54 protein-coding genes and 2 pseudogenes (1 of these 56 running past the window's edge) are annotated in these 57,671 nt (G+C 48.8%); 30 read left to right on the top strand and 26 right to left on the bottom strand.

Translation table 11 applies throughout. The annotated features are described in order from the left end of the window. Window positions 1-989, bottom strand: partial view of a sensor histidine kinase gene (locus tag ET33_RS17570; RefSeq protein WP_036684458.1) — the beginning only. It extends 1,363 nt beyond the left edge of the window; only the first 989 of its 2,352 coding nucleotides appear in the window; the start codon lies at window positions 987-989; its stop codon lies beyond the left edge, outside the window. Beyond that, window positions 967-1,659 (bottom strand): response regulator transcription factor, encoded by a 693-nt coding sequence (locus ET33_RS17565; RefSeq protein WP_036684455.1) that lies wholly within the window; start codon window positions 1,657-1,659, stop codon window positions 967-969. The genes ET33_RS17570 and ET33_RS17565 overlap by 23 nt, the downstream gene beginning before the upstream one ends. 262 nt (window positions 1,660-1,921) lie before the next feature. Here ET33_RS17565 and ET33_RS17560 point away from each other — a divergent pair, with 262 nt between their 5' ends. The 20 genes from ET33_RS17560 (at window position 1,922) to ET33_RS38475 (ending at window position 22,619) form a co-directional block, all read left to right on the top strand. After that, window positions 1,922-2,365, top strand: a complete 444-nt coding sequence (locus tag ET33_RS17560; protein WP_235206742.1) for a hypothetical protein — start codon at window positions 1,922-1,924, stop codon at window positions 2,363-2,365. 110 nt (window positions 2,366-2,475) lie between these two features. Beyond that, window positions 2,476-2,868 (top strand): Fur family transcriptional regulator, encoded by a 393-nt coding sequence (locus ET33_RS17555; RefSeq protein ID WP_036684450.1) that lies wholly within the window; start codon window positions 2,476-2,478, stop codon window positions 2,866-2,868. Continuing rightward, window positions 2,847-3,683 carry a response regulator transcription factor gene (locus tag ET33_RS17550; RefSeq protein WP_051775411.1) on the top strand — a complete coding sequence of 279 codons (837 nt, stop codon included), beginning with the start codon at window positions 2,847-2,849 and terminating at the stop codon, window positions 3,681-3,683. The genes ET33_RS17555 and ET33_RS17550 overlap by 22 nt, the downstream gene beginning before the upstream one ends. Window positions 3,684-3,816: 133 nt before the next feature. Then, on the top strand, window positions 3,817-5,274 hold the full coding sequence (locus ET33_RS17545; RefSeq protein WP_036684448.1) for a catalase: 1,458 nt from the start codon (window positions 3,817-3,819) through the stop codon (window positions 5,272-5,274). 186 nt (window positions 5,275-5,460) lie between these two features. After that, window positions 5,461-7,299 carry a cache domain-containing sensor histidine kinase gene (locus ET33_RS17540; protein WP_051775410.1) on the top strand — a complete coding sequence of 613 codons (1,839 nt, stop codon included), beginning with the start codon at window positions 5,461-5,463 and terminating at the stop codon, window positions 7,297-7,299. Continuing rightward, window positions 7,292-8,056, top strand: coding sequence for a response regulator transcription factor (locus ET33_RS17535; protein WP_036684446.1), 765 nt, complete (start codon window positions 7,292-7,294; stop codon window positions 8,054-8,056). The genes ET33_RS17540 and ET33_RS17535 overlap by 8 nt, the downstream gene beginning before the upstream one ends. A gap of 141 nt (window positions 8,057-8,197) precedes the next feature. Then, the gene (locus ET33_RS17530; protein ID WP_036684444.1) at window positions 8,198-9,499 is read left to right on the top strand and encodes an ABC transporter substrate-binding protein; all 1,302 of its coding nucleotides are present in this window, start codon (window positions 8,198-8,200) and stop codon (window positions 9,497-9,499) included. A gap of 76 nt (window positions 9,500-9,575) precedes the next feature. Continuing rightward, the gene (locus ET33_RS17525; RefSeq protein ID WP_036684442.1) at window positions 9,576-10,262 is read left to right on the top strand and encodes a hypothetical protein; all 687 of its coding nucleotides are present in this window, start codon (window positions 9,576-9,578) and stop codon (window positions 10,260-10,262) included. Between the two features lie 36 nt (window positions 10,263-10,298). Next, a complete protein-coding gene (locus ET33_RS17520) occupies window positions 10,299-11,216 on the top strand; it encodes a carbohydrate ABC transporter permease (RefSeq protein WP_036684440.1) in 918 nt (305 codons plus the stop codon). Continuing rightward, entirely contained in the window at window positions 11,206-12,063 is an 858-nt protein-coding gene (locus tag ET33_RS17515) for a carbohydrate ABC transporter permease (protein ID WP_036684438.1), read from the top strand. Before ET33_RS17520 ends, ET33_RS17515 begins: the two co-directional genes overlap by 11 nt. A 42-nt stretch (window positions 12,064-12,105) precedes the next feature. Further along, on the top strand, window positions 12,106-13,446 hold the full coding sequence (locus tag ET33_RS17510; RefSeq protein ID WP_036684436.1) for an FAD-dependent oxidoreductase: 1,341 nt from the start codon (window positions 12,106-12,108) through the stop codon (window positions 13,444-13,446). A 482-nt stretch (window positions 13,447-13,928) separates the two neighbouring features. Continuing rightward, on the top strand, window positions 13,929-14,708 hold the full coding sequence (pdaA, locus tag ET33_RS17505; RefSeq protein ID WP_036684434.1) for a delta-lactam-biosynthetic de-N-acetylase: 780 nt from the start codon (window positions 13,929-13,931) through the stop codon (window positions 14,706-14,708). A 279-nt stretch (window positions 14,709-14,987) separates the two neighbouring features. Next, window positions 14,988-15,335: a hypothetical protein gene (locus ET33_RS17500; protein ID WP_010500265.1), complete on the top strand. Its 348-nt coding sequence runs from the start codon at window positions 14,988-14,990 to the stop codon at window positions 15,333-15,335. Between the two features lie 244 nt (window positions 15,336-15,579). After that, window positions 15,580-16,662, top strand: coding sequence for an ABC transporter substrate-binding protein (locus ET33_RS17495; RefSeq protein ID WP_036684432.1), 1,083 nt, complete (start codon window positions 15,580-15,582; stop codon window positions 16,660-16,662). Between the two features lie 117 nt (window positions 16,663-16,779). Next, window positions 16,780-17,712, top strand: a complete 933-nt coding sequence (locus ET33_RS17490; protein ID WP_036684430.1) for a nucleoside hydrolase — start codon at window positions 16,780-16,782, stop codon at window positions 17,710-17,712. A gap of 30 nt (window positions 17,713-17,742) precedes the next feature. Continuing rightward, a complete protein-coding gene (locus tag ET33_RS17485; protein WP_036684428.1) occupies window positions 17,743-18,564 on the top strand; it encodes an ABC transporter permease in 822 nt (273 codons plus the stop codon). A gap of 5 nt (window positions 18,565-18,569) precedes the next feature. Further along, window positions 18,570-19,358, top strand: a complete 789-nt coding sequence (locus ET33_RS17480) for an ABC transporter permease (protein WP_036684426.1) — start codon at window positions 18,570-18,572, stop codon at window positions 19,356-19,358. Window positions 19,359-19,373: 15 nt separating this feature from the next. Next, window positions 19,374-20,435: an ABC transporter ATP-binding protein gene (locus ET33_RS17475; protein ID WP_036684423.1), complete on the top strand. Its 1,062-nt coding sequence runs from the start codon at window positions 19,374-19,376 to the stop codon at window positions 20,433-20,435. A gap of 21 nt (window positions 20,436-20,456) precedes the next feature. Then, window positions 20,457-22,172, top strand: coding sequence for an adenine deaminase C-terminal domain-containing protein (locus tag ET33_RS17470; protein WP_036684420.1), 1,716 nt, complete (start codon window positions 20,457-20,459; stop codon window positions 22,170-22,172). A 27-nt stretch (window positions 22,173-22,199) separates the two neighbouring features. Beyond that, entirely contained in the window at window positions 22,200-22,619 is a 420-nt protein-coding gene (locus tag ET33_RS38475) for a hypothetical protein (protein ID WP_152570661.1), read from the top strand. A gap of 437 nt (window positions 22,620-23,056) precedes the next feature. On the opposite strand, the gene ET33_RS17460 is transcribed toward ET33_RS38475, so the two are convergent. Both ET33_RS17460 and ET33_RS40640 read right to left on the bottom strand, forming a co-directional pair. Beyond that, entirely contained in the window at window positions 23,057-23,533 is a 477-nt protein-coding gene (locus ET33_RS17460) for an S-layer homology domain-containing protein (protein ID WP_051775408.1), read from the bottom strand. Window positions 23,534-23,542: 9 nt separating this feature from the next. Further along, window positions 23,543-23,602 (bottom strand): annotated as a pseudogene (locus ET33_RS40640) (S-layer homology domain-containing protein); the annotation flags it as partial. Between the two features lie 326 nt (window positions 23,603-23,928). Between ET33_RS40640 and ET33_RS17455 the strand changes: the two are divergent. The 4 genes from ET33_RS17455 to ET33_RS40635 all read left to right on the top strand — a co-directional run bounded on the left by ET33_RS17455 (window position 23,929) and on the right by ET33_RS40635 (window position 27,704). Continuing rightward, window positions 23,929-24,882: a S8 family peptidase gene (locus tag ET33_RS17455; RefSeq protein ID WP_036684413.1), complete on the top strand. Its 954-nt coding sequence runs from the start codon at window positions 23,929-23,931 to the stop codon at window positions 24,880-24,882. 20 nt (window positions 24,883-24,902) lie between these two features. Further along, a complete protein-coding gene (locus ET33_RS17450) occupies window positions 24,903-25,745 on the top strand; it encodes a hypothetical protein (RefSeq protein ID WP_036684409.1) in 843 nt (280 codons plus the stop codon). A gap of 71 nt (window positions 25,746-25,816) precedes the next feature. Beyond that, window positions 25,817-27,019, top strand: a complete 1,203-nt coding sequence (locus ET33_RS17445) for a hypothetical protein (protein ID WP_036684406.1) — start codon at window positions 25,817-25,819, stop codon at window positions 27,017-27,019. Between the two features lie 67 nt (window positions 27,020-27,086). Further along, the gene (locus ET33_RS40635; RefSeq protein ID WP_036684403.1) at window positions 27,087-27,704 is read left to right on the top strand and encodes a TraX family protein; all 618 of its coding nucleotides are present in this window, start codon (window positions 27,087-27,089) and stop codon (window positions 27,702-27,704) included. Window positions 27,705-28,157: 453 nt separating this feature from the next. Here the strand turns inward: ET33_RS40635 and ET33_RS17435 are convergent, their stop codons facing one another. The 14 genes from ET33_RS17435 to ET33_RS17380 form a co-directional block, all read right to left on the bottom strand. Further along, a complete protein-coding gene (locus ET33_RS17435; RefSeq protein WP_036684400.1) occupies window positions 28,158-28,385 on the bottom strand; it encodes a hypothetical protein in 228 nt (75 codons plus the stop codon). 301 nt (window positions 28,386-28,686) lie between these two features. Then, complete coding sequence (locus tag ET33_RS36475; RefSeq protein ID WP_081890362.1) at window positions 28,687-31,854, bottom strand: S-layer homology domain-containing protein; 3,168 nt, start codon at window positions 31,852-31,854, stop codon at window positions 28,687-28,689. Further along, window positions 31,851-33,527: an Ig-like domain-containing protein gene (locus ET33_RS17425; RefSeq protein ID WP_036684395.1), complete on the bottom strand. Its 1,677-nt coding sequence runs from the start codon at window positions 33,525-33,527 to the stop codon at window positions 31,851-31,853. Before ET33_RS17425 ends, ET33_RS36475 begins: the two co-directional genes overlap by 4 nt. Before the next feature lie 406 nt (window positions 33,528-33,933). Next, window positions 33,934-36,105, bottom strand: coding sequence for a phosphatidylinositol-specific phospholipase C domain-containing protein (locus tag ET33_RS17420; RefSeq protein WP_036684392.1), 2,172 nt, complete (start codon window positions 36,103-36,105; stop codon window positions 33,934-33,936). A gap of 125 nt (window positions 36,106-36,230) precedes the next feature. Then, complete coding sequence (locus ET33_RS17415; RefSeq protein WP_036684389.1) at window positions 36,231-36,770, bottom strand: YncE family protein; 540 nt, start codon at window positions 36,768-36,770, stop codon at window positions 36,231-36,233. Between the two features lie 85 nt (window positions 36,771-36,855). After that, on the bottom strand, window positions 36,856-37,584 hold the full coding sequence (locus tag ET33_RS37515; protein WP_161783547.1) for an ETX/MTX2 family pore-forming toxin: 729 nt from the start codon (window positions 37,582-37,584) through the stop codon (window positions 36,856-36,858). Window positions 37,585-37,633: 49 nt separating this feature from the next. Then, window positions 37,634-38,569, bottom strand: coding sequence for an ETX/MTX2 family pore-forming toxin (locus tag ET33_RS17410; protein WP_036684385.1), 936 nt, complete (start codon window positions 38,567-38,569; stop codon window positions 37,634-37,636). Window positions 38,570-39,587: 1,018 nt separating this feature from the next. Then, the gene (locus tag ET33_RS17405) at window positions 39,588-40,922 is read right to left on the bottom strand and encodes a helix-turn-helix domain-containing protein (RefSeq protein WP_036684380.1); all 1,335 of its coding nucleotides are present in this window, start codon (window positions 40,920-40,922) and stop codon (window positions 39,588-39,590) included. A gap of 31 nt (window positions 40,923-40,953) precedes the next feature. Next, entirely contained in the window at window positions 40,954-42,288 is a 1,335-nt protein-coding gene (locus ET33_RS17400) for a helix-turn-helix domain-containing protein (protein ID WP_036684377.1), read from the bottom strand. Window positions 42,289-42,424: 136 nt separating this feature from the next. Beyond that, the gene (locus ET33_RS17395; protein WP_036684374.1) at window positions 42,425-42,946 is read right to left on the bottom strand and encodes a HEAT repeat domain-containing protein; all 522 of its coding nucleotides are present in this window, start codon (window positions 42,944-42,946) and stop codon (window positions 42,425-42,427) included. A gap of 4 nt (window positions 42,947-42,950) precedes the next feature. Beyond that, window positions 42,951-43,208 carry a hypothetical protein gene (locus ET33_RS17390; protein ID WP_036684369.1) on the bottom strand — a complete coding sequence of 86 codons (258 nt, stop codon included), beginning with the start codon at window positions 43,206-43,208 and terminating at the stop codon, window positions 42,951-42,953. A gap of 4 nt (window positions 43,209-43,212) precedes the next feature. Beyond that, a complete protein-coding gene (locus ET33_RS37510) occupies window positions 43,213-43,374 on the bottom strand; it encodes an aspartyl-phosphate phosphatase Spo0E family protein (RefSeq protein WP_235206745.1) in 162 nt (53 codons plus the stop codon). Window positions 43,375-43,689: 315 nt separating this feature from the next. Further along, on the bottom strand, window positions 43,690-43,953 hold the full coding sequence (locus ET33_RS38935) for a hypothetical protein (RefSeq protein ID WP_036684365.1): 264 nt from the start codon (window positions 43,951-43,953) through the stop codon (window positions 43,690-43,692). Window positions 43,954-44,298: 345 nt separating this feature from the next. Continuing rightward, the gene (locus tag ET33_RS17380; RefSeq protein ID WP_036684362.1) at window positions 44,299-45,648 is read right to left on the bottom strand and encodes a helix-turn-helix domain-containing protein; all 1,350 of its coding nucleotides are present in this window, start codon (window positions 45,646-45,648) and stop codon (window positions 44,299-44,301) included. A gap of 908 nt (window positions 45,649-46,556) precedes the next feature. On the opposite strand from ET33_RS17380, the gene ET33_RS17370 reads away from it, so the two are divergent. Next, window positions 46,557-47,045 carry a DinB family protein gene (locus ET33_RS17370; RefSeq protein ID WP_036684353.1) on the top strand — a complete coding sequence of 163 codons (489 nt, stop codon included), beginning with the start codon at window positions 46,557-46,559 and terminating at the stop codon, window positions 47,043-47,045. A 28-nt stretch (window positions 47,046-47,073) separates the two neighbouring features. Continuing rightward, entirely contained in the window at window positions 47,074-47,469 is a 396-nt protein-coding gene (locus ET33_RS17365; protein WP_036684348.1) for a VOC family protein, read from the top strand. A gap of 96 nt (window positions 47,470-47,565) precedes the next feature. On the opposite strand, the gene ET33_RS17360 is transcribed toward ET33_RS17365, so the two are convergent. Then, entirely contained in the window at window positions 47,566-48,894 is a 1,329-nt protein-coding gene (locus ET33_RS17360; RefSeq protein WP_036684345.1) for a helix-turn-helix domain-containing protein, read from the bottom strand. Between the two features lie 226 nt (window positions 48,895-49,120). Here ET33_RS17360 and ET33_RS17355 point away from each other — a divergent pair, with 226 nt between their 5' ends. Further along, on the top strand, window positions 49,121-49,537 hold the full coding sequence (locus tag ET33_RS17355) for a ribonuclease domain-containing protein (protein WP_036684340.1): 417 nt from the start codon (window positions 49,121-49,123) through the stop codon (window positions 49,535-49,537). A 20-nt stretch (window positions 49,538-49,557) separates the two neighbouring features. Then, a complete protein-coding gene (locus ET33_RS17350) occupies window positions 49,558-49,833 on the top strand; it encodes a barstar family protein (protein WP_036684337.1) in 276 nt (91 codons plus the stop codon). 81 nt (window positions 49,834-49,914) lie between these two features. Here ET33_RS17350 and ET33_RS17345 read toward each other — a convergent pair whose 3' ends face one another. From ET33_RS17345 to ET33_RS17340, 3 genes and pseudogenes are all read right to left on the bottom strand, one after another. Beyond that, entirely contained in the window at window positions 49,915-50,472 is a 558-nt protein-coding gene (locus tag ET33_RS17345) for a hypothetical protein (RefSeq protein WP_036684333.1), read from the bottom strand. A gap of 210 nt (window positions 50,473-50,682) precedes the next feature. Further along, window positions 50,683-50,805, bottom strand: a pseudogene (locus ET33_RS39770) (alpha/beta hydrolase); the annotation flags it as partial. Window positions 50,806-51,059: 254 nt separating this feature from the next. Further along, entirely contained in the window at window positions 51,060-51,464 is a 405-nt protein-coding gene (locus ET33_RS17340) for a VOC family protein (protein ID WP_036684330.1), read from the bottom strand. Window positions 51,465-51,730: 266 nt separating this feature from the next. On the opposite strand from ET33_RS17340, the gene ET33_RS17335 reads away from it, so the two are divergent. After that, on the top strand, window positions 51,731-52,327 hold the full coding sequence (locus ET33_RS17335; protein ID WP_051775406.1) for a TetR/AcrR family transcriptional regulator: 597 nt from the start codon (window positions 51,731-51,733) through the stop codon (window positions 52,325-52,327). Window positions 52,328-52,738: 411 nt separating this feature from the next. Here ET33_RS17335 and ET33_RS17330 read toward each other — a convergent pair whose 3' ends face one another. Both ET33_RS17330 and ET33_RS17325 read right to left on the bottom strand, forming a co-directional pair. Next, entirely contained in the window at window positions 52,739-53,563 is an 825-nt protein-coding gene (locus ET33_RS17330; RefSeq protein ID WP_036684326.1) for an SDR family oxidoreductase, read from the bottom strand. A 176-nt stretch (window positions 53,564-53,739) separates the two neighbouring features. Continuing rightward, on the bottom strand, window positions 53,740-54,498 hold the full coding sequence (locus tag ET33_RS17325) for an SDR family oxidoreductase (protein ID WP_036684322.1): 759 nt from the start codon (window positions 54,496-54,498) through the stop codon (window positions 53,740-53,742). A gap of 188 nt (window positions 54,499-54,686) precedes the next feature. On the opposite strand from ET33_RS17325, the gene ET33_RS17320 reads away from it, so the two are divergent. Next, a complete protein-coding gene (locus ET33_RS17320; RefSeq protein ID WP_036684319.1) occupies window positions 54,687-55,328 on the top strand; it encodes a TetR/AcrR family transcriptional regulator in 642 nt (213 codons plus the stop codon). 394 nt (window positions 55,329-55,722) lie between these two features. Here the strand turns inward: ET33_RS17320 and ET33_RS17315 are convergent, their stop codons facing one another. After that, window positions 55,723-56,595: an aminoglycoside 6-adenylyltransferase gene (locus tag ET33_RS17315; protein WP_036684315.1), complete on the bottom strand. Its 873-nt coding sequence runs from the start codon at window positions 56,593-56,595 to the stop codon at window positions 55,723-55,725. 480 nt (window positions 56,596-57,075) lie between these two features. Continuing rightward, on the bottom strand, window positions 57,076-57,671 hold a 596-nt coding region (locus ET33_RS38930; RefSeq protein ID WP_036684312.1), incomplete at its 5' end, for a hypothetical protein.

Raw genomic sequence — 57,671 nt, 5'->3', positions numbered from 1 at the left:
AGGTAGAAGATCAACGCGGCGGCGGCCGCCACGACGGCCCCCAGCAGGTACAGCTCGTAAATTAACCGCTGCCGCAGCGTATTGAAGTAGGCGTGGTCGGCAATCATTTGACTGAAGCCGCGGGGCTCCTTCGGAAATAGAAAAATGCCTTCCAGCCGATACTGTTGAAAAGAACGGTTGATCGATTGCAGAGCGCCGCCTTCCAACGTTGTTTGCGGTAAGCGGATAGCATAAAACGCCTCCTCCATCTCCACTGGAACCGGGCGCGAGTTCCGATTGGCATAAATCTCACCAGTTTCGAGGTCTTGGACATAATATTGAAAGGAGCCGCTGCGGGCCGACAAGCTGTGTTTGACGGCAGCGTATTGTTTGTTATGGAAATCAAGATAGTTCTTGATTTCCTTCTCGATCCGCTCGTTTTTCTCCCGCTCTGCATTCGGTGAGATGCTGGCTTCTGCGTCTTGCAGTAAGGGGAGATCCTTCTTGATTTGCTCAATCTCGATTTGTTCTTCAGGAGTCAAGTACCGAATGACTTGCGTTTGCGCCTGCGGTGCACTCTGGCTTTGTTCCTCCCCGGTATCGTTTAACTTCTCCTGCTCCTTGGCTCGCGCAGCTTCCGCTTGATTTATAGCGTTCAGCCGGTCCTGAAGATACAGGGTTTGATTCCGCACCTCTGCCTTTCTTTGCTCTACTTCGATGTTTTTCATCGTTTCAAAATGCCGGGTCCACTGCTCCATTCGGGCTTGCCCGATCTTCTCGGCATCGGTCTTCTCCTCGTAATGGTTATAGACCACATGAACGTTCCGGAACAGATTGAAATGCTCCTGAAGCTGCTCGTAGAAGGCCGGGGAGCGAAAGTAATAGTCCTTTTGAAGATATTTCTGATTCTTTAGCACGTCCGAGGCTGTGAGCAGCCCAAGCGCAATCAGGTAAGAGAGCAAGCCCCAAGCCAGCCAAGGGACGAGCTTACTTCTCGATTTTGTAGCCAATGTCCCACACCACCTTCAAATATTTGGGCTCCCGCGGGTTGATCTCAATTTTCTCGCGAATTCGCCGCACATGCACCGCTACCGTATTCTCGCCGTTGAAATACGGCTCTTTCCATACCTTTTCATAAATCTCCTCTATCGAAAATACACGCCCCCGATGCTCGATCAAGAGCTCAAGGATCTTATATTCGGTCGCCGTCAGCCGAACCTCCTCCTGGTCCACGAAGACGGTTTTGCTGCGTTTGTTCAGCACGAGGCCCCGGACTTCGATCTCGTCCTCGGTTGCTTTGTAATGGCCCAGCAGCGTGTAGCGTCGAAGCTGGGATTTCACCCGGGCGGTCAGCTCCAGCGGATTGAAGGGCTTGCACAAATAATCGTCCGCGCCGACGGTCAGCCCCAAGATTTTGTCCGTATCCTCGGATTTGGCGGACAGCATGAGAATCGGTATATTGCGGCTTTCGCGGATTTTGAACGTCGTCTGGATGCCGTCCAAGCCGGGCATCATAACGTCCAGAATGATCAGATGGATATCTTCCTTCTCCAGAATGTCCAAAGCCTCCAAGCCGTGGCTCGCTTTGAACACGTTCATGTTTTCGTTCTTCAAATAGATTTCGATGGCGTCCCGAATCTCCGGTTCATCGTCGGCCACCAGCACATTGTACCTCTGCATCGTCGTACTCCTTGAATGCTGCATTCGAATTTACGGCTGCTTGCAAGCGCATATGTCTATATTAAAGGAGACTTTTGTCAAAAAAGCTACCCGATTTCTTACAAATTTCTTACGAAGCAGGGGAAAGGGTTAAATCAAGTTGATTGGAGTATGGAGAAATATGGAAGGTTAAGATAAAATGATAGAAGATGAAACGGGAACCTAAATTTACAGGTTGGGGGTCGAGCCCATGCAACCCATAACAAGGGAAAAAATAAAATTCATGAAGCATGTTCTGGAAGAAGACCCCTTTTATTTGGTGATCGGGGATATTCAGGAAGAGTCCGATCCCGACCCGGACGTGAAGAAGGATGCTCTGCAAACCTATCACGAGTTTTTGAACGAGTATTCGTCTTTGAGGTGTGGAAGCGTTGTACTCTTTGGCCGTAAAGAGCTGCCGGACTATCAGTTCCCCGTAGCAGATATGCCCGGCGGATTCGAGGAATGGGTATGCATTGGGAAGATCGAACCTTATCCGTTATATATAAATAAACAGAACGGACGAATCTGTTGTTTGACCGGCGATCCGGGAACGGAAATGGAAATCCGGCATTTCGGAGATTTTCATGAGTTTTTGGAAAGCTATGTTTTCGGTGAAAAATACGTCGAAATCGGAGGCAGAGACGATTGGTATGACCTGCTGAAGCAACGAGGCCTATTAAAATAATCGGGGGAACCGCGCAGGCCGGCTCCGGCAAACCTACTGGCTTCCCAGCCCTTGACCTTCGCCCCAATTAAATTTATACTAAGTCTAAATACTACTAAGGGGTGAGCCTGATGAGCAGATTGAATTTAACCACGCAGCGCAAAGCGATCCTGGATTTGATCCAAAGCTGCGAGGATCATCCGACGGCCGCCGAGATTATGGAGCGGCTGCGTATGAACGGCCACCAATTTGCTTATGGCACGGTGTACAACTCGCTTCGGTACTTGACGGATGCGGGATTGATTCGGGAACTCAAGCTGGGGGAGACCGCCAGCCGTTACGATGGAAGAACGGAAGACCATTACCATATCGTGTGTAAGAAGTGCGGACGGGTCGATGAAGTGCTGTCCGCGCCGCCCGCCGAATGGATTCGGGAGGTTGCGGCGAAAACGAACTACGACGTGCATCACAGTCAAGTCGTCTTCGAGGGGGTATGCTATTCATGCAAACATCCGAACGCGTAATACAGCCGCTCATGCGGATGGGTTATTCGCAAGCTGAGGGCACCGGAATGGCTGATGCGGAGCGGCGTGCCGACGGCCCAGCGGCGCCTATGGCTTCAAGCGCAGAAGAAACAGCTGGCACGCGGCCTTTCCTGTGCGCCGAAACGAAGCGCGTGGCTGTCATCAGTCCGTTCCCCGGCTCGCTGCATCCGCTGATCAACGGACTGGCGGGTGAGTGCTACGACGTTCTCGTGTTTCACCGGTTTGAGGCCCAGGTCATGAATGCGTTGGCTGTCGATCTGTTCGTATTCGACATGACAACGACGGAATGGGAAGGCGTGGCCGGCATTCGGGAGGCGCTCGCTTCCGATCCGAAGAAGCAGGCCCGTTCGGTGCTGCTGGTCGGCGAGCGGGAGATGGCGGATAACAGCTTCACCGGGCTCGGGGAGCTGCAGCCGTGGCCGATGGGTCTGCAGGAGGCGATGTACCGGATCGAGCTCAAGCTCAGCGGTCTGGCCGATGCGGAAGAAGGGCACAGCGTCGGCACCTTCAAGGATTTGCAGATCGACACCAAGAAGATGACCGTTCTGCGCGGCGGCAGCCGTATCGAATGCACGAAGACGGAATACGAGATTTTGCTGATGCTGCTCGAAGCGCAAGGGGCGGTGTTGTCGCGCGACGAGATCATGGACCGCATCTGGGGCAGCTCGTTTGCCGGCGGCAGCAACGTCGTCGACGTTCATGTGAAAAGCTTGCGCAAAAAGCTGGGCGACAATCCCGCCGCGCCGCAGTATATCGCGACGGTGCGCGGGGTCGGATACAGGCTGGCCGACTGAACCGTCGGCCGCCCGCTTCATCCGATCTTCATGAAAACCTCACGGAATGCTCATGATTCGGTCATGCAGCGATGGTACAATAATTTCATAACTTAGATCAAGTCTAAATATAAATGAAAGGTGAGATCAAGATATGAACCATCGTTTGACGACCAATCAAGGCGCTCCCGTGGGAGATAACCAAAATTCGCGTACGGCCGGCCGCCGCGGACCGACGCTGTTGGAGGATTACCATCTGCTGGAGAAGCTGGCCCATTTTGACCGGGAGCGTATCCCGGAGCGGGTCGTGCATGCACGCGGCGCAGGAGCGCACGGAGTATTCCGCATTGAGCGGAGCATGAAGCCTTACACGAAGGCGCATTTTCTGCAAGAGGCCGGGCAGGAGACGCCTGTATTCGTTCGGTTCTCAACCGTGATCCACGGCACCGGCTCGCCGGAGACGGCCCGCGATCCGCGCGGATTCGCCGTGAAGCTGTACACGGAAGAAGGCAATTATGACATCGTCGGCAACCACTTGCCGGTATTCTTTATCCGCGACGCGCTGAAATTCCCGGATATGGTGCATTCGCTCAAGCCAGCACCGGACACCAATATCCAGGACCCGGCAAGATACTGGGATTTCATGACGCTGTCGCCGGAATCGACGCATATGCTGACCTGGGTATTTTCGGATCACGGCACTCCTGCCAATTACCGGCAAATGGACGGCTTCGGCGTACACGCGTTCAAATGGATCAATGCGGAAGGCAAAGTAACGTACGTCAAATATCATTGGAAATCGCTCCAAGGCGTCGTGAACTTGTCGGCCGATGAGGTCCGGGATGTGCAGGGCAGGGACTTCAACCATGCGACCAGGGATTTGTTCGATCAGATCCGGGAAGGGAACTTCCCGCAGTGGGCGCTGCATGTGCAGTTGATGCCGCCGGAGGACTTGGATCGGTGGGGCTTCGACCCGCTCGACGCGACGAAAGTATGGCCCGAGGATGCGTATCCGCTGCACCGGCTCGGCACGATGACGCTGAAGCGGAACCCGGACAATTTCTTCGCCGAGGTTGAGCAGTCCGCCTTCTCGCCGAGCGCTTTGGTGCCAGGGATCGAGCCTTCCGAGGATAAGCTGCTGCAGGGCCGTCTGTTTTCCTACCCCGATACGCAGCGGTACCGGCTCGGCGCGAACTATCTGCAGATTCCAATCAACTGCCCGTATGCGCCGGTCCGCAACCATCAGCGGGACGGAGCGATGAACGTGAAGCAGGATACGTCTACGGTCAACTACGAGCCGAACAGCGCTTCCGGCAGTCCGCAGGAAGACCCGGCCTATGCGGAAAGCGAAGCGCCGCTGACGGGTCCTGCGATCCGGCAAAAAATCGAGAAAACCGACGATTTCACGCAGGCTGGCGAGCGGTACCGCAGCTATACAAAGCAGGAGCAGGACAACCTGATCCGCAATCTGGTCAACGATCTGAAGCAGACGGGCCAGGACATCCAACTGCGCGCCATCTGCAACTTTTTCCGGGCGGATGCCGAGTACGGGATGCGGCTCGCGCAAGGGCTCGGCATCGATATTCAAAGCTTCCTTCCACGCTCGAACTAGAAACGGGAAGACCGCTCTCAACCGAGGGCGGTCTTTTTCATATCAGCATGCAAGGAGCGCCTTCAATCTGCAAGCCGCGGACCTTTCCCCAATAAATACGAAATCGGCGCATCCCCGAGGAGCGGGGACTGTGCTACAATAGGGTCACTTAAGGGCACACTTCAAGCCGACGAGAGGCGGTTGCAGATGAAATCACTACGGACCTTATCGATCCCCCCGTTTTCCCATTGGGGCTTGCGCTCCAAGACGCTGCTTATTTTTATGCTCCTCATTGCGATCCCGCTCAGCTTGCAGGGAATCATAACGTACTACGACTTTTCCATGTCCGTCGAACGCCGTACGGCGGATTACTCCGCGCAATTGGTCGGACAAATCAACCGCAATCTGGACCGGACGTTTATGGAAATGCAGCGGCTGTCGCTCATGCCCACCTATGACCCCGGGGTGCTTGGCATCCTGCGCAAATACAGCGGTCCGGCGCTTGCCAACCAGCGTCCTGCCGTGGAGGATCTGGAGAAGATGCAGCTATATATCGCAGGAATGACGTACAACCGTCCCGAAATTCGGGGGATTCAGCTATTTGCGGGAAGCGGTTACACGTTCTCGAACGTCGATGCCAGCGCGATCCGGTCGTTTACCGATGTGAAACAGGAAGCTTGGTACGAACGGGTAAAGCAGGCGGATGGGGCATGGGTAGTCATTCCGAAGCACCGGCCCAGCTACTACTTGGATAACGGCGGCCAGGATTATGTCTCGGTGGCCCGCTTGGTCCGGGAGCCGAATACGAACGAAGGGCTCGGCGTGGTCAAAATCGACTTGAAAGAGGACGTCTTCCGGCAAATTGTCTCGAATGTGAAATTCGAGGAGAAGGGCGGCCTGCTCGTTGTAAACAACCGCAGCGAGCTGTTCTTCCAGCAAGGCAGCGGCGGTCTGACTCCTGAAATGATGGACGAGCTTCGCCTTACGACCGAGCTGCCCCAAGCTTCCAATGTCCGTCATATGAACATCCGGGGCAAAACCTATCTCGCCATCGTCGATTATTCCGACTATTCCGATTTGAAGGTCATCAGCTTCATTCCCGTCGAATCGCTGCTGAAAGAGACGAAAGACTTGCGTAATTTTACGTTCGGCATCGGGTTCATTTGCTTAATATCCGCCGGGGCGCTGGCTACCTTTTTCTCCTACCGGCTGAGCCGGCCGCTTGCCGCCTTGAAGAACAAAATGCTCCGGGTCGAACAAGGCAGCTTCAAGCAGAGCGTCAAGGTCGAGTCGCAGGACGAGATCGGGCAGCTCAGCCGCAGCTTCAACCGGATGGTCGAAGAGATCGACCGGCTTGTTCACGAGGTATTCGTTATCGGACTTCGGGAGAAGGAAGCTGAGCTGGCTGCACTGCAAAGCCAGATCAATCCGCATTTTATCTACAACACGCTGGAATCGATCAACATGCTGGCACTGAAGCGGCAAAATGACGAAGTATCCGATATGGTATCCGCACTCGGCCGGCTTTTGCGGTATACCGTCGGCCGGAATGCCCGGCTGGTACGGCTGCGCGAGGAGCTGGAATCGGCGGCTTCGTATGTGAAGATCCAGCAGCTGCGCTACGGAGAACGGCTGAAGGTCATGATCGACGTGGAGGAAAGCCTGCTTGGCTATGAGGTGCCGAAGCTGCTGTTTCAGCCGCTGGTGGAGAACGCGATTTATCACGGGATCGGCGATCGCGAAGAGGGCGGGACGATCTGGATCGAAGCCGTCCGCTTCGAAGACGAGCTGCTGCTGACCGTGCGGGACGACGGCAAAGGGATGGCGGAAGACGAGCTGCAGCAGCTGCGTCAGTCGCTTACCGCGCCGCCGCTCTCTGCCGCCGAAACGACGGGCGAACACGGGCTCGCGCTGAAAAATATCAACCAACGGCTCGTGTTGATGTACGGAGAACGGTACGGGCTGCATGTGGACGGAAGTCCGGGAGAAGGAACCGCATTTACGATCACGATCCCCATAAGGGAAGAAGGAGAACGCGATGATTAAAGTGCTTCTGGTCGAAGATGAAGAAGTGATACGCAGTGGAATCCGAACGTTGATCGGTCAATTGTCCGACGATTTTGTCGTGGTGAAGGAGGCCGCGCACGGCCGGGAGGCGCTGGACTATTTAAGCAGGAACGTCGCGGATGCGGTCATTACGGACATTCGGATGCGCGAGATGGACGGCCTGCAGCTGATCGGCAAAATCAGGGAGCGATACGAGGATATGCCTCTGCTCATTATTAGCGGCTACAGCGATTTTGTCTACGCGCAGAAGGCGCTGCGGCACGGCGTGCTCGACTACCTGCTGAAGCCGATCGACCGGACGGCGTTCGTCTCCGCGCTGGACAAAATCCGTCAGCTCCTGCTGAAGCGCAGCGGAATCGGCCAAGCGCCGGCGGACGAAGGTCCGCAAGCGGAGTCGCAGACGGGCGGAGACGGCCGCCGGTTGATCCGCAAAGTCAAAGAGTATATCAACGGCCATCCCGAGGGCGATCTGAGGCTGCAGACGCTGGCCGATTACGTGCATCTGAATCCGGCTTATTTGAGCCAGCTGTTCAAGCAGGAGACGGGCACGAACTTGTCCGACTGCATCACGGAAGCGAGAATCCAGCGGGCGAAGCATCTGCTGACGCATACGGATCTTAAAATTTATGATGTGGCCCGGCTGTCCGGGTATCAAAGCCCCAAGCACTTTATGCTGGTGTTCAAGCAGCAGGTCGGGCGGACGCCGGGCTCTTTTCGCGACGAATCGGGCACTTGAGACTTTCGTCTAGGCCGAACGGCTCCCGGCTGTCAGTTCCAAAAATAACATACTAAATCTAAACGCCGCGTGATTTTTTCGCGATAACGCTTTCAATATAATAAAGCTAGCAATTGATCCATTACAAAACGGGGGGATACCATGAAGAAGTTGCTGACGGGCACGCTTGTTATGGCGCTGGCGGCCGGTTCCGCGGGATGCGGCGGCGGGAAGCCGGAAGAGAAGGCGAACCCGGCCGCCGGAGGGGGCGGCGACAAGCCGGTTGAGCTGAAATTCGTCACTTGGGGCAACCAGGCCCACTTGGAAGTGTATCAGAAGCTGGTCGACAAGTTCAGAGAGACCCATCCGAACATCACGGTCAAAATCGATTCGATCCCGTTCGCGGAATACCAGCAAAAGATGTCCGTGCTCGCGGCCGGCCGGGAGCTGCCGGATCTGGCATGGGTAGCGGAACGCATGGTGCCGCAGTTTATGCAGAACGGCATTCTCGAAGACGTCTCGGACATTACGAAGGACGCGGCTTTCAACAGCGGGGATTTCATTCCGTCGACTCTGCAGCTGTTCCAGAAGGACAGCAAGCTGTACGGATTGCCGTTCTCTACGCCCCCCAGCGTCATGTTCTACAACAAGGACATGTTCGATAAGGCCGGACTTTCGTCGCCGAACGAGCTGGCGAAGCAGGGCAAATGGACGTGGGAGGAGTTCGTCAAATCCGCAAAGACACTCTCAAGCGGTTCCGGCGCGAGCAAGACGTACGGCGCGAACTTTTTCCGGGATTGGAAGACGTGGATCATGCTTGCCTCGTATTCCTTGTCTTACGGCAGCGGGCCGTTCAGCGACGACATGAGCAAATTCACCTGGAGCGACCAGTACGGGGTACAAGCGCTGAAAATGCTGCAAACTATGATGTTTACCGACCAGTCGCATCCGAAAGCGGGCGAGCAGGTCAGCTTCGAATCCGGTAAGATCGGCATGTTCTTCGATAACTACAGCTATGTCTCGAAAGCGCGTACAATCAAGGACTTCAAATGGAGCATCGCGCCGATGCCGTCGGGCTCCAAGGGAAGCGTGCCGATGATGGGACAGGCCGGATACGCGGTGTTCAAGGAAACCAAGCATCCGAAGGAAGCCAAGGAGCTGCTCAAATTTTTCGCAAGCCAGGAAGGCATACAGGCGACCGCGACCTTCTTCGTACCGCCACGCAAATCGGTGCTCGATTCCGATGCGTTCCTGAAGCAGCCGGGCAATCCGGACCCGGACATCATCAAGCAAGCGGTGATCGACGAGATGCCGAAAGCGAAGGTGCAGCCGGGCCATATCCAATGGCAAAAAATTGACACGGAAATTTTGGCCGGCTTCGATCAGCTGTTCGGCCAAGTGGCCGAGCCGGAAAAAGTGCTCAAGTCGGTCGAAGATAAAGTCAATCCATTGCTGAAAAAATAAAGGGACGGACGAGCAGCGGTTCGGCAACGGACCGTTGCTTCATGAATGCGGCAAACCAAGAAGAGGAGCGACAACGATGAATCGTCTGCAAAATGCATGGAAACGCGACAAGCTGCAGTTGTTTGTCAGCCTCCCGTCGAACGATGAGCAGCTTGCCAAAGCGGCGATCGAAGAAGGCGCCGACGGCGTCAAGGTGCATATGAATGTCAGCCATCGGGCCAGCGGCAACAGCTTCGGACCGCTTGCCGCTTACCGGGAGACGTTCGAGCACATCCGCGGCATGTTCGACGGGCCGCTGGGCATCGTTCCGGGAGGCTCGCTTCAGGATATTCACCCGGAGGAAATTGAAGCCTTGCCGGACATCGGGTTCGATTTTTTCTCCATTTACGCCTTTCACATGCCGATCTTCCTGCTGCGCTTTCCCAAGCTGGCGCGCACGTTCGCCATCAACAGCGAGTTCGATCTGCGGCTGATCGAAGCGGCCGGACCGTTTCGAATCGACGCCCTGGAAGCATCGGTCATTCCGGGGGAAGAGTACGGGTCTCCGCTTAGTTTCGCCGACCTGTTGAAATACCGCTGGCTCGTGCAGCATTCGGGACTTCCGGTCATTGTGCCGTCCCAACGAAAAATCGTGCCGGACGACGTCCCGTCGCTTGTGGATTGCGGCGTGAAGGCATTGCTCATCGGCGCGGTCGTTACCGGCAATCAAGCGGACGAGGTTCGCCGGGCCGTTGCGGGCTTCCGCGAGGCGATCGACCGGTAACGAACGTCACATACTTCTAGAAGAGGGGGAATGGATATGGCAGCAATGCCCAGGCTTCAAGTCGCCCGTTCCGCCAATCCGCTGGCCCGGGGGGCCAACTTAACCGGGTGGCTGTTCGTGGCGCCGATGGTGCTCGGTTTCGTCACTTTGCTTCTCATTCCGCTCGTTACCGCATTTTACATGAGCTTGACGGATTGGCCGCTGCTCGGCGAGGCCACCTTTACGGGCTTGGACAATTACCGCACGATTCTGACGGATAGCGAATTTTGGAAGGTGCTCGGCAATACCGTTTATTTTGCGGCCGGTCTGGTTCCGCTCAACATCATATTGGCGCTGCTGCTGGCGGTGCCGCTGTCCAAGAGCCTGCCGGGAATGGGCATGTACCGGACCGTCATGTTCATTCCGGTCATGACTTCGCTTATCGTTTGGTCCATCGTGTGGAAATACATGTTCGCCACCGATTCGGGCTTTATCAACCAGCTGCTGCAGCTGATCGGCATCCAAGGTCCGGCGTGGCTCTATAATACGAAGCTGGCCATGCCTGCGGTCATCGTAACCAGCGTGCTCAAAAATGTCGGGCTCAATATGGTGCTGTTTATCGCTGCCTTGCAGCAAGTGCCCGTCCAGCTCTACGAGGCGGCCAGAATCGACGGCGCCAGCAAACCGGCAACGTTCTTCCGGGTAACGGTTCCGATGATTACCCCGACGATTTTTCTTACGGTCATGATGACGATCATCGGGTCGCTTAAAGTATTCGGCCAAATCTACGTCATGACGCAGGGCGGACCGGCGGGCAGCACCAAGGTGCTCGTCTATTACATTTGGGAAAAAGCGTTCAAGCTGTTCGAGTTCGGTTACGCGTCCGCACTGGCTTATGTGCTGTTCGTCATTATTCTGATTCTGACGATGATCCAATGGCAGATGAGAAAAAGGTGGGTTATTCATGAGAGCTGACTCCTTATCCGCAAAGAACGGCGGGCGTCTTGGTCTGACGCTCCACTACGTCTTGTTGACCGTCATATCGGCCGTCATGATCGTCCCGTTCGTATGGATGGTCTCGACTTCGCTGAAGGAACCGGCCAAAATCTTCGTCTTCCCGCCGGAGTTTATTCCTTCGCCGGTGCGCTGGGCGAATTATGCGGAAGTGCTGCGAACGATTCCGTTTCATCTGTTTTATTGGAACAGCGCTTATATTGCCGTCGTCGTGACGGCCGGCACGGCTTTTTTTGCCTCGCTGGCCGGCTATTCCTTCGCCCGCATTCCGTTCCGGGGACGCAATCTCGTGTTTCTGCTGCTGCTCAGCACGATGATGATTCCGAACGAAGTGACGGCGATTCCGATGTTTTTGTTCATGCGGGAAATCGGGTTCCTGAACACGCATTTGCCGCTGATCGTGCTGCCGATCTTCGGGGCGGGCGGGGTGTTCGGCGTCTTCATTATGCGGCAATTTTTCCTCGGCATTCCGAAGGAGTTGGAAGAAGCAGCGATGATCGACGGCTGCTCGCGCCTGCGGATTTATGCCAGCATTATGCTGCCGCTTGCGAGACCGGCGATTGCCACTTTGGTCATTTTTACCTTTTTGACGTGTTGGAACGATTTTTTCGATCCGCTGATTTTCATCAACGACCGGATGCTGATGACGCTGCCGCTCGCCTTGTCCTTGTTCACCGACGAGGCCGGGACCGCGTGGCATCATCTGATGAGCGCTTCGGTTATGGCGACGCTGCCGCTGCTTGTTGTGTTCTTTTTCGCGCAGAAGCAGTTCATTGAAGGCGTTGCGATGACGGGATTAAAAGAATAAAGCGGCGTTCGGTACAAGAAAGATGAAGGAGAGAGACGCAAAATGAAGCATACGCTTGAAGCGGATGTCGTTGTCGTTGGCGGAGGCCCGGCCGGGATCGCCGCTGCCATTGCCGCGGGGCGCCAGGGCGCGAGTACCGTGCTGATCGAACGGTACGGATTTTTGGGCGGCATGTCTACGGCAGCCTCGGTCTACCCGTGGATGACGTTTCATACAGAGCAGGGCGAGCAAGTGATCAGGGGGCTGGCGCAGGAGATCGTCGACCGGCTGATCGAACGGGGCGGATCTCCGGGACATCTGCGCGATACGGTCGGATTCGTCTATTCGGTAACGCCGTATCATCCGGAAATTTTCAAAGTGCTCGCGGTGGATATGCTCCAGGAAGCAGGCGTGAAGCTGCTAGCCCACAGCTTTGCGGACGAGGTTCAAGTGGAAGGCGGCAAGATCCGTTCCGTATCGCTGTCCGGCAAATCGGGCCGGATCGACGTGCGCGGACGCATGTTCGTTGACACGTCAGGCGATGCCGACGTCGCGCACCTGGCCGGAGCGCCGACCTTGAAAGGCAGGGAGGAGGATCAGCGCACGCAGCCGATGACGATGAAATTCCGTATGCGCGGCGTCGATCTGGAAGCAGTCCGGCAGGCGATGATCGACAATCCGGCTAACTTTTATCACAAAACGCCGTTTGCCGAGCTCGACCGCCTTCCGCTTACCGGCGTATCCGGTTTCTACGCCGAATGGAAAGCGGGCCAAGTCCCGATTAACCGCGACCAGGTGCTGTTCTTCACCGGCCCGGCCGAGGACGAAGTGCTGGTGAATTGCACCCGGGTGCAGGGACTGGACGGCACAAGCGTCGAGGACTTGACGCTGGCGGAAGCGATCGGCCGCAAGCAAGTGCTTATGATGGCCGAATTTTTGCAAAAGAGCATTCCCGGCTTCGCCAAAGCTTCCATCTCGTCGGTCGGCGCGCAGATCGGCATCCGCGAGACGCGGCGCATCGACGGGCTGTATCGCTTGTCGATCGAAGACGTGCTCGAAGGGCGGCGTTTCGACGACGCGATCGCCCGCAGCGGCTATCCGATCGATCTCCACGATCCGTCGGGGAAAGGCGTAACGTCCGCTTTTATTAAGGGCAGCGGCGCATACGACATCCCGTACCGCAGCTTGATCGCGCAGGGACTGGATAACCTGCTCGCGGCCGGCCGGTGCATCTCGACGACGCATGAAGCGCTGGCGACGACACGCCTGACCCCGAGCTGCATGGCCACCGGGGAGGCGGCCGGTACGGCGGCGGCACTTGCCTGCGCGATCGACGTGCCTGCCCGCGAGCTGGACGTGAAGCTGCTGCAGGAGCGGCTGCTCCGGGGGAACGCCGTGTTGTAAGGATAGGAAAGACAAGAACATTGTCTCCATGAAACGAGCCTGTTGAGAAAGCGGTCAGTTGAGGTAATAGAGGTGTACGAGGGGGTGGGGTATCTACTTCCGGTCGGCTGTTGTCTGCAGGAAATTTTTATTGAAGCCGCTAAGCAGCGGATATTTCCCGCAGACAAAGGCGAACGCTATCGCTCCTCCAGCAGATACCCCACCTCCGTATGTTTCTCTATTTCAGTCAAACACCACTTTCTCGACATTCTGAGTCACGTAAATCGTGGCTTTTTATTTTTTTGGAGTAGTATATGAGTTTCATGTCGGGGGAGTATGCAGTAAATATTTACATGTTATGGACGAGACCGATCGATCATTAGTTTCACTAAAACCGGACCGTCTGCTTCATAGCGGTTTCCTTGGGAAAAGACACATATTTTTCAGGGGACGAGGGATAATGACTCCTAGCTGACAAAAACAAGAAGGAGTGAGCCCAACCCTTGAAACGTATCGCAATTGCCACCATCCTGCTGGCCGGTCTGCTGGCGGCCCTCCCGGTCCAAGCGGCTGCCACAGGGGACGGCGCCTATCATTTCGGATTCAAGAAGAGCAAGAACGGCAGCCGTCCCTCCATCAACGAAGAAGGCTTCAAGCCCATTGTGGAGAAGCATGGGGCTATTTTTCTCGGGGATACGACGCAGAAGGAGCTGTATCTCACCTTCGATAACGGCTACGAGAACGGGTATACCGCCCGCGTGCTCGACGTGCTGAAGGAAAAGAAGGTCCCCGCGATCTTCTTCGTCACCGGGCATTACATCAAGGATCAGCCGGAGCTGCTGCGGCGCATGGCGGCTGAAGGCCACCTGATCGGCAATCATTCGTGGAGCCATCCCGACATGACCCAGATTTCGAGCGACAAAATCAAGGACGAGCTGGAAAAGGTAAAAGCGGATGCGGCGCAAATTACCGGACGGCAGACGATGATCTACCTGCGCCCGCCGCGGGGCATTTTTAACGACCGCAGCCTAGCGGTTAGCAAGGAGCTCGGGTATACGAGCGTATTCTGGTCGGTCGCGTATAAGGACTGGGATACGAGGGCGCAAAAAGGGGCCGACTACGCCTACAACCAAGTCATGGCCCAGCTTCACCCCGGAGCTGTGATCCTGCTGCACACGGTATCCAAGGATAACGCGGACGCGCTGGCAAGAATCATCGACGGCGCCCGACAGCAGGGCTACGAATTCAAGAGCCTGGACCAGCTGACGCTCAAGTCTTACTAGCGGTGACGGGCCGATTGGCCGAGGGTACGGCCCATACCGAGCGGGGGCCGCTCCCGCCGGAGCAAGCGTCATGGAGCGCGAGTTTCGGCGGGATGACGGCTTTTTTGCTATTCCGACCAACCTCTTATTCGGAAAATGACTATTTTTTTCTAATTAAAGGCATTTCAAATCGTTTTTAGTGGCAAAAAATCCGAACAATCGCTTGCAGAAACGTAAATTCTTATGTATTATTAAACTACGTCGCGTCACAAAAAGCCGGTTGCTCTTGAAGGTGAACGAATGCCCCTGATCGACACGAATGAAAATAAAAAGAAGCTGTGCCACCTGTACAACGAAATCTCGAAGAGCTTGTTCGGCTTCGGAACGACATTGCTGCGGGTTACAATCGACGACCGGATCATCACGTATTATGCGAAGCATCGTCGTTCGCCGCGCTCGGATGCGCTCGAAGGCGAGGCGCCTACGCTGAAGCACGAGGTCGACTTCTACATGTCTTCGATCTATAAGAAGAAGCTTCGCGAGAAGCTGGAGCAGGAGTTCGGGCTGGAGATCGAAGCGCTGCTAAGGGATTACGACCCGGCGACGCAGTGGGCGATAACGAACGTGATTCTGCACGAACCGAAATAACAGGCCGGAGCCGCGGCGTTGATCTATCATCGAGCGGACCGCATGCATTGCCATAGATGCCGCTTATCTTTGTTTACGAAGAAAAAGCGCTCTTACTTAGAAGATTTATTTCTATTTAAGGGCGTTTTTTCTTTTTTAAATAAAATGCAAGAAGAACCGATACCGATGAGAGTATACTGCTAAACGTTTCTACAAAACTTAAATCATGGATACAGGGATGTTTCCTACTGGAGGATGAAGAACGATGATGAAAAAACGAATGATTCGCAGCTTGCTTTCCGTTTCGCTGATTGGATTGGCATTGTCCGGATGCGGCCAAGCGGGAGGAAACAAAGAGCAGGGCGCAGCGCCGGGAACGGGCGGTGGAGAGCCGACCAAGCTGGTCATTTCCACCTGGGGCTTCTCTGAGGATTTCTTCAAGAAAGAAGTATACGCGCCTTTCGAGAAAGAGCATAACGTGAAGATCGTACTGGAAATCGGCAACAACGCCGAACGCCTGAATAAAGTGAAGCAGGGCAGCTCGAACGTCGATCTGATCTATCTCTCGGACTATTACGCGCAGCAGGGTATCGAAGCGGGGCTGTTCGAGAAAATCGACCGCAGCCGCATCACGAACCTGAAGGATATTTACGACATCGCCAAAGCGCCGCTCGGCGAGGACTATGGTCCGGCTTATACGATCGGCCAATTCGGCATCGCCTATAACCCGAAAGCGGCGGGCAAGGAAATTAAATCGTGGAGCGATCTGTGGAGCCCTGAGCTGGCGAAGAAGCTGACGCTTCCGAACATTACGTCGACCAGCGGCCCGATGATTCTGGATGCGGCTTCGACCGTAGCCGGCAGCTCGACGTTCAACGCGGATCAAGCGTTCGCGAAGCTGAAGACGCTGAATAAAAGCGTCGTGAAATACTACGGCCAAACGTCGGAGTTCGTGAACATGTTCGCCCAAGGCGAAATCGCCGCCGGACCGATCATGGAAATGTACGTGAAGGACTTGAAGGCCGCCGTGCCGGATACGAAGTTCGTTACGCCGCAGGAAGGCGCATACGCGATCATGAATACGGTGAACGTTGTGAAGGGCAGCAAAAACAAGCAGCTCGCGGAAGATTTCATCAACTGGCACCTGAGCAAGGAAGTGCAGGAGAAATCGGCCAAGTCCAAAATCGATTCGCCGGTAAATACGACGCTGCAGCTCAAGCCGGAAGAAGCGCAAGGCATTACGTACGGCGCGGACGTGGTAAACAAGCTGCGCAAGCTGGATATGAAATTCGTCAACCAGAACCTCAAGGGGTGGATCGACCGCTGGAACCGCGAAGTAACGCAATAAGCAACGCAATAAGCAACGCGATAGCATGACTATAATCGAAACGCTGGACAAGGGTATATGATCCGACATGTACCCTTGTTTTCATATCGGGAGTATGGAAAGGAGCTAATGGAGCGTATGAAACAAAAAGTAATCCTCGATGTCGATACAGGTGTGGACGACGCGTTAGGCATTCTGCTCGCGGTCAAGAGCGGACAGTTCGACGTACTCGGCATCACGACGGTCAACGGCAACGTATCGCTGGATCAAGCGACAGCCAACACCTGCAAAATTTTGCAGCTTCTGGGCACGGAAGCGAGCATCCCGGTCATTCGGGGGGCCGACCGGCCCTTGCTGCGTCCCCATTATTTCGAGCACCGGATTCACGGGGCGGACGGCCTCGGCGGGGCGCTGCGGGACATGGAAGTCCGCCAAGGCGCGGCTGAGGGCTTCGGGCCGGACTACATCGTGGACCGCGTACGCGAAAACCCGGGCGAAGTGACGCTGATTATGACGGCTCCGCTGACCAATCTGGCGCTCGCGTTGATGAAATATCCCGGCCTTGTGAACGACGTGAAAGAGGTCGTCCTGATGGGCGGCGTCGTCGCGGGCTTCGGGAACGTGACCCCGACGGCGGAGTACAACATGTATGTCGACCCGGAAGCGGCCAAGCTCGTTCTGCATGCCGGCTTCCCGTCCTTGACGCTTGTCGGACTGGATGTGACCCGGCGCGCGCTGCTCAAAGACGAGCATATCGCCGCGCTCGGCGATACGCCGATCGGCCGCTATGTGAAGGAGAGCACGGCCGATTACATGCAGCGCTACTCTGAACGCAACGGCGTTCGCGCCTGCGCGCTGCACGACCCGTTGGCCGTCGGGGTGGCCTTGACCCGTGAGGTGGTCACGACGAAGCCCTATTACGTCGATGTGGAAACCCGCAGCGAGCTGTGCGACGGCCAGACAGTCTGCGATTTTCAGAACCGGCTCGGACAGAAGCCGAACGTTCAGGTCTGCACCGATGTGGACGCGGACGCCTTTCTCCGGCTGTTCGTTCAGACACTGAGCCGTTAGCCCCCAATCCAGGAACAGGAGAACCGTTCGATGAAGAAATCGTATCTGTATTTGCTATTGCTGCCGGGACTATTGTTCCTGACGGTATTTATGGCGGCTCCGATCCTCATTACGATCGGGTCCACCTTTTTCCAGAAAGGGACTGTGACGTTCGACGGGTACCTGCAATTCTTCAAGGACCCGTATTTTATCAAAATTTTGCTGACGACGCTGCAGGTCAGTCTGGTGACGACGGCGATCTGCATTCTGCTCGGCTTTCCGGTCGCCTACTATATTTCCCGGCAGAGCCTGAAGAAAAAGAGCGTGCTGCTCGCGCTCGCGATCTTCCCGTTGCTCACCAGCTCGGTTGTCCGCTCCTTCAGCTGGATGATCGTTCTCGGTAAGAAGGGGCTGCTCAACACGGCGCTGCTTGCGATGGGAATCATCCAGGACCCGCTGGATATTTTGTATACGCCGACCGCGATGATGATCGGGTTGATCCATCTGTTTCTGCCGTTGATCATCATCACGCTCGTCGGGGTGATGGAGAACATCGATGCCGATCTGATCAAAGCGGCAGAGAGCCTCGGGGCATCCCGGTTCACCGCGTTCCGCAAGGTCGTGATCCCGCTCAGTGTGCCCGGTCTCATTATCGGGAGCATTCTCGTCTTCGTCGGCAGCTTGACCGCGTACACGACTCCGGCGCTGCTCGGCGGGAAACAGCGCGTCATCTCGACGTTCCTGTACCAGAACGCGATCACGCTGAACGACTGGTATTCGGCCTCCGTCATTGCCACCATCATGATGGCGATTACGTTCGTGATCATCAGCCTGATGAATAAACTGGCCAACACTTTAAATCCGAAGGGGTAGAAGGGATGAAGGAGAACAACCGGGGCCTCGGCCTGTTTACGCTGCTTGTCTATATCTTTTTGCTCGGTCCGCTGGTCATTATCGCCTTCGCTTCGTTCGAGCCGGGAACCGTGCTGAAATTTCCGCCGCAGGGCTTTTCGCTCAAGTGGTACGAGAAGATCTTCGAAGTGGAAATGTTCATGAGCACGTTCAAAACGTCGATCGTCGTCTCGATTCTGGGCAACTTGTTCGCGCTCTTGCTCGGCGTACCTGCGGCCTATGCGCTCAGCCGCTTCGATTTCAAGGGGAAAGACGCCCTGAACGGCTTCTTTATATCCCCCGTGCTCATCCCGGGCATCGTGCTCGGGTTTACAATGCTGAAATACCTGATCGTCACGTACCATCTGCCGCTCTACACGGCGCTGCTCGTCGGTCATACGGTCATCATGCTTCCGTTCATTATTCGCGTCATCGCGTCCAGCTTGTCGAACTTCGACTTCGCCATCGAGGAGGCTGCGCTCAGTCTCGGCGCCGGACGACTCGGAACGTTCTTCAAGGTCGTCCTCCCGAACATCAAGTCGGGGATTATCGCGGCGATTCTGATCGCTTTTCTGGAGTCGTTCAACAATGTGGACATTTCCGTCTTCATGACGGGCCCGGGCGTCAGCACGCTGCCGATTCAGATGCTGACCTACGTGGAAAATTATTTCGATCCGACCATCGCCGCCATTTCCGTGCTGCTCATGCTGTTCACGGCGGTGTTCATGTTCCTGATCGAAAGGCTGATGGGCCTTTCTTACTTTACCAAACGATAACGGAGGCTCGTACCCATGGCATTGCTATCCTTGGAAAATGTGTCGGTCGCCTATGATCACCAATATATTCTGCAAAACTTCAACCTGACGGTCGAGAAGGGGCAGCTCATTTCCCTGCTCGGCCCAAGCGGCTGCGGCAAAACGACAACGCTGCGGCTCATCGCTGGCTTCCTCGAAGCCAAAGACGGCAAATTCATGCTGAACGGCAAAGACTACACGCGAGTGCCGGTCAACAAGCGGAACTTCGGGTTCGTGTTCCAGAGCTACGCACTGTTCCCGCATCTGTCCGTCTACGATAACGTCGCCTTCGGCCTCCGCCTGCGGAAAGTGCCGGAAGCCGAGATCAAGCAGCGTGTGCTTCGCATTCTGGAGGTCGTGAGCCTCGCGGGCTTCGAACAGCGCTTCCCTAAGGCGCTGTCCGGCGGGCAGAAGCAGCGGGTGGCCATCGCTCGCGCGCTCGTCATCGAGCCGGACCTGCTGCTGTTCGACGAGCCGCTCAGCAACCTCGATGCGAACCTGCGCGTGAATATGCGCGTCGAAATCCGCCGCATTCAGCAGGAGCTCGGCATTACGACCGTCTATGTCTCGCACGATCAGGAGGAATGCTTCTCCATCTCCGACCGCGTCGCGATTATGAATAAAGGCATTATCGAGCAGTTGGATCGGCCTTCCACGATTTACAAGTACCCGAAAACCGAATTCGTCGCCCGGTTCATCGGCTTCAACAACTTCATCGCGTTCGAGGAACGCCGCGAAGCAGGCGACGGCATCGAGCTGAAGGTGAAGGGCTATACGTTCCATGCCGCCCGACAGCCTGGTGCGGAAGGAACCGCAGGCCGGAAGGGCGCGATTCGCCCGGACGATATGCAACTTGGCACCGCGGAGGAGATCGGTCACGGACCGAACCGGGTAAAGGGCAGCGTCAAGGTAAGTACGTTTTTGGGAAGAAGCTACCAGTACGTCGTTGAGACGGACCTTGGGGATTTTACGGTCAACAAAGAAATGGAAGTTCCTTACAACAGCGGACAAGAGGTGCATCTGCTGTTCCCTGCGGACAGATTGGTCCTGGTAGACTAACGACTTGGAGGTACCGGCATCATGCGAGTGGATTTATTGATCGAGAAGGTACACGTATATAACAGCTATTTTAAAAAGTTCGTTCAAGGCAATGTCGCCGTCTTGAACGGATCGTTCCTCTATATCGGCGGGCGCGGGACGGAGACGTTCGAAGCGGGCGAGATCGTGGATGGCCAAGGCCGCTACATGATTCCCGGTCTGGTCGACATTCACCTGCATATCGAGAGCACGATGATTACCCCAGAGACGTTCTCGTACGGGCTGATCCGCAGCGGTGTGACGACCATCGTGCCCGAGCCGCATGAGATGGCGAACGTTTTCGGCCTGAGCGGCGTGAAGCAGATGATCGAGGCGAGCCGCGACTGCGTGGCGGACATGTTCTACGCGATTCCGAGCTCGGTCCCGGCCACGTCGATGGAATCGACCGGCGGCACGATTGAGATCGAGGATATGGACGAGCTGCTGCGTACGGAAGACATCATTTGTCTCGGCGAAATCATGAACTACGTCGACGTCATCACGGACCCGGATTGCAAAACGAACCGGATTTTGGCGCATATCCGCAAGCATTATCCGAAGCTCGTCATCGAGGGGCATGTTCCGAAGCTGCTCGATCTGGATCTGCACCGGGTCATCTATGCCGGGGTCGATTCGGACCACACGCATCAGACGATCGAAGGGATGGAAGCGCGCATCGGCGCGGGCATGTTCATCGAGATTCAAGAAAAGTCGATGACGGAAGACGTCATGAACTATCTGATTCAAAACGACGTCTCCGAGCATTTCTGCTTCGTCACCGACGACGTAATGGCCGACTCGTTCCAGCGGCGCGGCCATCTGGACCATATCGTCCGCAAAGCGATTCGCATGGGCATGACGCCGGAAAAGGCGATCTACGCCGCGACGTTTACTTCGGCGCGCCGGATGCGGATGCACGACCGGGGCGCCATCGCCCCCGGCAAAATCGGCGACTTCGTGCTGCTGTCGGATCTGCGGGAGCTGACGATCGATCAAGTGTACAAGCAGGGGCGCAAAGTGTACGACGTGCGCGAGGCGTATGTTCCGAAGGAGCACGGCCATGCGTTCCCGGCGCACTACTACCATAGTGTGCAGCTGCCGCTGCTGACGGAAGCGGACTTTGTTGCGCGTCTGGACGGCGCAGCGGACGGCCGCCATGCGTGCCGCGTAATGCAGGTCAAGGACGGCTCCACCTTCACGGAGGATGTGCGGGGCGAGGTCGAGATCCGGAACGGCGAGCTGTGCTGGCAGGAAAGCCCGTACGCGCTCATCGCGACGTTCGAGCGGTACGGCAAGAACGGGAACCGGGCATACGGCTTGATCGGCGGCGATACGATTCAACGCGGCGCGGTGGCGACGACGTATTCGCACGATAACCACAACCTGCTGGTGGTCGGGCACAACCCGGCCGATATGGCGCTTGCGGCTAACGAAGTGATCCACAGCCAAGGCGGCTTCTGCGTCGTGGAAGCGGGCCAAGTGCTGGCGCACCTGCCGCTGCCTGTCGGCGGCATCCTGACCGAAGTGCCACTCGATGAGACGGCGAAGGAAGTCGAGAAGCTGCGTAGAGCGATGGAGTCGCTCGGGTATAAGCACTACAACCCGATCATGTCGATCAGCACGCACTCGCTCCCGGTCAGCCCGGCGCTCAAAATTACCGACCTGGGCCTGATCGACGTGAACGCGGGCAAGGTTGTGCCGCTGTTGGTCGAGGCGTAGCCTGCGGGATATGACGAGAAACGGCTCTTGCCGCCAAGATTGATGCGGGCAAGGGCCGTTTCGCATTATGTCAGAAAGATGGTCAACGAATTTCATTCCTTTTTCGGGGCGGAGCTTCAAGCGCGCCAAAACACTCATCGCGTGATGAGGGTAAACAAAATGGGGATCATGGTGAAAACTGCTATCCCCACAGGGACCGGGATTACTCGTTTGGTGATACCCATTTTATCCAGCGGATATTCGATCACCATGACTAAGCAAGCAAGCAAAACGGTTTTCCAAACAGCGGAAATCGTCAAACCCCACACGAAATACATGACGCCGAAAAAAATTCCGAGGCTCAAAGGATATTTAAGACGCAAGGTCACTTCCTCCTTCATCTTCGATTCCGATTGGAACGAGCCTGATCCCGGCAATTTACCGCATATGACTGGTATCGGGCCATAGTTGTTCAACCTTGTGCATGGTGATTCGTTCAGGAATGATAAAAACGGCATGAAGCTCTTGCACATTGTCCTATACCAGAGCGACAATCGAGCTGATCTTGCCGCTGTTATCTTCCTCCATTTGACCTCCCCCTTGTTAAATACGATGAGTTAATAATACCAGTAATCATAATTTTAAGGAAATAACTGGAATGCCCAACGAGAGAAGATTGGCTTTTTGCTGTGAAAAAAATGAAGGACGTGACCGGGACGATCGCTCCCAGCGATCAACAATCCCAGTTCACGTCCTTCGCACGCTAAGCCCCTATGGGCAGCTTGGCTTTACTTCTCCTAAGTTCCTCTGTTTGCGCCATCCGTTCCAATAAGGACAGCTTAAGCCGAGGCGGGTTTATGCTGCCCGCAGGCGGCGCCTTTCGCATTGGATTGGTGGTCCGCCCCTTACTTCGAAGCGTGCTCGGCAGAAGCTTCCTGAATATCGTTGTAAGCCCAATGTCCTTCCTGAACGTCGCTCCATTTCATAGATGCAGAACCGAAATCTTGTCGACCCAAAAGCTTGTTGATGATCGTAACCGCTTCTGCGCGGGTCAGCTTCTGATCCGGGCGGAACGAACCGTCCGCATACCCGTTAAGAATTCCTGCCGCTTTTGCTTTCCCGATGGATGTCTCCGCCCAATGTCCGGCTGTGTCCGTGAAGCTGCCGGTGCTCTGGAGGGAGGCAGTCATCAAGCGGTCGGCAATACGAGCCATCTCTGCTCTGGTGATCGTTTCCTCCGGCTTAAAGCTGTCGTCCGGATAACCATCCATCAGCCCGCTGGCCGAGGCTTGATCTATCGCCTCCTTCGCCCAATGCGTTGCAGGGAGATCCGTAAAGGAAACGGACGACTTCTTGCCATCCTTTTCATACGTACGGGACAAGATGGTTGCCATCTCGGCACGGGTAATCGGCTTATCCGGTTCGAACGTGCCGTCCGGGTAGCCCGACAGGAACTGGAAATCGGTTATTCAATTCGAACCTTTCTTTTCGAGGGGGAGAGTTACCGCCTGAAGCACGCATTGATGCGTCAAAAATGACCAATCCGGCTGGAACTGAGTTGGAAATTGACGGGAACAAAATCAGGGAATTCCTGATGAATAAAACCAATAAAACCGGGAGGGGGGGCTCATAGCACCAGATTCATTTTTCTACCATTTAGAAAAAATATTTGTATTTTTTACTATCTTGATATACTATGGGATTTATTGCCTTTGTATTAATTACCCTATTATGGTTATATATTGATTTTGGGGGTGATAGATGGGGAGTTGTAGAAATGATATTAAGGTATCGGAAATTTAAAATTTTATTTCTTGTAACTTTAGTAGTCGCTTTCGCAGTGGGTGTATTGGTCTACGTTACTAATTCTAATGTTCAAGATGAAGTTCCCACAGATATTGAAAAGGTACAGGCAATTCCATGGGGAATATCGAAAATGAATATTCCTTCTTTATGGAATCAGGGGATTACTGGAAAAGGGGTGAAAGTTGCTATTGTTGACGGTGGGGTTGAAAATCATCCGGATTTAGTTGGGAATTTAAAGCTTGGGTTCAATGCGATAGATCCCAATCAACCTACAACCGATGAAACCGGACATGGGACATTTGTAGCGGGAATTATTGGTGCCCGTAATAATAACTTTGGTATAGTCGGTGTAGCACCCGATGTTGAGTTATTTCCAGTAAAAGTTCTTGATGCATATGATGAAGGAAATCTAGGAGATGTGAGCAAGGGAATTGACTGGTGTATTGATAATGGTATTCAAATTATCAATATGAGTTTTTCAATTGATGAAGACAAAGTGGAATTAAAAAGATCGATCGACAAGGCGACTTCAAAAGGCATTATTGTTGTTGCTTCTTCCAGAAATTCATACGGTGATGATGTCGGATTTCCAGCCTCTTATGAAGGAGTATTGTCGGTTACTTCAGTGGATCGAAGATTGAACATTAGTAAACAAGCAGCGGTTGGTAAAATTGACTTTAGTGCGCCGGGGGTAGACATTATCTCAACTACGAATGGTAGAAGTTACGGGGTCTATAGTGGGAGTTCATTTGCATCCCCACAGATAACCGGAATAATAGCGCTGATCCTTCAAGAACCCTTAAAATTTGGTATAGAAGAGCCAAGCTTTGAAGAAATCGTAAGAGTGTTGAAAAGTTATTCAAGAGATTTAGGTGTTAAGGGTAATGATACAATATTCGGCAACGGATTTATTGAATTTAAGTAAAACACGGAGGGGTTGCAATCGTGCTACAGTTCTTTAGAAGATATAAAGCCATTACTGCTTTGGCTCTAAGTTTTTGTATGTTATTCGTTTTTATTGGTGATACATTTGCAGAAAATAAGACCGAAGATGGTATTGTAGTACTTAAAAATGATAGTAAAGTTATTGAAGTTAAAGGAACCCATAAAGGCGATGAGTTGTATGGAACATACGATAAAGCAACTCAAAAGATTACCCTGAAAGCAGTCGAGAAAGCGAATTCCCCAATCGGTTTTAGTTCTCTTCTCGCTTCTAACACTAACAAAGAGGTTGAATATGATGTAAATCTTCTTGAAGCCAATGAAGCTTCCTTTGAAGCTACTCTTACTGAAAAGAAAACAAAGAAAGAGCACAAGATCAAAGAAAATGGCTTCAAGATTGAGTTGAATGATAAAGTTAAAGCTCAATTACCACTAATTGCACCGGTAGCGGGTATTCTTGGCAGGGCTGTAATCGAAAGATTGCTTGGACTTGCACTTGCAATCACAATTAATGGAGTAACTTGGGTTGTTGCTAGTGAAATGGCGGATAGCATTCGTAACAGGGAAGAGCTCTATTACGCTGCTAAAATTATCCAACAGAAAGTTGTTATCGCCGGATCAATTGATTATAATACGGCATATACTAGAATTAGAACCGGCGAAGATGTGTTTTGCAAAAATCAATATCTAGCCAGAGAGATAACTAGACTCGCAGGTAATGGTCTTACACCAAGAACCGATCCAGATGGAGAAACACACGGCGATGGGAGCGATGGATATTACCATCACTACCACCCTTTGGCGCCATTATATGGCCGGGCACATGTATTCTTCTTCAATTACTAGTAGGTATTTTAACGCGAAATCCCAATACTTGGCGTATTGGGATTTCGACTTTAAAGTGGGAGTGAAATGACATGGTAAAAATATTGGAAGTAAAAAATCTTTATTTAGATAAACCATTGTGGTCTTTTCGTGAAAGCTTTGGAAAGTTTCATGTATTGTTTAAAAGTGTTTCTAATGAGCAAGAGTTTTATTATACTGAACTACTTTGTCTTGATACAGAACATCTGATAGAGACTTCGTATCAGTTTAACAAGGCAGTACATTTTATCGGCGAAGGCAATCCATCTAATGTTATGTTTCATGGATCTATTGAACAACATCTCGAAGGCAATATGTTTAATGTAAGCAGATTAAACTTAGAGCGTTTTGAAGATGAATTGGTTTTCAGTATCAAGTTCGAAGGAAATATTAAAAATATATGGAATCTTAGAATTAGAATTTCTCCAATTGATGAAAGATATTGTTTAGTTTTTTTATCAGAAGACGACCTTGTTCTTAATAAGGCTTGTTACTCGCGGGTCACTTTAGTGGATTATGTGGAAAAAAAAGGCTACTTTATTCAGCAACAAGACTTTCCGTACTTGAATGTGTTGCTTAATATTGCTGTATGTAAAGTAGGAAATCAGGCTAAAAATATCATTTTTAAATCAGGAAGAATACAACGCTTTGAAAAAAAATCCTATTGGGAAGAGTATTACAACTCGAATGGGAGTTACAAGGTAGAAACACTTGAGAATTTACTAATCCTAAATAAAAGCGAATTCATAGATTGTATAAAAAATAAAAAAAATCTATCGCCTATTATTTTTAAAGACTATGACATCAGTCGATCTGTTGAAGTTATTGGCATGGTAGGAGATCGATTCTGGTTTTTTGAGGAAGATTATAAGGGTGATAAAACAGAGATTTATGCAATAGATTTAGAAACTGGAAGCAGTACCTTGAAATATAAAGCAAATGAGCATTACTACTCAATCGAGGTTTTCGGAGGATTGCTATACGGCGTTAGAGAAGAACTAAAGAATAAAGTATATTATTCATTCGAAACCAATGCGATCCATGAGTTTTCCTATAAAGAAATGGTGGTTTACTTAGATGAAGCAGTCCGTATAACCGCAAGGATGTATTTAGACGAATCAATCCCTAGAACCGCAAGTATGCGCGATTCGGAAACGTATAATATCGAAGTTGTAAAAGACGGTTTAACAGAAAATGCTTATACAAATAAAAAATTCTTTTATTACTTTGAAGAAAATATCTTGTTAGTTTATTGAGTCTGTCTATAATGCTCCTCATTGTCAAAAATTTTAACATTGATTATATAAATTTGGAGTAAAATACATGATACAAATAATAGCCTACTTCACCATGTCATTGGATCACATCGGACGATTGTTTTTTCCAAATATAGTTCTGTTTTCATTACTCGGCCGACTTGCATTCCCGTTATTCGCCTATGGCATAGCTATTGGCTATACAAAAACCAGTAACTTTCGTTTGTACTGTTTTAGACTTTTTATATTGGGGGTAGTTTCCCAAATACCCTATTTTATGCTGTTTGAGAATTATAGTTTAAACATTTGTTTTACACTATTGGCAGGACTTTTAATCTTAAGAATATTAGATATTGACTGGCAATATTACTACAAAATATTGGCAATTTTTTTAATATGTACTGTAGTAGTATTATTCGGTTTTGAATACGGTTTATATGGAGTTTCAACCATCATTACGTTTGCAAAAATAAAAAACCTTAAGAGAAATGTACTCGTACAAGCAATTTTGATCCTGGCTTCCGTTGTTATTTATAACTATAGTTCTATTCAGTTCGCGGCATTATTCTCAATGATTATTATCCTTGTGTATAATAACAATATTCCCTTTTTAAATCGTTACGTTCAATATTGTTTCTATCCCGCACACATACTTGTATTGTTATTTTTAAAGAAGATTCTTTGAACAGTCTACAAGCGTTCTCTTCTCAGATATAACAAAACAGGCTCTTCACCGCTAGCGATGCTACGAGCGAAAATAAGCCCTATGAGTTTCCAGAAACTCTTTGAAAATCGGACAAGGGAATTGGTTCAGATGCGAGCGATGCGTGGCTCCATGCTGTTGCCAATTCTTTTCTTTTAAAAGGTTCGTGCAAGGCAACGTCGCCGTCTTGGACGGAGCGTTCCTCTATATCGGCGGACGCGGGACGGAGACATTCGAATCATCTATGCCGGGGTCGATTCGGACCATACGCATCAGACGATCGAAGGGATGGAAGCGCGCATCGGCGCGGGCACGTTAACGCGGGCAAGGTTGTGCCGCTGCTGGTTGAGGCGTAGTTTACGGGACAGTTTAAACAAACGGCTCTTGCCGCCAAGATTGATGCGGGCAAGGGCCGTTTTTGTGTCTGTTCTACTCTCATTGCGTGATGAAGTACAATAATATGGGGATCCCGATGAAAGCCGCTATCCCCATAGGAACAGGGATTACCCGGTTGGTGATACCCATTTTATCGAGCGGATATTCCAGCACCATGACTAAACAAGCGGCTAAAACGACTTTCCAAAAACCCGGAATCACTAAGCTTGTCATGAAATGCATGACGCTCAAAAATATTCCGAAGCTCAAAGGATATTTAAGACTCAATGCCACCGTCCCCTTCGTCTCTGACTCCAGTTGGAACGAGCCTGATCCCGCCTCCCCCTTAATAAATACGATAAGTTAATAATACCAAAAATAATTATTTTGAGGAAATAACTGGAATGTACGATGAAAGAAGATTGGCTTTTCGCCGAGAAAAAAATGAAGGACGTGACCGGGTCGATCGCTCCCAGCGATCAACAATCCCAGTTCACGTCCTTCGTACGCTAAGCCCCTGCGGGGAGCCAGGCTTTACTTTACGCTGCCCGCAGGCTGCGCCTTTTGCATTGGATTGGCGGTCAGTCCCCTACTTCGAAGCGTGCTCGGTAGAAGCTTCCTGAATATCGTTGTAAGCCCAATGTCCTTCCTGAACGTCGCTCCATTTCATAGATGCAGAACCGAAATCTTGTCGACCCAAAAGCTTGTTGATGATCGTAACCGCTTCTGCGCGGGTCAGCTTCTGATCCGGGCGGAACGAGCCGTCCGCATACCCGTTAAGAATTGCTGCCGCTTTTGCTTTCCCGATGGATGCCTCCGCCCAATGTCCGGTTGTGTCCGTGAAGCTGCCGGTGCTTTGGAGAGAGGAAGCCGTCAAGCGATCGGCAATACGAGCCATCTCCGCTCTGGTGATCGTTTCCTCCGGCTTGAAGCTGCCGTCCGGATAACCGTCCATCAGCCCGCTGGCCGAGGCTTGATCTATCGCCTCCTTAGCCCAATGCGTTGCAGGGAGATCCGTAAAGGAGACGGACGACTTCTTGCCATCCTTTCCATACGTACGGGACAAAATGGTTGCCATCTCGGCACGGGTAATCGGCTTATCCGGTCCGAACGTGCCGTCCGGGTAGCCCGAAATGTAAGCCTGATGCTTCCCGGCCTTCACGTCCGTCTTGGCATTCATTTGAACAATCGTAAACGTGCTGAATTTGCTGATCGTAAATTCGATACCCAGTTGACCGGTCTCGTCGTACTTGACGATATTCCCGCGAACTAGCTCTTTGGTGCCGTCGCTGTGCTCGATAAATACGCCCAGTTGGTTCGTTTGCTTGTCGCTGAGCTTGGTCACGCCCAAAGGCAGCACCAGCGTCACCGGACGGGAAGGCATATTCGTCTCAATCGTTACGGGACGGCCCACAATGCCGATCTCGGCGCTGCCGGCTTCCTTAACGACGATCTGTTCCTTGGTGGCGCGCTGCTCGATCGCTTTTCGATCCTGCTCCGCTTTGACCGGCACCACGCGGAAGTAGACATCCTCCGTTAATCCCTTGAGTGAATCCCACGGCATGGAAATTTGCCCGTTTCTCGTAACCACTTGCAGCGTTATTTTTTCGTTGGCCAGCTTCGTCATGGCTTCCTTCGGAAGGGTGACTTTGAGCTCGGCAACTTCATCTTTTAGATCCGGGATGATGAGCTTGGCCGTATTGGAACGAGCCGCTTTCAACAGACTTACCGCTTTGTCCGCCTGCTCCGGTGTGAAACGAACTTCGTCCGTGATGCGTCCATCCGACTGCTTCGTACGCTTGATTTCGGTCGAGGCTACGACGGAGCCATCGGCGCCGTTCCGTACTTGTATGGCAATGGTCTCGCCCGGAGCAGGCGCGTAACCGCCCGACGAGCTGCTGCTGCCCGACGAAGACGAACCGCTCTCCAATCGAATCGAGGCTTGAACCGGAGGCGCCGTCACGTTGCCCGCTTCATCGGCCAGCTCAAGATAGACCGTCTTTAAGCCTTCGCCGCTCGCAAGCGTCCAGCTTTTCGAACTGCTAAACGGCTCCCAGGGACTCCATGCCGCCTTGTCGTTGGATAACCTCATGCGCATTTTATCTGCCGGGGTTTTATCTGCCGCCGTCATCGTCAAGGTCACTGCGGAGGAGCTTGTCGTTGCAGCACCGCCATTGATGGACAGCGTTCCTGTCGGCGCGGTCTTATCGTAGCGCACGGAGCTGTTGTCCGTCGTCTCCTTCACCTGTATGCCTTGGTTTCCAGCTGTATTGACAAAATCGACCGTAAACGGCACAAGTCCTTCCGTTTCCTGGCCCGTAAACGTATAGTCCGCTTTAAATTTGTTGCCGCCCAGGCTGGTTACTGTGGCCGGTTGACCGGCGATAGCCACCACAGGGAGGCCTTGCAGATTTTCACTTGCTGTAAACGTCAAGGTCACCGTATCTCCCGTTTTGGCTGCGGACCGGTTGGCATTATTGCTGACGATGGTCACCTGCGGCAGCGTAGGCCGCGCATTTGGATCAAGGCCTTGCTTCGGCGTGGCGCTCACTTCGTTGGAATTGACGATCCAGCCGCCTTCATTGCTTGCTTTAATGTAGAAATAGTATGTTGTGTTATTGGTTAATCCTTGGACGCTGTACGTTGTCTGCGTAACCGTAGCCCGAGGGTTTAGCTCGTAAATACCGCTTGCGGTTCCCATATAAACGTCGTAGTAGGTCGCTGCCGTTACATGATTCCAGGTTAAGCCGACCTTGCTATCGGCTGCGGCCGCTTTCAGATGGAACAGCACCTCGACCTGACCCGACTGCAGCGTTTTCGTCATCTCTTGAGCCGTCGCGTCCGTAACCGTAAATTGCTCCGGCTCGTTCCCCTTGAGGTTCAGCGGTTTTATCCCCGCCGTGGCGCCGTCTTTAATCCGGAAGGATATCGTAAACAGCGTTTTGCCTGCGGTCAGGGCAGCATCGCCGCCTTTTTCGTCCGCCCACGCGGCTTTGATCACGCCCGCGGCATTGTCGTATGCAGAATCGAACAGGTTGCCGGAGGACCCTGTTACCTTGGTCACTTCCAGGGCTGTCGCGTCATAGCTAATATGCATTCCGTAAGAGGCGACGCCGGTCGAAGCTTCGTTCAGAGAAACAGGCACGTCCACCGTGTCACCCGGCGCCCCGCGGACGCTGCCGATCGAGAGGCTTGCCGTTTTCTGCGTGATGCTTACCTTACCAGAAGTCAGACTCGTAACGGGGGGATAGGTTACGTCATCCCTCGAATACGCTGCCGAAGTCAGGGTAACCGTCGAATCCGCAGCTGTCGCGCTGTTCTTGATCTTGAAATGAACCGTGAACACCTTTTGCTTCGACACCATAAACCCAAGGCCCGGAAAAGCCGATGCCTTGACACCGATTTTGCCGCTGGTTCCTGTGTTTGCCTGAAAGACAAGCGTTCCCACTTCGTTGGTTACGGTGTCCTTGCCTTGAACCAGTTCAAGTGTCTGAGGGTCATACGATAGTTCCATCTGATAGCCGAAGATGGCATCGTCGATATTCTGAGTGGTGCCCGGCTCCATGGAAACCGAGACATTGACCTCTTGTCCGGGACTGCCTGCCGCCCCGGTGACTTCGGCTTTGACTCCGGTCTGAGCTGCGCCTAAGGCGCCAATCGGCATCCATGACACGATCATGCACAGCATCATCATGAACACGAGGCTTTGGCGAAACCGTCTCTTTGATGCACTCCTGAACATATTCAATCTGTTCACCCCGCTCTTCCCAAGTAAATGTTCATCATGATGGCCGTGTCCTTGGCATCTACCACGCCGTCGTCGTTCATATCGACTGCTTTAAGCTGCTCGGGCGTCAAGGTGATTTTGCCAAGAATATATTGATTGACCAGGAGGATGTCTGCCGGAGTGACCTTACCATCACCGGTTAAATCACCCTTCACCAGCGTCGTAAAGCTCCATTCCTTCGGGTCTGCAATCCCTTTATAAACGCTGCCGTCGCCGCTTAGAAACGCTCCGGAATCAATGGACACATAATACTTGGTGTTGCTTGCCAGCGACGTATTGAGCCGGAGGCTCACCGTGTTCCCCGTAATGCTTACTTTCTGCGCGTCATCCACCGCCATGCTCTCCACGACGCTGTTATCCGAAGCTTTGCGGATCGAGATGGTTTTGCCGCTTACCGGCGCGACGCTCTGACTAAAAGTCATGCTTACACTCGGCTTGAGCGGGACGCCAGTCGCATCTTTCGCCGGAGTATGGCTGCTGATCTGCAATCCGAGCGGTATGAGCTTGATGTCCAATTTGCCCTTATTCGTGGCCTGATCAAATGTATTCGCAGCTACATAAAGTGCGCCAGGATCTAAGGCAATCGCAATATCATAATAATCGGTAGGGAATGTTCCTTGGCTTGGAACAGTTACCCAACTGCCGTTCAAGTATTGCTTCAAGACAGGCTTCATGTTAAACCCGCCATTTCGCCCGTCAAACTCTTGATACGAGACGAACAATTGATCTCTCGTTCCTTCGAAAGTAATGTGCATCGCCTGGGTTCCGTCGGAAAAATTCTCACTCCCTACGCTCTCCCAACTGCTGCCGTTATACTTTCGTACATTCAAGTGCTGAGCGTTATTCATGTCCTGTTGACCAAACGCTACGTAAGGTGTTCCGTTGTCTACATATACTTTTGGGCTGACCACCCACATGAACCAAGAAGGCAACGGAATCTTACTACCCACTTTTTCCCAGGTTTGTCCGCTCAGCTTCATCAAAATAATATCCGCCGCAGGGTTTGTCTCCTGGTATGCAACATAAGGAGTTCCCTTATCAACATACAGATGCGGAGCTTGCGCATGGTTGCCGAATCGATCGTTACCGATTGTCTGCCAGCTGCCGTTGTCGAATTTCTTCACGGTGATCTGGGAAGTAGTGTATGCAACGTAAGGAATACCCTCATCAACAACAAAGGAGAAGGCTTCAAAAGTCATCACGCCCTCCACCACAAATTCGCTATCCCCTACCGCTTTCCAAGCGTCGCCCTCATACTTTTTGACAGCTACGCTATAAGAGGATCTTGGCGAATTCGTTTTGTAAGCGACATAGACCACGCCTTGACTGACAACCAGTTGGACTTCATCGATAAACTTGTTTTCCGTAACCCACTCTCCGCCAACCGGCTCCCATGTGCTTCCGTTCAATTTCTTTACCTTGAGCTTCCGCTCAATGATTCCCGGCTTCGACTGAACGTACACGGCATAAAGAACACCGTCGTATGTCGCGAGTGAAACGTTGGTGATATATCCTTCATCGGTTAACGTGCCTACATCCATCCAGTCGGGACCGGCTGCCTGTACCGGTTTGTTCTGCAACCCGGCAAGCAGCAGCACGAGCGCCAGGCTGAGAAGCAGCGCCCGCTTGAATAAACTCATCATGTTGTTCACCCTTTTCTTCGTTATGGTCCTGGTTCGTCTGACGCTTTGCGTGCCTGGCCTTTTGCAAAGGTTGAATCCGTGCACAATCGGACAAGTACGCTTCTTTCCATAGAATCATGAATAAAATTGGATTTTGTGGGATATATGACCTACCCTCCTTGTGATTCTTATTTCCTAATCCAGTATAGCGAGCCGTTCTCACAAAATTCTCACAACATCGGATAGCCGCGGCATGTATGAATACTTCCGTTCCGCATTTTCTACGGCAAATAAATAAGGGGCATCTGCAAATAAAAAAACAGCCCTTGCCGCAAAGATTTGCGGTCAAGAGCTAATTTTCATGATATACTGAATTTCAGGCATTAATGTAAAAAAACTGGACAAAACCTGCCCAGTTTTTTTGTTACTACTGTAATGTGTAAAATTTTACTTTAAAGGTACCATCCCATGAATAGCCACTTGGATTAGCGATATATATATTGGTTAAATTTGAATAGGCAGGTATATCTATGATGTCGCCATGTTTCAGATTTGACCAGATTACAGGGTCTGTATTATTTGACCTATCTCTCATCACCCTGAAATTAAGTAATGTTTCGCCATGACCTTCTATCTCCACTCTCCCTTTTTGGGCTTTATCAATACCCTGGAGATTTGGCAATGAGAAATTACTGCTAGACCTATTTTTTTGACCAGAAAGTGGTTTGTAATTAGAATTGATTTGACCTTCTAATTTTTCTTTTCGTTCAACCAGTTTAAATTTTTGGTTGTTCTCACCTTCTACAAGTCCCCATGCATTGATGTTCGTCCAATTAGCTGTTTGACCACCTTGTACATCTAGTACAGTATCATTCTTTTTATTAACTAAATGTAAGTAACCATCTCCAGTGCGTTTTAAAATCCAATATTGCTCATCTTTTGACTTGGCAATTCCTGCACCAAATACATTAATGGAACCGGCAGAACTATTCCAAGCGAGCGCTCTAGTTGGATCCCAACGATTGGTGATATGATATGCCTTTTTCGTAGTATCATATTTAAAGTTCCATTCACCATTCAATTGATTTTGGCTATTATATAATACGACATTACGATCAGAGCTCTTGCTCATGTCAACAAGGCTACTAAGCTTTAATGTTGACGTAATACGATAAGTTCCATCCTTTACTTGAACTTCCTCACCTGGGTTATCGTGTATCGTTAATGTTTGACTTTTAACGAGCGTTTGTCCGTTTGCAGTTCTTACAAACACCTCGATTTTATCATTTGCAAATAGTTTTAGGTTGGATCTAAAAAGATTGAGCCCCACATCTGTTTTAACTAACGAAGCATAAAAAGCCCGCATCTCACCTGGCCTGTTTGGATCAGGCTCCATACTTGCAATGTACGCTCCATTTAGACGTATCTCATAACTATTTCGTTTATACGTCTCCCCGGTGAATCCAACTTTTACAACGTCAGATCCTACAGCCTGAATGTTAACAGAATCTCCACCATGGAGTCTATCATTTAACTTAATGACTTGTTGAATTAACGTCTTACCTGGGAAATCAGCTGCAATGATACCAGCATGGTGGAGTCCCCATTGTTGAATATATTGCGCAGTCAGGATGTTCGTTCCGCCATAGTAAATCGTACTATATGTCCTTGGGAAATCGGGCCAATTGCCAATTCCCGTACTCGTAGACTTTGGGCTTGATCCTGTTGAGCGAGTATTATATCCACTTGCGACAAACCAAGGCTTAGCTCCGTGTGAAATAAACCACCAAGTTCCGTTACCGCTTAGATGATTTAAGTAGATATTTTTTCCAGTATGAGCATTGGCAGTTTTTAGATGATTCCCGACTGCTGTCCATTTGCTATACATGGCATTTGCTGACTGCTCTACGTTATATTCATCTTGCACTTTTAGGTTACCATATGGGATTCCAAAGCGTTTATTATCTGTTGGAAACTGTGGCAATACTACGATTTTTCCTCTTACATCCTTTAATTGTGGGTCATTAGATGTCCCTTTCCAAAAATAATCACGATAATTCAGGTTATTATAATAAGCATCCTCGAAAACCTGTGCCCATGTTTTACTAGTTGATGCATCTTTACAGTTTCCTGCACCTGATCCAGTGCACTCGTTTTTCACTCGCATCAATATCGTTTCACTAGGATTAGCTCGTAAAAATTCTTTGGCGGTATTTAAGATATTCGCGCCAAACTCTGCCTTTTGGTTAACAGATCCATGATAGGCTTCCAGACGAGTGTCGGATGCTTTGCGTAAACGAATGTCCAGATAACGAATACCCGAATTTAATTGGGTCTGCAAATTCATGGTTTGGGTTATTATAAAATCATCTGGGTACGGTCCTCCACCGCCATGGAGTGACATCGAGTTATGGGTACCAGGAATAGATAATCGGCTCATTGTTGTATCTCCTGGAAGTTGTCCCATCCAATTTTTGTTGGTGTGTCCGATATTGGATGCGTATGCATAGCCATCGCGAAATTTGTTATAGCGATCAAGAGCGCTTTCACCAGCATTTGGAATAAGATCTTTAGGCGTTTTTTTCATTTTATCCTCCATCTTTGCTTTCTCATGCACATGTGCGACAATTTGACAAAAAGGAGCGTGAGAATACACTTATATTAGTTATGGTAGGAATTACGATGAAAAAGTGCTTGCCTTTGTTTATACTTTGCTACAGAATCTTATATAGTGTTTGATACATTTAAATTTATTAAAGCCGAGGGTTTATAGCCTACTGTAATCTGTACAATTTCTTCATTATTTTCTAAGTCAATAACACTAATTGTATTCGAACCCACACCTGAATTTGAAACATATAATTTTGAACCATCAGGGCTTAAATGCAATGCACCAGGTTGTAGTCCTACTTTTATTTTTTTTAACTCTTTATTAGTAGTTGTATCTACTATACTAATAGTGTCTGATCCATTGTTTGCTACATATAACTTTTCCATATTAGGATTTAAAAGTAATACCCCTGGCTGTAAACCTACACCAATTTTAGTTATTTCTCTATCTTCCTTAATGTCGACTACACTAACAGTATTAGCTCCTATGCCTACACCTGTATTCGCAATATATAATTTTTGATTCGCTGAATTATACTGCATTCTCCCTGGTTGGGATCCTACTTTTATCTTTTTTAATTCAGTATTTTTTATAATATCAACAACACTAATAGTATCCGAACCATTATTTGCTACATATAATTTTTGATTCATATATTTCTCTCCTCATAAAAATAACTTCTGATGTTATCCTGATTTTAATATGGTTTATACTATTGCACTTTTTCTGCTTGTGTTATTAGGTTTGTAACCTTAGTTCTATATCTGAATGTAAAGAAGCCGTTCCATCCATTCGAATTTTTCCATTATAACGAAGTCTCCCGCCTGGTAATTTTATAGTATTAGGTATCGCTTGATGGTCATACAGTGTATGAGAATTATATTCTGTAGTTATGTCAATATAACATGGTGCTGGAGGCGGGCACGTAGGTTTTCTGTGAGTCACAAAAAATTTACCCACTATATCACATGTAAAGTCCACTATACCAGAAAATTCACGAACCTCGATTTGCTGTTCTACTTTATAGTGTTTACCTGCAGGAACTGTAATTGTACTCCCATCCGTCCACAACTGATCCAAAGATTGTTCAATTGTTTGTGTTTGACTAGTATTAAATTCTAATACAGTTCCTATTGTTCGGTCTAACGAGAATACCCCTAGAATTATGGCTTGTGTTATTGATGCACCTATCGTTGTTTTAATCCCTTCTGTAATTGAATATGACACTTTATCCACAGTTTGTTGAGAAAAGTCTTGTGTGCGGACAATCGGTCGAGTACCTAATCTATTATCAATATTCGCACTCAATACAATAGGAGGTCTAGGCTTGATAGTTATATTTTGTGGTGGGATCATTCGAACATTTTCAAGTCTGAGGGGATCACTTGCAACAAAACCATATTGCATGGAGTTTGGTATACTCTCTTTATACCTTCTCATACGATCATATAAATCTACTATACCCATTATCATCACCCTTTGATTTTTCATATTTTTTTCGTTCTAAGTATGTGAGTTATTCTACATGAAATCCCTGTTCAGGATATACCTTTACTAGTTTTGTTTCTTGAAATGTAGATCCAAGTTGAAAAGAAAATTTCGGATCATTAGAGCCAGCACGTAGTGGATTATCTGAATTTTCGAAATACGAAAAAATTGCTCCATTTAAATGATAATTTTGTGAGCCTTTAAACTGTAAGATATCCGAATTTCCATATTCTGCATCCGAACCAATTTTTATCAATTCTTCAGGTGGTGTATAATCTGGATATCTACCGGTCAATAATTCACCTATATCAGCTCGTACTGAATACCTCTGTCCAAAGAATGAATCTCTCACATAAAATTCAAAAAAACCTTTTAGTTGAATCGTCAATTTTAATGGTATATTAGCATTCACCATTGCCAGAGAATATTTCACTTCACTCATATGGTATTCAGGTGTAATTGAAGTGTATCTTTCACTAAATTTACTTATCCTTGTTTGTTCAAAAGTAGTGGATTCTGAAAAATTAAATTCATTTGTTATTGTTACTTCCCCATTCATCCCTGTACTATCCTTCTCAAAAGGAACCTTTATTCCACCGCTAAATTTTATACTATCTGTTTTTTTAATTCCTTGTGTGGTATTCGTACTGTATTTTGTTGAGGCTGTTCTTTGATAGCTTAGATTGCTTTCAACAGGAGTTAACGTATCATTTTTACAGATCCTCGACATGGTCCATGATTGTTCTATCTTTAAAACAAACCCTTCTTTAACTTCCACAATAGGTTTATCAAAACGTATAGGAAATTGTTTATCTTCCTCTCGATAAAAAGAATTATATTTTCCTTCCGCCTTACAATATGCAGCTACCCATTTCCGTATCTCATCATTTAAATCTAGAGTTTTATCATCTTCAAAAACATCCTGTAACAAAACATCTAAAGTATTATTTTGTCCCTCGGTCACACTATCTCACTCCTAACTTGGAATAATTTTTCACAAGAACTTACCGCTGTTTATCCCCCGACAACACGCATAGTTTTTCTGTTTAGCATTTCTTGACATAGTATGGTAAGGACGAAGCTTTTCAAACAAATTTTCCTTACCTAAAACTATTTATTCCTCGCTCATCACACCATACCACTCTACCCGAATCGCCGAGTCTGATACTCTTGAGAAAGAGCTTGTATCATAGGATAAAGGGTTTGTCTTTATTTATTATTATGGACAGCGATTTAGAGAAATAAACATACTCGGTAATTGAGTAAATAAAAAATGGCTTACTATTCTCGGTTCTGTTGCAAGGTTTTCTAAATGAGGCTACACTCTAGAAAAAAGAACAAGGAGAATTACAAAAATCTCGTTTAAGGCGGAAAAGCATTTTGTTGAATTTGAAAATATTGCAAGCGTATTATAAGATTAAACTAATATCCCAAAAAAGATGGGGAGTGATACAAATAGGCGCTATATTCTGGCCAGGAGTTTTTATGACAATTGCAATATTTGCTATTCTTTTTTTCTTGCTAAAATATTTATTCAAAAGATAATTACCCTAGCAAAAAGAAGAAGTATTTCAGGTTGTTCCCCATAGTGAGGAATCTTGAAAACTTCTTCTTTTTAAATTCTAAAACTTGAACAATTCACTATAGGGAACATCTACTCCAGCGAAGAATCAGTAAAGGTATACAGGTAAACCCGAAAAATCCTGACTCTTATTCTGTCGGCAGAAATTCGCATTTATCACTCATTATAGAGTATATAAACCAGCGACTTTACAGAGAGGGGCGGGCATGATAGGCTGGTTACCCTCGCGAGGCCTTGGGATTCACGGCTGCTCGCGAGAAGTCATGCCCGCAGAAGTTCCATGTCAAGTCGCTCTATTACCTCTATCAAGAGTACCTTTAACCACGAAGTATAGCGAAAAGCCAAAAAAGCATTCTGATCACCAGAATGCTTATACATAATTCTATTGCTCTTTGCGCACCTAAACCACCCAAAGCCTGATTGATTCGTAATACTGAATCTGTGCTTCCGATGCATAATTCCGGTGCTTCTCAAATAAAGCGACACAGCGGGCTAAGTCCTCGTATCGTTTCATCTCCAAGCATAGTGAAATGCAGAATAACGTTTCCTTAATCCCGTTTTCGTAGCGTTCTTTAGTAAACTCATAAACGGCTCTATGATAACAAACCCAAAGATACCTGCGCGAGTTAATCAGATCGTCTAAAAAACAATCGAATTGGCCGATCGCGCCTGCAAAGCGCTGTAGTACGTGATCAATACAAAAACCGTGGGTGTTCGCCGATTTTATAATTGTCTCCAATCCGGACAAAGTTTCGTTCAACTGGTCAAGGCTCTCTAGGTAATCCGCGTATTCATTGAGAATGCCGTCATTGCCCATGAATACTTCAAGGGTGTAGAGGTTCGCCTGCGCGTAAACTTTAAATCTTTCGACATCTTGCCAGCCGGACTCGTTAAGAGGCTCAAACCAACTAAGATCGGCATAATGCTGGACAACTGTTTTCGCTTCTTGGTAAAGCCCTCTTTTCTCCAATACAGCCCCCTCAAATAATAATCCCATGCCAAAGTAATATACTAAGTGGCGCTCTACCGATACTTCTTCTACCATTTTTAGCTTATAGAGAATCGAGCTTAGTTCCGAGAGCTCTTGTGCAAACTTCTCGACTTCATCCCACTTCTCCAACGAATAACTAACCTTCGCTAACTTCAAAAGCGCCGCGAGCTGGAGATATTCCGGCAATCGTCTTCGGAAAGGTTCAAATTGAATAACCGATTTCCAGTTTTTCTCTTCATCCGTGCCTTGAGCGATCAGAAATAGCCGATATTGGCTTATCGCCATGAACTCGGAAAAACTGTCTTTGATATTGTCGACCACAAGTTGATAAAAATACGCCGACTCCTCCAGTCTTTCGTTCTCGAAAAGCTTCTCCGCCGCAGCAAAGATAATGGACACATTCTTGGGGTTATCGAGAATCTTTGAAACCATCGGTTCAATACAATCCACTCGGCCAGTCTCTACACATCGCACCAGATACGGGATCAAGCGCGGTCGGGACACCTTATTGTCCGAGATGCATTCTTCCGTGTACAGCTCGTACAACCATCCGGGCGTCTTTCCGAAAATTTGTGCCAGAGCGTCCAATTGCCCGATTGTCATGGCACGAGCCCGGCCATTTAACACCATGCTTAAATTTCCGGCGTTAATCCCCGTCAGTTCGGCTGCTTTATTTAGGTTATAGCCATGCAGCTTCATCTGATCTTCGATTTCCAACCGCAAAGAGCGATTATTCACCCGCATGGAACACCCTCCCTTAAATCTATACCCGGTTCTAAACCACCCAAAGCCTGATGGATTTGTAATACTGGACTTGGGATTCGGAAGCATAATTTCGATGCTTCTCAAATAAAGCGACGCAGCGGGCCAAGTCCTCGTATCGCTTCATCTCCAAGCATAGTGAAATGCAGAATATCGTTTCCTTAATCCCATTTTCGTAGCGTTCTTTAGAAAACTCGTAAATCGCTCTGTGATAGCAAAACCAAAGGTATCTGCGTGAATTAATCAGATCGTCTACAAAACAATCGAAGCGGTCGATCGAGCCGACGAAGCGTTGCAGAACGTGATCAATACAAAAGCCGTGTATATTTGCCGATTTTATAATTGTCGTCAGTCCGGACAAAGTTTCATTCAACTGGTCAAGGCACTCTAGGTAATCCGCGTATTCATTCAGAATGACGTCATTGCCCATCAATACTTCAAGCGTGTAAAGATTCGCTTTCGCCCAAACCTTAAATTTTTCAACCTCTTGCCAGCCCGACTCGTCAAGAGGCTCAAACCAACTAAGGTCGGCATAAGTTTGTACAACTTTTTTAGCTTCTTCGTATAGCCCTCTTTTTTCCAAAACGGTCCCCTTAATTAACAGACCCATGCCAAAATAGTATACCAGGTGATGCTCTACCGATACTTCCTCCACCATTTTTAGCTTATAGAGAATGGAACTTAGTTCCGCGAGTTCTTCAGCAAACTTCTCGACCTCGTTTATTTTCTCCAATGAATAACTAACCTTCGCCAACTTCAAAAGCGCCGCAAGCTGGAGATATTCCGGCAATCGTCTTCGGAAAGGTTCGAATTGAATAACCGATTTCCAGTTCTGCTCCTCATCCGTACCTTGAGCGATCAGAAATAGCCGATATTGGCTCATCGTCATGAACTCGGAGAAACTATCCTTCGTATTGTCGACCACGAGTTGATAAAAATACTCCGATTCCTCCAGCTTCCCATTCTCGAACAGCTTCTCCGCCGCAGCAAAGATTATCGATATGTTCTTAGGGTTATCGAGAATCTTGGAAACCACCGGTTCAATACAATCCACTCGACCAATCTCTACACATCGCACCAGATACGGGATCAATCGCGGTCGGGACACCTTATTGTCCGAGATGCATTCTTCCTTGTACAGCTCGTACAGCCATCCGGGGGGCTTTCCAAGAACTTCTGCCAGAGCATCCAATTGACCGATTGTCATGGCACGAGCCCGGCCATTTAACACCATGCTTAAATTTCCGGCGTTAATCCCCGTCAGTTCGGCTACTTTATTTAGGCTATAGCCATGCAGCTTCATCTGGTCTTCGATTTCCAACCGCAAAGAGCGATTATTCACCCGCATGGAACACCCTCTCCTAAATCTATAAAACCATACTACCATAACAGGGAATTAACATAAAATAACAAGGAAATAAGAATTTCCTAGTATCAAACCTGATAAAAAAATAACCTTGATGGGCAAATGCCAGTCAAGGTTACTAGGGTATGGCTGCTTCGATTTTAGATTCATTCAGAGCTTCTTGAATGAGATCAATAACGTCCGGATCTTCTTCTTTTTCTAGAACTCCCGTTAATACGCCAATAATCCTGTGATCCTCGATCTGGGACAGGGCGGTTACAGCTGCACACCTAATATCGGGGTCGGGGTCGCTAAGCAGATTGATGAGAGGTGCAATTAATCTTGGATTGGGGAAAGATGCGGCGATATGTGAGCACCAATATCTGACTCCGGTATGTTCACTTTTTAACGCAGTAATTAAATGCGGAAGCACTTGCTCTATTGAAAACTTCATTAGCACGTCTTCAATTAGCTGATATACCCCGAAGCCGCTGCCTTCGCCAAACGAATTTAGAAATAATGGAATGCACTGAGGATCAGGATGATTCAAAAAGTGCACCCTCACGTCGTTATACTTTTGGATGACTTCGAATTTCGCCTCAGTATCACTTGAAAAGGGCTGATTGTTTTTCAAAAACATAATGGCTTGTGCTGAATTCATTTATTTAATCGAATCCTCCTAAAGATCCAGAAGTCAACTTCTTATAGAATAACAGCCGCTCGCGCAAAATTGTTTCAATCTGCTCGCTGCTATAGCCAAGCTCAGCCAGCATTTTGGCTGTAACCCCGGCATTCGCCCTCGCCCTGCTTTCAGCATCATGTAAATCCTTGATGCCGTAGAGCCTCTCAAAGATTGCGCCAATCCGGGCAAGATAGAGAATCCGTTCCTCGCTCTCCCCGTCTAGTAAATAATCATGCGTCACTGTATCATCCACACACTTTCAGTTTAGAAGACTTTTGAGCCATGAGAATGTACCGGTCCAGACGTTGACTTAGCTGCACCACCTCCTCGTGCGATAATGAACCTTTCTCCTCAGCCAATCGCACTAGCTGCTGACGAAGCTGTCTTATTTTCTGTTCTAGTTTCATACTCATACATATCCACCTTCCTTATCTCTATAATAATGCCGTTTTTCCATATTAAGGGTCTTAGAATTTGAGAAATATTTTTTTCGACAAAAAATGCGTTTCGAAAATGCTTCACATATGCTATCTGCTGCCCAGATAAATAAAATATATATGGAAGGATCATTATACCTGTTACGTGTAATTAACCAAGGGACCGTTAATAATCCCAATAGTACCCCAGTTTTATTCACCGTGAACCGAATGTTGAAATATGCTCATAAGAAAACCGCCCATTGAAAAGGCGGTTGTATCAAGTAACATGTTCAGTTTTATTGTTTATTTCGCCTGCTTAAAGGACGAAACAATTAGCGATCCTATAATCCAAAAAGCACCACCTAAAAGACCTGCTAGCATTGAAATATCTTTATCTATAAAGTAGTGTGCGACCATCCATAAGATTGTAAATGATGATCCCCCTGCTGCAGCGTTAATAATCGCTTTTTGTTTAGGCACAGCCTCACATCCAATCATCTCTGTTCCGATACGCTTTAAGCAAAGACTCGCGATAAAAAGGGTAAAACCCCTCAAAACTAACCGCACTGGTATGCTCCTCTTCCGAGAAATCCCAACGCATTCGAACAAGTTCATCTATATCGTCTAATGTAGCAATCCTACGATAGCTATGCGTTCGTTCCTCTTAGTATTGTACCTTGAGCATCAGTTATCAACATTGTGGAATAACAAAGCTATCGGTAAAAAAGCATCCTGAACCGTCAGGATGCTTGATGACCTAGTCGGTCCGCCATACTTTCATGATTCCGTGATTTTAGAAGTCTGCCCCGTGATCTAGCAGTTTGATAATCGAAGGAAGACTTTGAATAATCTCGAAATAATGCGTGCAACTAAACAATCCAAAACCTAGAACCAATGTCAGGATAAAAGCTTTCATTTTTCCTGTCTCCCCCCTCTAATTACTATAGATTGATAATGCTTGATTTGTTGCATCGACGCTTGTCCGCGATGTTTTTCAAATAAGGAAACACAACGGACAAAATCCTCATGTCGGTTCATTTTTTTGGCTAAAGACAGGCAGCATATCGTGTCATCAATGCCTTTATCCATTCGCCCATTTGTGAACTCATACACTGCTTTATGATAACGAAACCAAAGGTGTCTTCCCGAGTTAATTAAGTCGTTATCAAACATAGTGAAGCGTTCGATAGACCAGGAAAAACGCTCCAAGACCTGGTCCATACAGAAGCCGTAAATATTTGCAGCTTTTAGGATCGTAGTCAATCCAGACAAAATCTCATTCACCTGATTGAGATTTTCTAAGTATTCGGCATATTCGTCCACGATACTATCATTACCCATTAGAACTTCGAGTGTGTAGAGATTCGCTTTCGCGAAGACCTTAAAACTTTCAACATCTTTTCGGCCAGCCTCGTCAACCGGTCTAAGAAACCATTCAAGATCAGAATAATCTTGTACAACTTTCTTAGCCTCTTCGTACAGCCCTTTCTTTTCCAGGGCAATGCCTTTAAACAAATGACCCATGCCCAAATAATATACTAGATGACGCTCAATCACTAGTTCTTCCACTGTTTTTAGTTCATTGAGAATGGAACTTAGTTCAATGAGTTCTTCTGCAAACCGTTCGACTTCGTTCCATTTCTCCAACGAATAACAAACTTTGGCCAGCTTTAGCAATGCTGAAGGTTGGTGGTTTTCCGGCAAGCGTTTTCTGAAAGGTTCGAATTGAATAACTGATTTCCAGTTCGTTTCAGCGTCCGTACCTTGGGCGATCAGAAATAAACGATAATGGCTCATAGCTAGCATCTCGGAAAAACTGTCTTTTACGTTGTCGACAACAAGTTGATAAAAGCGTGCCGATTCCTTATATTTAGCCTTTTGAAAAAGCTTTTCTGCAACAGGAAAGATTACGGATACGTTCTTCGGATTATCCAAAATCTTAGAGATGACCGGTTCAATACAATCGTTTCTGCCAACCTCGGCACAGCGCACCAAATACGGAATTAATCGCGGCCGGGACAATTTCTCTTCGGAAATGCATTCCTCCGTATATAGCTCATACAGCCAACCGGGAACCTTTCCGAACACTCTTGCCAAAGCGTCTAATTGACGGATTGTCATTGCGCGGGAAACACCATTCAACGCCATGCTGAGATTTCCGACATTAATCCCCGTCAATTCAGCCACTTGATTAAGGTTATAGCCATGCAGTTTCATTTGGTCTTCAATTTCCACGCGCAAAGACCGGTTAACAACCCGCATAAAAGGCGCCCTCCTCAAATTTATAAGTATATTTTACCACAATATACCATTACTATGAAACGAAAATATTCATATTTTGGTTGAAAATAAGGATTATTTTTACAAATTACATCAAAATATTTTATCTACTTTTCGCGAAAGCTTGATTTTAAAGGAAGTTTTTCTCTTTTTTTATAGATTGGGGTTTAATTAGGGAGGAAGAAACTAAAATTAACCTTGGGTGAATCCATAGAGAAATGCAATCGACATTGCGGGTGGGGATGGGCTAATGAAGTACGAACTGAGCGAACGCAATGACATAATAGAACATAGCGGCGATGGCAAGAGCGACATAACAGACTCCCAGCGCATAGATCAGGACTTGTCCTCCATACCCCAACAGTTTCCAATACCACGCCAAAGGTTCTGCCGGAGACTCATCCCAATAGGATTGGGGATGACGCGGTCTCCAAGGGTCGGCCTGGGGGTATTCACCTGGGTTTTGCTCCTTCATTACATCTCACCCTTTTTTTTGAGGTTTTCCATGGCATATATGTGTAGCCTGATTTCAGGTGTTCCAACGGAATCAAAAAAAGATGACCCCTGACGAGTACAGGAATCATCTCTTAGCTGTGTAGAGGCTCTAGGATACTCATTAATGGCTGAACCCCTCCTCGTCTGACAATAAGCTTCTGCTCAACCCATCTTATCAATCGCTGTCGTAACTTCCTGATTTTCCGTTTTCGCTTTTTATTCATATTAACCATCCCCGAATCCTATTATATTGATCGTTTTCCATATACAAGATTTTTAATTTTTGGAATAATTTTTTTCGACAAAGAAGGAAGCAATTCATAAGAAATATCAATTTTGATATTTGCTATGATGGAATGAATGACAACAATTTACAAGCGGAAAGGTGATGCGGATTGAGCTATGTCGACGTAATCGAATTCTACAAAAAGGAACTCCAGCGCTATTCTTTGGATCAATTAAGATTTATACCAGAGCCGGGAGTTTGGTCTCTTGGCCAAATGTACGATCACTTGATTGAAGATACGCATTATTATCTAGACCAAGTGGAAAAATGTGCGTCTGCAAATGATGAGATAAGGCAGGGAAAGCCGGAAGGAGGTGAAAAATTGTTTGAATCCCGTTCATTCCCTCCAATCAAAATTAAAGGACCCGGGACACCCAGTAATCTGGAAAACATAGATGATCTTATGCGTGGACTTAATCAGGTGCTTGATAGAATGTCTGAATGGGACGAAAAAATAGATTCAATAAACCCCAATTTTAAAGAGAGACACGACGGTTTTGGTTGGCTAAATGCGCGGGAGTGGTTCAAATTGGTCGGAATGCATTTTCGCCATCACCTGCGCCAAAAGGACGAGCTCGATCAAATGTTGAAAAATTAATATCTATTTCAAAAGAGAGGGTGTACATATGAAGAGTTTAGGATCTATGAATGTGGATGTCATTACACTGTTTGTTGAGGATCTTCAGAAGGTGAAGGCGTTCTATCAGGAAGTATTCGGATTACAAGCCGTATGTGAAGACGAGGTCTCATCGGTGTTTAATTTCGGGAATATGAGCATAAACCTCTTGGATATTTCCGAGTCACACGAATTGATGAAACCGGGAACAGTTGCGACACGTGAATCCGGATTCCGTTTTCTGCTCACGATTCGGGTCGATGACGTGGATGCGGTCTGTGATGAATTGAAAAAACGCGGGGTTACTCTACTTAATGGTCCGATCAACCGGCCATGGGGAGTGCGGACCGCTTCATTCATCGATCCGGCAGGACATGCCTGGGAGATTGCGGAACAATTGGCATAGGGACAGAGTGTGCATTAGCGTCGACAAAATAAGCATTCGGGAGTATTTCGTCCCGAATGCTGCTCAAGCAGTTGTCAGAAGTCCCTAAACGTAGAGTTAAACCGCTCTGACAGGATATTTGAGAAAACTTGCTATTTGTTGTTCCGACGCATATGCCTTATATTGCTCAAACAAGGCGGTGCAGCGCACATAATCCTCATTCCGGCTCATGTTGTGGGCCAAGGAAAGACAGTGTAACGTCTCATCCAGCCCTGCTTCGATTCGTCCGTGCCTAAACTCATAAATAGCATTATGATACCTAAATCGAATGTGTCGATCCGAAAGGATGAGATCGTCGTCAAAAGAATGAAAAGCAAGAATAGCTTCAGAAAAACGCGACAATACGTGATCAACAGAGAAACCATATGTATTTGCTGATTTTAAGATCGTGATCAATCCGGCCAGAATGTCTTCAAGCCAGTTAAGGCTCGCCAAATAATCGGCATATTCGTCAATAATGCCTTCGTTCCCGGTTAGCACCTCAAGCGTGTATAAATTAGCTTTTCCCCATATCCCGAACATTTCCACTTCTTTCTGGCCTTCTTCATCGAGAGGTTCCGGCCATTCCAGACTAGCATAGCTATACACATATTTTTTGGCATCGTCGTATAACTCCTGCTTCTCTAATGCGATGCTTTTAAACAAGAGTCCTATGCCGTAGTAGTATATCAAATGTCGCTCACTCTCAACCTTCTCGCGAGTTCTGCACAATGCCATACTTAACTTCGCTAGCTCATCCGCGAATTTCTTGACCTCGTCCCACTTCTGCAAAGCAAAGCAGGCCTTAGTCAGGTTTAATAGCGCGGCCAGTTGGTGATGCTCCAGCAGACGCTTTCGGAACGGTTCAAACCGAATGACTGCTCTCCAATTCTTCTCGGCATCCGTACCCTGAGCTATGAGAAATAATCGGTAGTGACTCACGGCCAGCATCTCGGAGAAGCTATCCTTGGTCTCGTCAATCACGACTTGGTAGAAATGCTCTGCTTCCCGCAATTTCTCCGTCTGGAACAGCTGCTCTGCCGCGGCGAAAATAATGGATACATTCTTCGAGTTATCAAGAAGCTTAGAGATAACCGGTCCAATACAATCATGACGGCCGAGCTCTGCACATCGCACCAAGTACGGAATCAACCGCCGCCGGGACCATTTTTCCTCCGAAATGCATTCTTCTATGTACAGCTCGTACAGCCAGCCGGGAGCTTTCCCAAAAAGCTGGGCCAAAACATCCAATTGACCGATTGTGATCGAACGGGCTACACCATTCAAGGCTCGACTTAAGTTTCCTGCGTTGATCCCCGCTAGCTCAGCCACTTGATTGAGGCTATAGCCGTGCAGTTTCATCTGGTCTTCAATTTCCCAACGCAAAGGACGATTGACACCCCGCACGAAGAAACCCTCCCCTAGAAATATAAATTAATTTTACCTTAATATCCCACCATAATAAAACGAAAAAATACGACCATTGAATGGGTAGTTGGAATATTTCCTCGATGTCACCATCGTCCGTCCATCAGCACGGGGCTCATGTTTTGTAGATATTTTTGAAACTTCTAAGTGATCACTACCGTAAATATTTGGGTATTGAATTGATAAAAAAGTGAGGATGAGCCTTTTGAAAGTCATGAAGTTCGTATTGCTTGTATTGTTAAGTTTATTGCTTCTGGCTGGTTGCGGATTGCTCCAAAAAAATTCGCAATCACAAGGTCTGACCAGTTTTGAAGATGTCGCAAATTACATAAAGGCCCATAATAAATTGCCTGATAATTTCATCACAAAAGATGAAGCAAGAAAACTGGGCTGGGACCCCCAGAAAGGAAACTTGCATAAAGTCGCGCCAGGCAAAAGCATTGGCGGCGATGTCTATCAAAATCGTGAAGGAAAATTGCCAACAAAAAAGGGAAGGGTATGGTACGAAGCCGATATTCATTACAAATCTGACCATCGGGGAAAGGACCGAATCTTATTTTCCAACGATGGTTTAATATACAAAACGGAAGATCATTACGAGACGTTTCAACAAATAAAGTGAGTCAATGGAGGGATTAGGGATTGCGGGATATTATATTAGATGGCAGAAAAATTGATAATGTCGGTCAACTGCATGCCGTCTTGAAAGAAGCCCTGGAGCTGCCTGAGTATTATGGCAATAATTTAGACGCTTTGTGGGATTGTATGACAGGATGGGTTGAAATGCCACTGACGATTCGGTGGTTACATTTTCAAGAGAGCGAGAAGAAGCTAGGGGAATATAGTAATCATTTACTGCTACTTTTTCGAGATGTTGAGCAAGAAATCGAAGGATTTCATCTGCGGTTTGACCCCTAATTGAACGCGTGTGATCATGGCAGGCAGACCGCTGAACAAGCTGATGCAGACCACCGGAGATAGTATCGGTGGTCTGCTGTGCTAACGGACAGCTTTCTCTGGCGGCTGCTGTACGGTTGAGAAATTGATAGCAATATTTTTAAATTTTTGTTTCAGCACATCCCGGAAGACGAATGCTGCGACCTCGTTAAGGTTGCGGAAGAGATCCGCCAAATTGTCGGCAAAAAATTGGACGACTTTCGCTTTGAAGACAGGGAACACGGCACGAACGGGAAGGGTCCGTGAAACGGCAAAGCTAAATAATCGGTTCGTGCGGAAAGCGATTCGGTACAGCCTTGCGATTTCGAAACGATTAAAGGAGCGCCGGATCGGCCTGATCAGATCTCCTTTTGAATTTAGTATTCTGACTTGAATAAGAATGTTCCCGATACGTTTGTTAAGCACCAACAGTGTGGCGAGGGCTCTGGCTTTACGGTTCCCTCGCACTCGAACGGTAATGAGGAACCTGTTGCTTGAGACCTGCCGAAGAGGAGCTACTTGGACAAGCGGATCGTTCCCTACAGAGTTTAGAATTTTACTGAAATAAATGTTTTGAGGAGGTGAAAGTTGAATTCTGGATTTTTGTCGGGGGATTGCCATGCGATGTGATCTCCTTTCCGAACCCTTGTAATAACGTACATCGGACGGTGGAGCCGGTTCTGTTATTGAAAAGCAATTTGTTCGGCCGCAAATCGCCGACTATTCCGTTTAATTGAAGCATGGCGATACCTTCAATGGAATATACGCCAGCATATTCTAGAAGTGTTGGATTAGTATAGATGATTGCCTAAATGGTAAATGAGGGGTATTCATTTTCTGCCCCACACGAGTTGCAGATACAGCATAACCGCCACCGGCACAAATCCCAAGTGCCCCAATCCTTTCTTGATCGACAAACGGGAGAGTAGTCAAATAATCTACCGCGCAACGCACTTATGTACGCTTGGATTAAAATAAAAGCCCCCCATCGCGGGAGATTTGATCCGTTAAAAGAAACAGCGGCGGACCAAGACTAGAAAATAAAGTCTTAGCCTGCCGCTGTTGTCATTCAACTAATGTTCCCGAGAACTTCTGCAACCGCCAGCTTCCGACCCGAGAATACTACCAAAATGGACACGCCGCGCGGCGGGCAGGAGAGTTTCAGGCGCGAACTCCCTCCATTACTCTTAGCGTAGGAACGCTGTCCGTTAAGGCCTGCCGCTGAACCGCTCGAGCGCTTCCTCGGTAACCGGAGCGAAGAGGTTGACGAGGTTGCCGTCGGGGTCGCGAAACAGTGCTGAGCGGTTCCCCCATGGCATCGTGGTCGGTTCCTGTACCCACTCGTCGACAAGCGGCTTCAAGCGGTTGTACTCGGCATCGACGTCGTGGACGCGAAACTCGATGATGACGGTGTGGTTGTCGGCCGCGCGCGCGGAACCGGCGCCGAACAGTTGCACCGTCTGGGAGTGGCCGATCGCAAGGGTACACGATGGCAGAACGAACTCAGCGAAGATAGGCGCGGGGCGCTTCGCCAAAACACCTGTGACTTTCTCATAGAACACGACGAGTCGATCCAAGTCGTCAGTAATTATGCGTACAGAAGCGAAATTCACGAGACATCATCCTTTCAATAATTAAACGCTACGATACCGTATCGTATTGTATAATATCATATTGACTTGGAGAATACAAGTTACCGTACGACTAACAAAAATGGTGCTCGAAAATGCTTCGTTGCCTCACTGAAGCACAAACAAGGAGTGCTCTAAATGGCAAGCCGAAATCCCCGGCGCCAAGGATGCTTTCATGGTATAATGTGAAGGACTTTTTATTTTAAGGCAACGCATCCGAGTCTAAGTACTTTTATGTTGGAGGGAAGATGGTGACTACGTCTAAGAAATCTGAACGTGTGCCGTCGGCCAATTTGAATAGACGCGTCGAGCGTTCACGACATGCCATCTTGACCACTGCGTTTGAACTGCTCAGCGAAGGCGGTGTGGCTAGCTTCTCCGTCGACGAGGTGGCGCGTCGTTCCGGGGTTGCGAAGACGACCATCTACCGCCACTGGCCGACGCGTGAAGCACTGGTGATCGACGCCTGTTCACGGATGATTGCCGAGCAGGAAACGCCCGACACCGGCTCACTCGAAGGTGACGTCACGGCTATCCTGGTGGAAATCGCGCACCTGCTACCGACGGCGAATTGGTCCTTCGTCCTGCCGTCAATCGTCGACACAGCCGAGCGCAATCCGGAGTTCGCGGAAATCCACAGTCGGATTCAGCGCGGACACGCCGCCCCCCTGCGAGAGGTCCTACAGCGCGCGGTAGGCAGAGGCGAGCTGTCGGCACACGCCGACGTGTCAACTATCGTCGCAGCCCTGCTGGGGCCACTCTTCTACCGCCGCTGGTTCTCACGCGAACCGATCGACGACCAGTTCGTAAAGGCGATTATCAAACGCGTACTCGCTTCACTTTAGTATGAGACGCCTACCACTGCTTGGCCGAACATCGATGGCGGACCAGCAAACAGCAAATATCTGTTTTGCGAGCCCAGAGGCTTCGGCATCCTGATGCAACGCGATCGAACCCTCGACCTGGAGAGCGAGGGTTCGAAATTAGTCTAATACTTTTTTTCCCAGTCTACTTTATTTTCACCGAACATAAGGCGCATGGCCAAATATCAAGAACAAGAGCAGGTTATCGAAAAGATAGCCTGCTCTTGTTTTTGCAAGAAAAAGAGAAAAAGGACTTGACAAGCTGTTGAAAATGTGCAGCGAAGCCCCTTGAAAAACGAGGAGGTTACGCCATTGAATGAGTACGCGAATGCACTAAAACAAACGCTTCGAAGTATAGTTTCACGCCTCGACACCGAGAGAGTCGATGAGCGTTCAGCCGTTGAAATAGTGACCCTGTTCAAGATCCGCGATTAGCCCGGGATGCACAGGCCGCCATCCCAAGAGTTCCTGAGTCTGTACGCTCGACCTCGGGATGTCAAGCACCGCCAAGCGGCCGAGAAAGCCGAAGTGGGCTTCTGCCTCTTCGCGGGAAATGCTGACCACCGGCATGTTCAGGTGTTTACCGATGACGCCGGCGATGTCGCGGAATGGCACGCCTTCGTCTCCGACCCCGTCAAGCCGTGACCCCGCCGGGGCGGCTTCCAGCGCCAAGCGGAACAAGCGCGCCGCATCGAGGCGATGTACGGCCGGCCAGCGGTTGGACCCGTCACCGATGTAGGCCGAGACGCCTTTGTCACGAGCAATGTCGATCAACATTGAGACGAAGCCAGCTTTTGTCTCGCCGTGCACGGACGGTGCGAGATTGACGACCGATGTTCGCACTCCAGCCAGCGCGAACGCCGCGTTCTCCGATGCCATCCCATTCATGTGAGCGGTGATCACGAACGGCTTGCCGGAGCCCTCGAGCGCCGCCCCCATTGTCTCGACGGCGCGCAGATCGGTTGTGAGCGATCCGGCGAAGTCCGAGAAGTCGTGCTTAAACGCCAGGTGAATGACGCCGTCCGCAGCGGCGGCGCCACTGCGAAGTCTATCGAGGTCGTCAAGGGCACCGCGGTGCACCTCGGCCCCAGCTTCCTTCAGTACCGCGGCGCCATTGTTTGAGCGGGTAAGGCCAATGACCTTATGACCCGCATCAATAAGTTCGCGGACGACGGCGGAACCGATGTAGCCTGTTGCTCCTGTGACAAAAATACGCATAATAAAGTCCTCCTTATAGTGGTGGGCGGTAGCCTCAATGGGCCCACGTACTCTCGCTGCAGCTCGAAGAAGCTACTGCAGCTGTTAATCATCAGCTCGAAGGGGTTAATCTGATCGCCACACAAGTGGAAGATGTTGCAACGTAGGAACAGGTGATGAACGGTTATCACCGTAACTTAGATCTGAGAGCCGCCTCCGTCCACAGGGAACTCAGCCCCGGTGGTGTAAGTGGCGTCGAACGCAAGAAATGCGACTGCTTTGGCAACCTCGAGGGGGTCGCCTACTCGCAGCATCGGATTCTCCCGGCTCATCTGTGCCTTAGTTTGTTCGGCTGCATCCTTCGGCATCGACTTCTCCAAGATGCCTGTGTCGATGGGGCCAGGGCTGACTGCGTTGACGCGAATCTTCCGCGGCAACAGCTCGCGGGCCATACTGCGAGTCATGGAGCGCAGCGCTGCTTTACTGGCCGCGTATGCACTGATCATCGGGATCCCCAACACGTTCACGACAGAGGTGGTGAGCACCACGCCACTTCCTTCGCCCAGCAACGGGGCGAGTTTCTGCACGGTGAAGTACGGACCCTTGGCGTTGATTGTAAGTAACTCATCGTACACATCCTCCGTCACCGCCTCAAAAGGGGCGGAGCGCGTGACGCCAGCGTTAACGAACAGGGCATCGAACGTGCCGAACTCCGCCTTCACCCGGTCGGCCAACGCGTAGATATCCTTGAGAGACGCGGCATCGCTTAGCACTGCGACCGCGTTGTTGCCAAGTTGTTCACGAGCCGAGTCGAGCGTAGCTTGGGTACGCCCGGTGATCAGAACGCACGCACCTTCATCCGCCAGCAACTTCGCCGTTGTGAAGCCGAACCCGCTGCTACCTCCCGTGATCACGACTTTCTTACCAGCGTACTTGCCCTTACTGGAATGTTCCATTTTAATCTTGCCTCCTCTGTATAATCCGTAATTTGGATATTAGTTACAGGACCGATTATACAACAAGGGGATAAATAAATAAACTAATTTTATTAAAATAGTTAACTTAATAATTTTTATAATTATCGTTTGTGATAACAACGATTATATTATAATATTAGTGATGAGCATCAAAGGAGGCTTCAATCGTGAGAAAACCCGTGAGCGCAGAACATTATATTAATAAAATCAAACCTGTAATTAGAAAAACCAGATTCAGCCAACTGAAAATAGACGATATCGCCAAACATATGGATATTAGCAAAGTGACGCTTTATAAGCATTTTTCATCGAAAGATGAAATCATCGAGCAGGTTGTAGAGCATGGAATTAACTATTTGCAGCAGGCTGATGCCGTTGTAAATGATGATTCCGTCTCTTTTATTGAGCGTTATCAAAAAACGTTTCTGCAATCGTTGATATGTGTTATATATTTATCCGATTTGTTCCAGCAAGACCTCAAGGAATACTATCCGCGGCTTTTTGAAACTCTTGTCATTGCCCAACAAAATCGGAATAAAAATTTACAAACATTTTTTGAGAGCGGGATGGATAAGAAGATTTTCAACAGAATACACGCTATGCTGTCTTTGGTTCAAGATGATGCTACGCTGCGGCGCATCATGGAACCGACATTTAGTATTCAGTGGTATGATCTCACCTTGAAACAAGCAGTTGTGGAATTTTATAAAATGAAACGGTATCAAGTGATTAGACCTGAATATCTGGATTCTGTTGACGATTCCGATATTGAAAAAGAGATCGTTCGTATTTTACAATCCATTTCATGAATATTATTCGCGCTCTCGGTCTGCTCTTATTGATGCTGGCAACAGAGCAGATTCCGGTGGCCGATAATGATGCTGTGCTGGACCCGCCTTAACAGTCTCAAGCGATCAGAGTTTTATCCGAGTCACTCTAAACTTCCACGACACGTTAGCCAATAAAAGCAGCGAAAGTCTAGGTCTTTCGAATTCCTAGTCCGTCACTGCTTCTTTATGAGTCAGTCTAATTCAGTTTGTCGGGTGACATCGTTCATTCAACCACAAAATCCGAATACCCCCAAAAAAAAGAAACGGCACTGGGCTTTTTCCCATGCCGTTTTGGATTCCATTTTTATTCCCGGTCTTGTCTTTGAGTTAACTAAATGACATTGCCATTGCGGGAGGCGTAGTTCATAGCTATTTAAAAAATTTCACTGGCATCCTGTGCTAAATTCTGAACATGCTTTAAATAGGCGGTGACACGCTGATCGTCTTCCAGAGGATATTCGTAGTCCAAACTGTTTGCAACATCCTGCGCAGTTTGGCGGAACAAGTCCCCCATGGCGAACAAGGCTCGCCAAACTCCTTCATAAGTCGCATCCGGGAAGGTGGACATCAATTCGTGCCAGCTCTCCCTCGAAAGATACTTCTCTAGATATTTGCCGTTTTTGCCTGTGCTAATCGAAAAATCGGTCCGGATGCTAACCTGCCATTCAAGCATCCGAATAAGCATCGGCCTCACGGCGACGTTCAAATGATCCTGGGCATAAAGCATTTCTTGCCTCCACAAGCCTTTGGCGACATACGTGGATACCCACCAGAATTCGTTGCAGCAATCGGCAAAAAGCTTGGCCGACGGGCGTTTTACCCAATAATCCTCGTCTGTCGGGGCCGGAAGCTTGGGAAGGCAATCGTCTTTGTCCAACAAAACGACGGCCAATTTATCGCCGCTGTTCCAGTTGTTCTTCTGCTCAAACGGACACAGGGTCAGGTCAATCCGGTTACCATCCGCGAATAGCATCAGGTAGGGGAACTTTCCGTCCAGCTCGGGAGGAATAAGCTTCATCTCTTCCGGTTTCTGCATGATAATTCGGCTGCCGAAGCGGTCGATCCACTGCTTATCTTCTATAAAAGCAGGCAGATCATGAACGATATACACGATATCGTAATCCTGAAACACATCTTTCGGCGCATTCGGATTCGTTCGCGACCCGTTCATCCCGACCGCCCGGATTCGCTCATCGTTTTTGGCCATATCCAAAATTAAATTCATCATTTCCTGTTCGCTTCTCATCCTCGTTCCAACCTCCATCGAATATAGTCAAGCTTGGGCATTCGAACGAAGAAGGCGGTCCGCGAATACGGACGGCATCGGACGATTTTAGATCGGAACGTTATAACTTATCCAGCAGCTTTTTCATGATTATCGACCTCCTGTAATTTACACAAAGCCCGGGTAACCAGAAGGTTGTTCTTCCTTCTCCGGGAAGTTGTGATTTATGTGTGGAGACTACTGACTGTGGTACAAGACTATAGACTGGATTTTATTAGACGGATATGGACCGAGAAAAACGCTATTTTTTAGTTTTTTTAAAATAATTACGAACTAATAACCATATAATTATTATAACAATAATCAGAGGTATAAAAGATAGCATGATTAAAGATGAAGGGCCCAAAGCCATGAAATCCTCCTCCTTAATTTCATTATAAAAGCTAATCTTATATAATAAGATTAGCTTTTATTTGGAATTTATTCAAGTATATGATTCTACTACCATTTCAAACTTGTATCAACTGAAGTTGAATCATCACCTACTCTGAATTCCAACCACATATCATTTGTACCCAAGAAGTTTAATGTGAAGCTTAATCTGGCATAAGCTTTTGCGGAACCAGGTATCTCTACCTTTCTACCAACGGTTAATTGCTTATCGGAATAAGATATGTCTTTTCCTGTTACTTGAACAACAGCATCTTTAGCTTCTATAATTTCATCTGGTACAGATGTGCCTTGATTGATGGTATAACTAACTTTAAATGCTCCATATACGTTAACGTTCCTTTTTTCAACAAGGTAATCGTAATAAGTGCAATATCCACTTCCACAAGCCAAGGGATGAAACACCCCGGTAATAGGTGTCATAGATGTTTTAGTAACTGAGCCATCGGGAAAGGTGTAAACTTTTACAGGCTCTTCTTGTGTGGGGTTCAAAAAGCTTGAAGGAATATTATTAACTATTTCTGGGTTATTTGAATCTAATAACTGCCCACTTTCAATTTTTTTGATTAATCTATTTTGGACAGCAATATCAGTTATTCCCAATTCATTAAAATTTTTATAGATTGCTTCTATATAAGTTGAACTAA

It is taken from the genome of Paenibacillus tyrphae, from assembly GCF_000722545.1.
In the GTDB taxonomy this organism is placed as follows: Bacteria; Bacillota; Bacilli; order Paenibacillales; family NBRC-103111; genus Paenibacillus_G; species Paenibacillus_G tyrfis.
Note: the sequence above shows the minus strand (reverse complement) of the source record. Positions and strands in the feature narration are given on the sequence as shown.

Excerpts from the sequence above, each read along its gene's own strand:
- ET33_RS17500 (WP_010500265.1), top strand. The coding sequence starts at position 14,988 with ATGCCCCTGATCGACACGAATGAAAATAAAAAGAAGCTGTGCCACCTG.
- ET33_RS17520 (WP_036684440.1), top strand. The coding sequence starts at position 10,299 with ATGGCAGCAATGCCCAGGCTTCAAGTCGCCCGTTCCGCCAATCCGCTG.
- ET33_RS40635 (WP_036684403.1), top strand. The coding sequence starts at position 27,087 with ATGATACAAATAATAGCCTACTTCACCATGTCATTGGATCACATCGGA.
- ET33_RS17540 (WP_051775410.1), top strand. The coding sequence starts at position 5,461 with ATGAAATCACTACGGACCTTATCGATCCCCCCGTTTTCCCATTGGGGC.
- ET33_RS17480 (WP_036684426.1), top strand. The coding sequence starts at position 18,570 with ATGAAGGAGAACAACCGGGGCCTCGGCCTGTTTACGCTGCTTGTCTAT.
- ET33_RS17455 (WP_036684413.1), top strand. The coding sequence starts at position 23,929 with ATGATATTAAGGTATCGGAAATTTAAAATTTTATTTCTTGTAACTTTA.
- ET33_RS17565 (WP_036684455.1), bottom strand. The coding sequence starts at position 1,659 with ATGCAGAGGTACAATGTGCTGGTGGCCGACGATGAACCGGAGATTCGG.
- ET33_RS17415 (WP_036684389.1), bottom strand. The coding sequence starts at position 36,770 with ATGAATCAAAAATTATATGTAGCAAATAATGGTTCGGATACTATTAGT.
- ET33_RS17365 (WP_036684348.1), top strand. The coding sequence starts at position 47,074 with ATGAAGAGTTTAGGATCTATGAATGTGGATGTCATTACACTGTTTGTT.
- ET33_RS17560 (WP_235206742.1), top strand. The coding sequence starts at position 1,922 with ATGAAGCATGTTCTGGAAGAAGACCCCTTTTATTTGGTGATCGGGGAT.
- ET33_RS37515 (WP_161783547.1), bottom strand. The coding sequence starts at position 37,584 with ATGGGTATAGTAGATTTATATGATCGTATGAGAAGGTATAAAGAGAGT.
- ET33_RS17315 (WP_036684315.1), bottom strand. The coding sequence starts at position 56,595 with ATGAGAAGCGAACAGGAAATGATGAATTTAATTTTGGATATGGCCAAA.
- ET33_RS17515 (WP_036684438.1), top strand. The coding sequence starts at position 11,206 with ATGAGAGCTGACTCCTTATCCGCAAAGAACGGCGGGCGTCTTGGTCTG.
- ET33_RS17490 (WP_036684430.1), top strand. The coding sequence starts at position 16,780 with ATGAAACAAAAAGTAATCCTCGATGTCGATACAGGTGTGGACGACGCG.
- ET33_RS17510 (WP_036684436.1), top strand. The coding sequence starts at position 12,106 with ATGAAGCATACGCTTGAAGCGGATGTCGTTGTCGTTGGCGGAGGCCCG.
- ET33_RS17425 (WP_036684395.1), bottom strand. The coding sequence starts at position 33,527 with ATGATGAGTTTATTCAAGCGGGCGCTGCTTCTCAGCCTGGCGCTCGTG.
- ET33_RS17330 (WP_036684326.1), bottom strand. The coding sequence starts at position 53,563 with ATGCGTATTTTTGTCACAGGAGCAACAGGCTACATCGGTTCCGCCGTC.
- ET33_RS17550 (WP_051775411.1), top strand. The coding sequence starts at position 2,847 with ATGCAAACATCCGAACGCGTAATACAGCCGCTCATGCGGATGGGTTAT.
- ET33_RS17335 (WP_051775406.1), top strand. The coding sequence starts at position 51,731 with ATGGTGACTACGTCTAAGAAATCTGAACGTGTGCCGTCGGCCAATTTG.
- ET33_RS17325 (WP_036684322.1), bottom strand. The coding sequence starts at position 54,498 with ATGGAACATTCCAGTAAGGGCAAGTACGCTGGTAAGAAAGTCGTGATC.
- ET33_RS17345 (WP_036684333.1), bottom strand. The coding sequence starts at position 50,472 with ATGGCAATCCCCCGACAAAAATCCAGAATTCAACTTTCACCTCCTCAA.
- ET33_RS17475 (WP_036684423.1), top strand. The coding sequence starts at position 19,374 with ATGGCATTGCTATCCTTGGAAAATGTGTCGGTCGCCTATGATCACCAA.
- ET33_RS17380 (WP_036684362.1), bottom strand. The coding sequence starts at position 45,648 with ATGCGGGTTGTTAACCGGTCTTTGCGCGTGGAAATTGAAGACCAAATG.
- ET33_RS17535 (WP_036684446.1), top strand. The coding sequence starts at position 7,292 with ATGATTAAAGTGCTTCTGGTCGAAGATGAAGAAGTGATACGCAGTGGA.
- ET33_RS37510 (WP_235206745.1), bottom strand. The coding sequence starts at position 43,374 with ATGAAACTAGAACAGAAAATAAGACAGCTTCGTCAGCAGCTAGTGCGA.
- ET33_RS17395 (WP_036684374.1), bottom strand. The coding sequence starts at position 42,946 with ATGAATTCAGCACAAGCCATTATGTTTTTGAAAAACAATCAGCCCTTT.
- ET33_RS17470 (WP_036684420.1), top strand. The coding sequence starts at position 20,457 with ATGCGAGTGGATTTATTGATCGAGAAGGTACACGTATATAACAGCTAT.
- ET33_RS17420 (WP_036684392.1), bottom strand. The coding sequence starts at position 36,105 with ATGGAGGATAAAATGAAAAAAACGCCTAAAGATCTTATTCCAAATGCT.
- ET33_RS17495 (WP_036684432.1), top strand. The coding sequence starts at position 15,580 with ATGATGAAAAAACGAATGATTCGCAGCTTGCTTTCCGTTTCGCTGATT.
- ET33_RS17530 (WP_036684444.1), top strand. The coding sequence starts at position 8,198 with ATGAAGAAGTTGCTGACGGGCACGCTTGTTATGGCGCTGGCGGCCGGT.
- ET33_RS17485 (WP_036684428.1), top strand. The coding sequence starts at position 17,743 with ATGAAGAAATCGTATCTGTATTTGCTATTGCTGCCGGGACTATTGTTC.
- ET33_RS17555 (WP_036684450.1), top strand. The coding sequence starts at position 2,476 with ATGAGCAGATTGAATTTAACCACGCAGCGCAAAGCGATCCTGGATTTG.
- ET33_RS17400 (WP_036684377.1), bottom strand. The coding sequence starts at position 42,288 with ATGCGGGTGAATAATCGCTCTTTGCGGTTGGAAATCGAAGACCAGATG.
- ET33_RS17525 (WP_036684442.1), top strand. The coding sequence starts at position 9,576 with ATGAATCGTCTGCAAAATGCATGGAAACGCGACAAGCTGCAGTTGTTT.
- ET33_RS17405 (WP_036684380.1), bottom strand. The coding sequence starts at position 40,922 with ATGCGGGTGAATAATCGCTCTTTGCGGTTGGAAATCGAAGATCAGATG.
- ET33_RS17545 (WP_036684448.1), top strand. The coding sequence starts at position 3,817 with ATGAACCATCGTTTGACGACCAATCAAGGCGCTCCCGTGGGAGATAAC.
- ET33_RS17445 (WP_036684406.1), top strand. The coding sequence starts at position 25,817 with ATGGTAAAAATATTGGAAGTAAAAAATCTTTATTTAGATAAACCATTG.